The 56,705-nt window shown below is 72.8% G+C and carries 47 protein-coding genes and 1 pseudogene (2 of these 48 running past the window's edge); 20 read left to right on the top strand and 28 right to left on the bottom strand.

Annotated elements, in window-relative coordinates; translation table 11 throughout:
* The 4 genes from ACZ7OU_RS28305 to ACZ7OU_RS28290 form a co-directional block, all read right to left on the bottom strand.
* Nucleotides 1-4,933 carry the 5' portion of a beta-ketoacyl synthase N-terminal-like domain-containing protein gene (locus ACZ7OU_RS28305; RefSeq protein WP_470257447.1) on the bottom strand. Its footprint begins 1,436 nt before the window's first position, so the window shows 4,933 of its 6,369 coding nt (coding positions 1-4,933); it begins with the start codon at nt 4,931-4,933; its stop codon lies off the left edge, out of view.
* A complete protein-coding gene (locus tag ACZ7OU_RS28300; RefSeq protein ID WP_470257446.1) occupies nt 4,930-6,654 on the bottom strand; it encodes a fatty acyl-AMP ligase in 1,725 nt (574 codons plus the stop codon). The genes ACZ7OU_RS28305 and ACZ7OU_RS28300 overlap by 4 nt, the downstream gene beginning before the upstream one ends.
* A 92-nt stretch (nt 6,655-6,746) precedes the next feature.
* Nucleotides 6,747-8,144, bottom strand: a complete 1,398-nt coding sequence (locus ACZ7OU_RS28295; RefSeq protein ID WP_470257445.1) for an MFS transporter — start codon at nt 8,142-8,144, stop codon at nt 6,747-6,749.
* On the bottom strand, nt 8,141-10,132 hold the full coding sequence (locus tag ACZ7OU_RS28290) for an MMPL family transporter (protein WP_470257444.1): 1,992 nt from the start codon (nt 10,130-10,132) through the stop codon (nt 8,141-8,143). The genes ACZ7OU_RS28295 and ACZ7OU_RS28290 overlap by 4 nt, the downstream gene beginning before the upstream one ends.
* A 260-nt stretch (nt 10,133-10,392) precedes the next feature.
* Here ACZ7OU_RS28290 and ACZ7OU_RS28285 point away from each other — a divergent pair, with 260 nt between their 5' ends.
* The 6 genes from ACZ7OU_RS28285 to ACZ7OU_RS28260 all read left to right on the top strand — a co-directional run bounded on the left by ACZ7OU_RS28285 (nt 10,393) and on the right by ACZ7OU_RS28260 (nt 17,786).
* Nucleotides 10,393-11,628 carry a PucR-like N-terminal domain-containing protein gene (locus tag ACZ7OU_RS28285; RefSeq protein WP_470257443.1) on the top strand — a complete coding sequence of 412 codons (1,236 nt, stop codon included), beginning with the start codon at nt 10,393-10,395 and terminating at the stop codon, nt 11,626-11,628.
* Nucleotides 11,629-11,696: 68 nt separating this feature from the next.
* Nucleotides 11,697-12,719, top strand: coding sequence for an aldose epimerase family protein (locus ACZ7OU_RS28280; protein ID WP_470257442.1), 1,023 nt, complete (start codon nt 11,697-11,699; stop codon nt 12,717-12,719).
* Nucleotides 12,720-13,061: 342 nt separating this feature from the next.
* Nucleotides 13,062-13,775 (top strand): transporter substrate-binding domain-containing protein, encoded by a 714-nt coding sequence (locus ACZ7OU_RS28275; RefSeq protein WP_470257441.1) that lies wholly within the window; start codon nt 13,062-13,064, stop codon nt 13,773-13,775.
* Between the two features lie 117 nt (nt 13,776-13,892).
* Nucleotides 13,893-15,476: an AMP-binding protein gene (locus ACZ7OU_RS28270; RefSeq protein WP_470257440.1), complete on the top strand. Its 1,584-nt coding sequence runs from the start codon at nt 13,893-13,895 to the stop codon at nt 15,474-15,476.
* A gap of 435 nt (nt 15,477-15,911) precedes the next feature.
* Nucleotides 15,912-17,006, top strand: coding sequence for a J domain-containing protein (locus ACZ7OU_RS28265; protein WP_470257439.1), 1,095 nt, complete (start codon nt 15,912-15,914; stop codon nt 17,004-17,006).
* Between the two features lie 153 nt (nt 17,007-17,159).
* The gene (locus ACZ7OU_RS28260) at nt 17,160-17,786 is read left to right on the top strand and encodes a LysE family transporter (protein WP_470237047.1); all 627 of its coding nucleotides are present in this window, start codon (nt 17,160-17,162) and stop codon (nt 17,784-17,786) included.
* Nucleotides 17,787-17,832: 46 nt separating this feature from the next.
* Here the strand turns inward: ACZ7OU_RS28260 and ACZ7OU_RS28255 are convergent, their stop codons facing one another.
* Nucleotides 17,833-20,292, bottom strand: a complete 2,460-nt coding sequence (locus ACZ7OU_RS28255) for a M14 family zinc carboxypeptidase (RefSeq protein ID WP_470238976.1) — start codon at nt 20,290-20,292, stop codon at nt 17,833-17,835.
* A 209-nt stretch (nt 20,293-20,501) separates the two neighbouring features.
* On the opposite strand from ACZ7OU_RS28255, the gene ACZ7OU_RS28250 reads away from it, so the two are divergent.
* Nucleotides 20,502-21,152, top strand: a complete 651-nt coding sequence (locus ACZ7OU_RS28250) for a DUF998 domain-containing protein (protein ID WP_470257438.1) — start codon at nt 20,502-20,504, stop codon at nt 21,150-21,152.
* Here ACZ7OU_RS28250 and ACZ7OU_RS28245 read toward each other — a convergent pair.
* A complete protein-coding gene (locus ACZ7OU_RS28245; protein WP_470257437.1) occupies nt 21,140-21,997 on the bottom strand; it encodes a LysR family transcriptional regulator in 858 nt (285 codons plus the stop codon). The genes ACZ7OU_RS28250 and ACZ7OU_RS28245 overlap by 13 nt on opposite strands.
* 68 nt (nt 21,998-22,065) lie before the next feature.
* Here ACZ7OU_RS28245 and ACZ7OU_RS28240 point away from each other — a divergent pair, with 68 nt between their 5' ends.
* Complete coding sequence (locus ACZ7OU_RS28240; RefSeq protein WP_470257436.1) at nt 22,066-23,034, top strand: EamA family transporter; 969 nt, start codon at nt 22,066-22,068, stop codon at nt 23,032-23,034.
* Between the two features lie 46 nt (nt 23,035-23,080).
* Here ACZ7OU_RS28240 and ACZ7OU_RS28235 read toward each other — a convergent pair.
* Nucleotides 23,081-23,449 (bottom strand): annotated as a pseudogene (locus tag ACZ7OU_RS28235) (ester cyclase); the annotation flags it as partial.
* Between the two features lie 75 nt (nt 23,450-23,524).
* Between ACZ7OU_RS28235 and ACZ7OU_RS28230 the strand changes: the two are divergent.
* Together ACZ7OU_RS28230 and ACZ7OU_RS28225 are read left to right on the top strand one after the other, a co-directional pair.
* On the top strand, nt 23,525-24,829 hold the full coding sequence (locus ACZ7OU_RS28230) for a cytochrome P450 (protein WP_470257435.1): 1,305 nt from the start codon (nt 23,525-23,527) through the stop codon (nt 24,827-24,829).
* Nucleotides 24,826-25,467 carry a TetR/AcrR family transcriptional regulator C-terminal domain-containing protein gene (locus ACZ7OU_RS28225; protein WP_470257434.1) on the top strand — a complete coding sequence of 214 codons (642 nt, stop codon included), beginning with the start codon at nt 24,826-24,828 and terminating at the stop codon, nt 25,465-25,467. Before ACZ7OU_RS28230 ends, ACZ7OU_RS28225 begins: the two co-directional genes overlap by 4 nt.
* Before the next feature lies 1 nt (nt 25,468).
* Here ACZ7OU_RS28225 and ACZ7OU_RS28220 read toward each other — a convergent pair whose 3' ends face one another.
* The 8 genes from ACZ7OU_RS28220 to ACZ7OU_RS28185 form a co-directional block, all read right to left on the bottom strand.
* Nucleotides 25,469-26,116, bottom strand: coding sequence for a GTP pyrophosphokinase (locus ACZ7OU_RS28220; protein WP_470237054.1), 648 nt, complete (start codon nt 26,114-26,116; stop codon nt 25,469-25,471).
* A gap of 106 nt (nt 26,117-26,222) precedes the next feature.
* Nucleotides 26,223-27,041, bottom strand: a complete 819-nt coding sequence (locus ACZ7OU_RS28215; protein WP_470257433.1) for an amidohydrolase family protein — start codon at nt 27,039-27,041, stop codon at nt 26,223-26,225.
* Between the two features lie 67 nt (nt 27,042-27,108).
* Entirely contained in the window at nt 27,109-28,389 is a 1,281-nt protein-coding gene (locus tag ACZ7OU_RS28210) for a hypothetical protein (RefSeq protein ID WP_470257432.1), read from the bottom strand.
* Nucleotides 28,390-28,532: 143 nt separating this feature from the next.
* Nucleotides 28,533-29,408 carry an LLM class F420-dependent oxidoreductase gene (locus ACZ7OU_RS28205; RefSeq protein WP_470257431.1) on the bottom strand — a complete coding sequence of 292 codons (876 nt, stop codon included), beginning with the start codon at nt 29,406-29,408 and terminating at the stop codon, nt 28,533-28,535.
* A 76-nt stretch (nt 29,409-29,484) separates the two neighbouring features.
* Nucleotides 29,485-30,621 (bottom strand): adenosylhomocysteinase, encoded by a 1,137-nt coding sequence (locus tag ACZ7OU_RS28200; RefSeq protein WP_470257430.1) that lies wholly within the window; start codon nt 30,619-30,621, stop codon nt 29,485-29,487.
* Between the two features lie 162 nt (nt 30,622-30,783).
* Nucleotides 30,784-32,070 carry an alpha/beta hydrolase fold domain-containing protein gene (locus ACZ7OU_RS28195; protein WP_470257429.1) on the bottom strand — a complete coding sequence of 429 codons (1,287 nt, stop codon included), beginning with the start codon at nt 32,068-32,070 and terminating at the stop codon, nt 30,784-30,786.
* 36 nt (nt 32,071-32,106) lie between these two features.
* Nucleotides 32,107-32,883 carry a hypothetical protein gene (locus ACZ7OU_RS28190; protein WP_470237062.1) on the bottom strand — a complete coding sequence of 259 codons (777 nt, stop codon included), beginning with the start codon at nt 32,881-32,883 and terminating at the stop codon, nt 32,107-32,109.
* Between the two features lie 199 nt (nt 32,884-33,082).
* A complete protein-coding gene (locus ACZ7OU_RS28185) occupies nt 33,083-34,078 on the bottom strand; it encodes a hypothetical protein (protein ID WP_470257428.1) in 996 nt (331 codons plus the stop codon).
* A gap of 60 nt (nt 34,079-34,138) precedes the next feature.
* On the opposite strand from ACZ7OU_RS28185, the gene ACZ7OU_RS28180 reads away from it, so the two are divergent.
* Entirely contained in the window at nt 34,139-34,717 is a 579-nt protein-coding gene (locus ACZ7OU_RS28180; RefSeq protein ID WP_470257427.1) for a TetR/AcrR family transcriptional regulator, read from the top strand.
* On the opposite strand, the gene ACZ7OU_RS28175 is transcribed toward ACZ7OU_RS28180, so the two are convergent.
* A complete protein-coding gene (locus tag ACZ7OU_RS28175) occupies nt 34,693-35,484 on the bottom strand; it encodes a helix-turn-helix transcriptional regulator (RefSeq protein ID WP_470257426.1) in 792 nt (263 codons plus the stop codon). The two genes, ACZ7OU_RS28180 and ACZ7OU_RS28175, sit on opposite strands and share 25 nt — an antisense overlap.
* A gap of 67 nt (nt 35,485-35,551) precedes the next feature.
* On the opposite strand from ACZ7OU_RS28175, the gene ACZ7OU_RS28170 reads away from it, so the two are divergent.
* The gene (locus ACZ7OU_RS28170; protein ID WP_470257425.1) at nt 35,552-36,619 is read left to right on the top strand and encodes an alcohol dehydrogenase catalytic domain-containing protein; all 1,068 of its coding nucleotides are present in this window, start codon (nt 35,552-35,554) and stop codon (nt 36,617-36,619) included.
* A 13-nt stretch (nt 36,620-36,632) separates the two neighbouring features.
* On the top strand, nt 36,633-37,565 hold the full coding sequence (locus ACZ7OU_RS28165; protein WP_470257424.1) for a BUD32 family EKC/KEOPS complex subunit: 933 nt from the start codon (nt 36,633-36,635) through the stop codon (nt 37,563-37,565).
* Here ACZ7OU_RS28165 and ACZ7OU_RS28160 read toward each other — a convergent pair.
* The gene (locus ACZ7OU_RS28160) at nt 37,517-38,683 is read right to left on the bottom strand and encodes a lipase family protein (protein ID WP_470257423.1); all 1,167 of its coding nucleotides are present in this window, start codon (nt 38,681-38,683) and stop codon (nt 37,517-37,519) included. The two genes, ACZ7OU_RS28165 and ACZ7OU_RS28160, sit on opposite strands and share 49 nt — an antisense overlap.
* Nucleotides 38,684-38,711: 28 nt before the next feature.
* Complete coding sequence (locus ACZ7OU_RS28155; RefSeq protein WP_470257422.1) at nt 38,712-40,274, bottom strand: GMC oxidoreductase; 1,563 nt, start codon at nt 40,272-40,274, stop codon at nt 38,712-38,714.
* A gap of 106 nt (nt 40,275-40,380) precedes the next feature.
* Between ACZ7OU_RS28155 and ACZ7OU_RS28150 the strand changes: the two genes are divergently transcribed.
* Nucleotides 40,381-40,989: a TetR/AcrR family transcriptional regulator gene (locus ACZ7OU_RS28150; protein ID WP_470257421.1), complete on the top strand. Its 609-nt coding sequence runs from the start codon at nt 40,381-40,383 to the stop codon at nt 40,987-40,989.
* A 315-nt stretch (nt 40,990-41,304) separates the two neighbouring features.
* Here ACZ7OU_RS28150 and ACZ7OU_RS28145 read toward each other — a convergent pair whose 3' ends face one another.
* Complete coding sequence (locus tag ACZ7OU_RS28145) at nt 41,305-42,183, bottom strand: LysR family transcriptional regulator (RefSeq protein WP_470237071.1); 879 nt, start codon at nt 42,181-42,183, stop codon at nt 41,305-41,307.
* 127 nt (nt 42,184-42,310) lie between these two features.
* On the opposite strand from ACZ7OU_RS28145, the gene ACZ7OU_RS28140 reads away from it, so the two are divergent.
* Together ACZ7OU_RS28140 and ACZ7OU_RS28135 are read left to right on the top strand one after the other, a co-directional pair.
* Nucleotides 42,311-43,189, top strand: a complete 879-nt coding sequence (locus ACZ7OU_RS28140) for a TIGR03620 family F420-dependent LLM class oxidoreductase (RefSeq protein ID WP_470257420.1) — start codon at nt 42,311-42,313, stop codon at nt 43,187-43,189.
* A gap of 124 nt (nt 43,190-43,313) precedes the next feature.
* On the top strand, nt 43,314-46,454 hold the full coding sequence (locus ACZ7OU_RS28135) for a family 43 glycosylhydrolase (RefSeq protein WP_470257419.1): 3,141 nt from the start codon (nt 43,314-43,316) through the stop codon (nt 46,452-46,454).
* On the opposite strand, the gene ACZ7OU_RS28130 is transcribed toward ACZ7OU_RS28135, so the two are convergent.
* Nucleotides 46,445-46,924 (bottom strand): pyridoxamine 5'-phosphate oxidase family protein, encoded by a 480-nt coding sequence (locus tag ACZ7OU_RS28130; protein WP_470257418.1) that lies wholly within the window; start codon nt 46,922-46,924, stop codon nt 46,445-46,447. The two genes, ACZ7OU_RS28135 and ACZ7OU_RS28130, sit on opposite strands and share 10 nt — an antisense overlap.
* Before the next feature lie 126 nt (nt 46,925-47,050).
* Between ACZ7OU_RS28130 and ACZ7OU_RS28125 the strand changes: the two genes are divergently transcribed.
* Nucleotides 47,051-47,377, top strand: a complete 327-nt coding sequence (locus ACZ7OU_RS28125) for a hypothetical protein (protein WP_470237075.1) — start codon at nt 47,051-47,053, stop codon at nt 47,375-47,377.
* A gap of 95 nt (nt 47,378-47,472) precedes the next feature.
* Here the strand turns inward: ACZ7OU_RS28125 and ACZ7OU_RS28120 are convergent, their stop codons facing one another.
* The 5 genes from ACZ7OU_RS28120 to ACZ7OU_RS28100 form a co-directional block, all read right to left on the bottom strand.
* Nucleotides 47,473-48,477 (bottom strand): hypothetical protein, encoded by a 1,005-nt coding sequence (locus ACZ7OU_RS28120; RefSeq protein ID WP_470257417.1) that lies wholly within the window; start codon nt 48,475-48,477, stop codon nt 47,473-47,475.
* Entirely contained in the window at nt 48,464-50,635 is a 2,172-nt protein-coding gene (locus tag ACZ7OU_RS28115) for a xanthine dehydrogenase family protein molybdopterin-binding subunit (RefSeq protein ID WP_470257416.1), read from the bottom strand. Before ACZ7OU_RS28115 ends, ACZ7OU_RS28120 begins: the two co-directional genes overlap by 14 nt.
* Nucleotides 50,632-51,630: an FAD binding domain-containing protein gene (locus ACZ7OU_RS28110; RefSeq protein WP_470257415.1), complete on the bottom strand. Its 999-nt coding sequence runs from the start codon at nt 51,628-51,630 to the stop codon at nt 50,632-50,634. The genes ACZ7OU_RS28115 and ACZ7OU_RS28110 overlap by 4 nt, the downstream gene beginning before the upstream one ends.
* A complete protein-coding gene (locus tag ACZ7OU_RS28105) occupies nt 51,630-52,115 on the bottom strand; it encodes a (2Fe-2S)-binding protein (RefSeq protein WP_470257414.1) in 486 nt (161 codons plus the stop codon). The genes ACZ7OU_RS28110 and ACZ7OU_RS28105 overlap by 1 nt, the downstream gene beginning before the upstream one ends.
* A gap of 62 nt (nt 52,116-52,177) precedes the next feature.
* The gene (locus tag ACZ7OU_RS28100) at nt 52,178-53,059 is read right to left on the bottom strand and encodes a helix-turn-helix domain-containing protein (RefSeq protein ID WP_470257413.1); all 882 of its coding nucleotides are present in this window, start codon (nt 53,057-53,059) and stop codon (nt 52,178-52,180) included.
* Nucleotides 53,060-53,152: 93 nt separating this feature from the next.
* On the opposite strand from ACZ7OU_RS28100, the gene ACZ7OU_RS28095 reads away from it, so the two are divergent.
* Genes ACZ7OU_RS28095 through ACZ7OU_RS28085 form a run of 3 tightly spaced genes read left to right on the top strand, consistent with a single transcriptional unit; the run spans nt 53,153 to nt 55,342 of the window.
* Nucleotides 53,153-53,656 carry a MarR family winged helix-turn-helix transcriptional regulator gene (locus tag ACZ7OU_RS28095; protein ID WP_470257412.1) on the top strand — a complete coding sequence of 168 codons (504 nt, stop codon included), beginning with the start codon at nt 53,153-53,155 and terminating at the stop codon, nt 53,654-53,656.
* A gap of 43 nt (nt 53,657-53,699) precedes the next feature.
* Nucleotides 53,700-54,557: a helix-turn-helix domain-containing protein gene (locus ACZ7OU_RS28090; protein WP_470257411.1), complete on the top strand. Its 858-nt coding sequence runs from the start codon at nt 53,700-53,702 to the stop codon at nt 54,555-54,557.
* Nucleotides 54,554-55,342, top strand: coding sequence for an SDR family NAD(P)-dependent oxidoreductase (locus tag ACZ7OU_RS28085; RefSeq protein ID WP_470237083.1), 789 nt, complete (start codon nt 54,554-54,556; stop codon nt 55,340-55,342). Before ACZ7OU_RS28090 ends, ACZ7OU_RS28085 begins: the two co-directional genes overlap by 4 nt.
* On the opposite strand, the gene ACZ7OU_RS28080 is transcribed toward ACZ7OU_RS28085, so the two are convergent.
* The 3 genes in view from ACZ7OU_RS28080 to ACZ7OU_RS28070 are tightly spaced (at most 47 nt apart) and all read right to left on the bottom strand, a layout consistent with a single transcriptional unit that may run on beyond the window.
* On the bottom strand, nt 55,330-55,728 hold the full coding sequence (locus ACZ7OU_RS28080) for a hypothetical protein (protein ID WP_470237084.1): 399 nt from the start codon (nt 55,726-55,728) through the stop codon (nt 55,330-55,332). The two genes, ACZ7OU_RS28085 and ACZ7OU_RS28080, sit on opposite strands and share 13 nt — an antisense overlap.
* Before the next feature lie 47 nt (nt 55,729-55,775).
* A complete protein-coding gene (locus ACZ7OU_RS28075) occupies nt 55,776-56,255 on the bottom strand; it encodes a universal stress protein (protein ID WP_470237085.1) in 480 nt (159 codons plus the stop codon).
* Between the two features lie 11 nt (nt 56,256-56,266).
* Nucleotides 56,267-56,705, bottom strand: partial view of an MDR family MFS transporter gene (locus ACZ7OU_RS28070; RefSeq protein ID WP_470257410.1) — the end only. The gene runs 1,130 nt beyond the window's last position; 439 of the gene's 1,569 nt are visible here — the last part of the coding sequence; the start codon falls outside the window, past its right edge; the stop codon is at nt 56,267-56,269.

Raw genomic sequence — 56,705 nt, 5'->3', positions numbered from 1 at the left:
GGGCGACGCCGGTCGCCGCCCGGTCGCGGGCGAGGAGGACGTCCAGCGCCGACAGCGCTTCCTCGGTGCCGAGCGGCTCGAGCACCGGGTTGCGCGAACCGGCCGCGGCGCCGACCTCGCCCCAGGCGCCCCACCCGATCGTCGCGGCCGGGAGGCCCTGGGCCCGGCGCCACGCGACCAGGGCGTCGGCCCACGCGTTCGCCGTGGCGTACGCGGCCTGCCCGGGCGAGCCGAACAGCGCGGCCGCCGACGAGTACACGAGCCACCAGTCGAGATCGTGGCCGGCGGTCGCCTCGTGCAGCCGCCACGCACCCAGCGCCTTCGGCCGCCAGACGGCGTCGAGCGCGCCCGCGTCCAGGCTGATCGCGGCACCGTCGGCCAGGACGCCGGCGGCGTGCAGCACCCCGCGCAGCGGCACCCCGCCGTCGACAGCCGCCGCGACCAGTGCCTCGGCCGTGCCGGGCGCGGCGATGTCGCCGGCCACGACGCGGACGTCGATCCCCAGGTCCGGCGCGGGAGCGGCGCGGCGGCTGTTCAGCACCACCCGCGTCGCGCCGCGCTCGGCCAGCCACCTCGCCGCGACCAGGCCGAGGCCGCCGAGTCCGCCGGTGATGACGTAGGCGCCGTCGCGGACCGGCTCGCGCACCGCGTCACCGGGCTCCGGACGGCCCAGCCGCCGCACGTGCCGGACGCCTTCGCGCCAGGCGACCTCATCGTCCGGCCCGTCCGCGCGGACCTCCTCGCGCAGCTGGCCGGCCCACAGCCGGGCCGGGTCCGGTCCGGCGTCGAAGTCGAGCACGCTCACCCGGAGTTCGGGGGCTTCGAAGGCGAGCACGCGGACGAGCCCGCGCACCGCGGCCAGGTCGGGGTCGCCGCGTTCGCCGGGCTCGACGCTCTGCGCTCCGGTCGTGACCAGCCACAACCTGGGCGGCGCGGGCAGTTCGGCCAGTTCGGCGACGACCTCGGACAGCGTCGCGACCAGTCGTGCGGCCCGCCCGGGATCCGGGGTGGCCTCGCCGCCGAGCAGGACGACGACCGCGGTCGCGTCGCCGTCGCTCAGCTGTTTCGAGAACGCGGCCCGGTCGCCGCGAGGGGCGGTGACGAGGGCGTCGTCCTCTTCGGACAGCACGATCCAGCGGCCGTCCCGTTCCCCGGCGGGCAGGTCGGCGGGCTGCCAGGCCGCCTCGTACAGCAGGCGGTCCAGGGCCGCGTCGCGGAACCGGCGGCAGTAGACGTCGCGGAACTCCACCAGGACGACGTCGTCGGCGTCGACGAGCTGGACGCTGCCGAGCAGGCCGTCGCCGGACGGGTCCTTCGACGTGAGGACGGCATCCACGCGGACGCCGTCACGGGGTTCGCCGGCGAGCACCACCTCACCGATCGTGAGCGGGAGGTAGAGGGCGTCCGCGTCCCCGACGGCCGCGGCGAGCGCGTGCAGGCAGGCGTCGGCGAGGGCGGGGTGCAGCAGGTAGGCGGGGTGATCGGCGTCGGGCGGCGCGATCGACGCCGACGCCTTTCCAGCGGCGGCGGTGACGCGGCGCAGGCCGCGGAAGGCCGGACCGTAGTCCTGGCCCAGCTCGCTCAGGACGCGGTACAGGTCCAGGGGCTCGCCGCCGACCTCGCCGACCTCGCCGAACGGCGCGGACGGCGTGCCGCCCGTGTCGATCCGGGCCGTGGCGTGCCGGACCCACTCACCTTGCGCGGACTTCGCGTGGACGCTGAACTCGGTGCCGGTGACGCTGGACGTGACCTCGGTGTGCTCGTCGAGCGTCAGGACTTCCCGCAGTTCGAGGTCGCGGATCCGCCCGGTGCGCGCGGCGGCGAGCGCCAGTTCGAGGAAGCCGGTGGCGGGGAACACCGGCGTCCCGCGCACGGTGTGGTCGGCGAGCCACGGGAGCGGCTCGACACCGACGTCGCCACGCCACAGGTGGCCGCCGGGGTGGTCGATGTGGACGCCGAGCAGCGGGTGGCCGCCCGGGGCCTGGGTGCGGCGCTTCGGCCAGAACCGCCGGTGCCGCCAGACCGGGCCCGGCAGGTCGACCGGCGCCGTCCGCGGCCGGGCGGCCAGCGCGCCGGGGCGGCCGCGGACGTGCAGCCGGGCGAGGCTGGTGAGGAACGCGGTCCGTTCGTCGATCCGGCGGCTCGCGGAGGGCAGGCCCGGTTCACCGGTGGTCTGTTCGACGGCGGCGAGGGCGACCGGGTGCGGGGAAACTTCGACGAACACGGTGTGCCCGTCTTCGGCCGCGGCGGCGAGGGCCTGACTGAACCGCACCGGACGGCGCAGGTTCGCCGCCCAGTACTCGACGTCGAAGGCGGGAGTCTCGTTCGGATCGTCGAGAACTGTGGTGTAGCAACGGATTTCCGGGCTCTTCGGCCGAACGTCCAGCTCGGCGCGGAACCGGTCGAGCACGGCGTCGACGGCGGCGGAGTGCCCGGCCCCGCCGACCGGGAGCCGCCGGGCGAGCCTGCCGAGGCTTTCGGCGTGTTCGACGAGGGCGTCGACCTGGCCCGCGGCCCCGCTGACGGTGCACTGGCTGGGCGAGGCGTACACGGCGACAGTGACTTCGGGGAACTTCGCCAGTTCGGCGGGCGTCAGTTCGACGACCGCCATGGCGCCTTCACCACTCTGGTCGAGTTCGGCGAGCAGCCGGGCCCGGGTGTTCATGACACGCAGGCCATCGCGGACGTCCAAGGCCCCGGCGACGACGGCCGCGGCGACCTCGCCCATGGAGTGTCCGAGGACCGCGACGGGCGTGACACCGTGAGCGCGCCAGAGTCCGGCGAGGGCGAGCTGCATGCCGAAGAGGGCGAGCTGGGTGGTGGCGAGGTCGCCGGATTCGCGCTCGAGGAGGTCTCGGAGGGAGGCGCCGGTTTCGGTGCGGAAGGCGGGATCGAGCGCCTCGACCTCGGCGCGGAAGGCGGGTTCGGAGCCCAGGAACCGGCGGCCCATGCCGGGCCATTGGGAGCCGTAGCCGGAGAAGACGAAGACCACTCCCGGGTCCGCCGTCGACGCGACCTGCCCGCCGCCCCCGCTCCCCGCACCGGCGACGCCCCGCCCGGCAGCCGGGCCGCGCGCCACCCCACGACCGGCGGCCGGGCCGCGCGCCACCCCACGATCGCCGGCAAGCGGCTCACCGATCCCGCCGACCGCAGGCCCGCGAGGGTCGCCTGTGATGCCGCGGCCCGCGGCCAGCTCCCGCAACCCCGCCACCACCTCGCCGCGGCTCTCCCCCACCGCCGCGCCGCGGACCGGCAGGTGCTCGCGCCTGTGGGCCAGGGTCGAGGCCACCGCTTCCAGCGGCACCTCCGACGTCTCGACCCAGTCCGCCAGCTCACCCGCCCGCGCCCGCAGCACCTCCGCCGACCGGGCCGACAGCGCGAACACCGACGGCTCCTCGATCCCCGGCGTCTTCACCGGGAACGACGCCGCCGGCCACTCCTCGAGCACCACGTGTGCGTTCGTCCCGCCGAAGCCGAACGCCGACACCCCGGCCCGCGCCGTCCCCGAGTAGCGCGGCCACTCCGTGCCCGACGTCACCACCCGCAGCCCGGTGAAGTCGATGTGCGGGTTCGGCTCCCGGAAGTGCAGGCTCGGCGGCAGCCGCCGGTGCGTCATCGCCAGCACCACTTTCAACAGCCCCGCGATGCCGGCCGCCCCTTCGAGGTGGCCCAGGTTGCTCTTCACCGACCCCAGCAGCAGCGGGCGATCGCCCTCGCGCCCGAGCACCGTCGCCAGTGCGCCGGCCTCCAGCGGATCCCCCAGCGGCGTGCCCGTCCCGTGCGCCTCGACGTAGTCCACACTGGACGGATCGACCCCCGAAGACGCGTATGCCGAGCGCAGCAGGTCGGCCTGCGCCAGCGGATTGGGGGCCGTCATGCCGTTGGACCGGCCGTCGGAGTTGACCGCGCTGCCACGCAGCACCGCCAGCACCCGGTCGCCCGCCCGGCGGGCCGCCCGCAGCGGCTTCAGCACGACCACCCCGCACCCCTCGCCGCGCGCGATGCCGTCGGCGCCCGCGTCGAACGGCTTGCAGTGCCCGTCCGCGGCCAGCACCCCGGCGCGGTGGAAGCCCGCGGTGATGCCGGGCGAGAGCAGGACGTTCACCCCGGCGGCCAGCGCGAGCTCGCTCTCGCCGCGGCGCAGGCTCTGCATCGCCTGGTGCACCGCGACCAGCGACGACGAACACGCCGTGTCGAGCGTCAGGCTCGGCCCGCGCAGGTCGAGCAGGTACGACAGCCGGTTGGCGGCGATGCTCGCCGCCGCGCCCGTGCCCGACCAGACGTCGACCCCGCCGACGTCGGTCATCGTCAGAGAGCCGTATTCGGTCGCCGACAGCCCGACGAACACGCCGGTCCGGCTGCCGCGCAGCCCGGACGGCGGGATCCCGGCGTGCTCCAGCGCCGCCCACGCCACCTCCAGGAGGATCCGCTGCTGCGGGTCCATCGCTTCGGCCTCGCGCGGGGTGATGCCGAAGAACTCCGCGTCGAACCCGGCGACGTCGTCGAGGAACCCGCCCCGCAATGGCAGTCCCGCGAGATCCGCGGCCGGCGCGAACGTCTCCCAGCGCCCTTCGGGGACGTCGCCGATGCCGTCACCGCCAGCGTCGAGGAAGCGCCAGAACGCCTCCGGCGAGTCGATGCCGCCGGGCAGCCGGCAGCCGAGGCCGACGATCGCGATCGGCTCCTCGACAGCGCTCTCGAGCGGCAAGACGACCGAAGTGTCCCCTGTGGACAGATAGCAGGACAGCGCGGCGACTGTCGGGTACTGCCAGACGAGGGTCGCGTCCAGCGGACGGCCCACGAACTGCCCGAGATCGGCCGCCAGCGCCGTCGCGTCCCGAGAGGACAGTCCCGTCTCGTTCAACGGCCGGTCTGGGTCCACCGGGCCGAGCCGGGCGAGGAGCCAGGCGCGCACCGCGTCCGTCGTCGTCATGCGAGCCGCCGCGCGGCCAGCGAACCGTCCAGGTAGGACACCCGGCAGTGCGCCCGGCTGATCTTGCCGCTGGACGTCCGGGGCACCTCCCCGGGTGCCAGTACCACGACGTCCTGCAGGCGCAGGCCGTGCCCGGCCGAAACGGCCGCCCGCAGCGCGGCCGTCACCTCGGTGACGTCGGCCTCGGAGTTCTTGGCCCGTTCCAGCGCGACGACCGCGGCTTCCCCGTCGCCGGTGGCGATCGCGAAGACCGCCGCCGAGTGCGGCCGGACGCCCGGATGGTCCTCCACGGTCTGCTCGATGTCCTGCGGGTAGTGGTTGCGGCCGTCGACGACGACCAGGTCCTTCAGCCGGCCGGTGACGTACAGCTCGCCGTCGAAGACGACGCCGAGGTCCCCGGTCGCCAGCCAGCCGTCGCCGGTGTCCGGGTCGAGCGGCGGCAGGCCGAAGGTGGCGGTCGAGTCGCGGCCCCAGTAGCCGCGGCCGACGTTCGGGCCGCTGACCCGGATCTCGCCGACCTCGCCGGCGTCGAGGGGTTCGCCGGTGCCGGGGTCGGCGATCCGCACCCGCTGCCCCGCCGGGCGGCCGCACGAAACGAGGGTCGACCCGGACGCGGCCGGCTCCGCGAACCCGGCGGCGAGCCGGTCCCGGTCGAACGTGACCTGGCGAGCCGGTTTTCCGGCGTCCGACACGGAAACGAGCACGGTGGCCTCGGCCAGCCCGTAGGACGACCGGTGGACCTCCGGCCGCAGCCCGCACTCGGCGAAGGCGTCCTGGAACTTCGCGATCGTGGCCGGCAGCACCGGCTCGCTGCCGTTGATCAGCGAGACGACCCGGCTCAGTTCCAGGTAGCTCTTCTCGGCTTCGGAAACGCGGGAAGCGCAATAGGCATAAGCGAAGTTGGGCGCCGCACTGATCGCGCCGGGACTGGCCGAGAGCGCACGCAGCCACCGGGACGGCCGCTCGAGGAACGCCAGCGGGTCCATCAGCACCGACGCCATGCCACCGACCATCGGCGCGCCGATCCCGAGGATCAGGCCCATGTCGTGGAAGAGCGGAAGCCAGCTGACCGCCGAGGTGGCGCGGCTCTCGACGCCGTAGGCGGTGCACGCCTGGCGGGCGTTGGCGAGGACGTTCCGGTGGGTCAGCACGACCCCGGCGGGCGAGCGGGTGGAGCCCGACGTGTACTGCAGGTACGCGATGGCCTCGGGATCCGGCGCGGGCCATTCCCGCGGATCGGCCGGGGTCAGCGCGTCGACGGCGATCACGGCGGGCCGGGAGTCCGCGAGGAAATCGCGCACCGCGCCGAGGTCTTCGGTCGTGGTGAGCACGACCCGCGGGGCGCAGTCGGCGAGCGTCGCGGTCAGCCGGCCCGCGTGCCCGGGCAGGCCGGGGGCGAACAGCGGCACGGCGACCAGTCCCGCCCGGATCGCGCCGAGGAACGCGACGACGTACTCGGCGGACTGCCCGGCGAGCACCGCCACCCGGTCTCCCGGGACCGCGAGCCCGCTCAGCCGCGCGGCGACGGCGCTGACCCGGTCGTCGAGCTGGCGCCAGGTGAGCGTGACCGCCCGGCCGTCCGCGCTGCCGCGGTGGTCCAGGTGGGTCAGCGCGACCTCGTCGCCGAGCACCCGCGCCCACCGGCCCAGCAGGGTCGCCAGTGAGGCGCGGTCGGCGGCGGTTTCCCCGGTGACGGGAACCGGCTGGGAAATGGTTTCCATGGCTCCTCGCAGATAGCGTTTGCCGGCGCAGTGAATAGCTGCTCCCGGTCGGTTGTCAATCAAGGGAATTCCGATGCTCACCGGCACACGGATTACGGCACCGCGCGTTTGTCACGCGGCGACGAGGTCACCGCGGACGGACTCCTCAACACGCGCACGGCCAGCAGCGCGCCGGTGAGCGTCAGCCCGGCCGCGGCGAGGAGCCCGGCGGTGTAGCCCGCGGCCAGCGCCGGCCCCGGCGTCGCGCCCGCGTCGAGCCGCACCGCCCGGACCATCGTCAGCACCGCGCCGATCAGCGCGACACCGAGCGCGCTCGACAGCTCGCGCGACGCCGTGAGCAGCCCGGATGCCAAGCCGGATCGCCGTTCGGCCACGACTTCCAGCGCGTGCGAAGTCAACGGCGTCGTGAACGCCGAACCGGCCCCGATCAGCACCAGCCCCGGCACCCGCGGGGCGATCGCCGGGACGTGGTTCACCATGGCGAGGGCGAGCAGTCCGCCGGCGACCACGGCGAGCCCGGCCGCGACCGTCCGGTGTGGACCGACCCGCGCCACCGTCCACGGGACCAGCGGCGTCGCGGCCACCACCGCGACCGCGACCAGCGCCAGCGGCAACCCCGCCGCGACCGGGTCGAGGCCGAGGAACTCCTGGTGCAGCAAGGGGGTGAAGAAGACGATGCCCGAGATCCCGAGGCCCCACAGCACTTGCACGGCGAGCGAGCCCGCGAACACCCGGTTGCCGGTCAGGTCCGCCGGCACCAGCCGATCGCGCGCGCGACGTTCCCGGAGCACGAAGGCCACGCCGAGCGCGGTGCCCGCGACGAGCAGGACGATCCCGGTCCGCGCGTCCTCGCCCAGTTCGACGAGCGCCGCGGTGAGCAGGACCAGGCTCGCCGTCACGACCGCCATCGCCCCGACGGCCGGGCGCGGCCCGGGCGGTTCGCGGCCGGCCGGCACCGTCCCCGGCAGCAGGGCGAGCATCGCTGCCACGAACGGCAGGTTGACGAAGAAGATCCAGGCCCAGCCGAGGTATTCGCTCAGCAGCCCGCCGAGCGCCGGACCCAGCGCGAGCGCGGCGGCCAGGCACGCGGTCCACACGGCGGCGGCGAGCGTCCGGCCCCGCGCGTCGAGGTTCGAGCGCAGCAGGCTCAGCAGGCCGGGCACCAGGAACGCGGCGGCCGCGCCCTGCAGCACGCGGGCGGCGACGAGCAGCCCGACCGAGCCGGCCAGCCCACCGGCGGCCGCGCCGATCCCGAACGCGAGCAGCCCGGCCAGCAGTGCCGGGCGACGGCCCCAGCGGTCGATCAGCGTGCCCGCCACCAGGAGCAGGCCGGCGAACGGGAGCATGTAGCCGAGGGCGACCCATGACAGCGTCCCGAGATCCAGCCCGAGGTCGCGGGCGATCGAGGGCGCGCCGGCCGCGACGATGGTGTTGTCGAGGGTCGTGACGAACGCGCCGAGCGCGATCAGCACCAGGGTCCGCCGGGTCATCGCGCGCTCCCGGCCAGTTCGCGGGCGGCCGGAACGCGCGAGCGCCGCGGGAACCACCAGTTGGCTTCGCCGAGCCACGCCATCACCGCCGGGACCAGCACGCACCGGACGACGACCGCGTCGAGGAGCACCGCGGCGGTCAGCCCCACCCCGGCCTCGCGCACGACGCGGGCGTCCACGAAGGCGAACGCCACGAACACCAGCGCCATGATCAGCGCGGCCGCGGTGATGGTCCGGCCGGTCGCCGCGATGCCGTCGACGACCGCGGCCCGCGTGTCACCGCGGCGGCGCCACGCCTCCTGGATGCGCGCGATGAGGAAGACCTCGTAGTCCATCGACAGGCCGAACAGCCCGGCGAAGAGGAACACCGGCAGGTACGGCTCGATCGGGCCGCCGAAGGCGAACACGACCACGCCCGTCGTCGCGGCCGCGGTCAGCAGGTTCATCACCGCCGCCGTCAGCGGGATCGCCACGCTGCGGAACACCCAGGCGAGCAGCAGCACCGAGATGCCGACGACGCTGAAGAGGAACAGCGGGAGCCGCGCGGTGATGGCCGCGGAGAAGTCGGCCCGGGCCGCGACGAGCCCGCCGACGTGCGTGTCCGGGCCGGCGATCGTCGTGGCCATCGCGCGGGTCCAGGCCAGCAGCTCGCCGGTGGCCGGGTCGCCGGGCGCGGTGCGCGGGGTGACCGTGAGCAGCCAGCCGCCGGGCAGCGTCGCGGGCGGGCCGACGTCGGCGTGGGCGAGCAGTGCCTCGCGCAGCGTGCCCTGTGCCGCGTCGCCCGGGCCCGCCACCAGCAGCGGAGCGTCGGCACCCGGGCCGAAGCCGTCGTGCGAGAGCTCGGCGGCGGTCCGCGTGATGCTGCCGGGCGGGTCGAGGGCGGCGTCCGGGACGCCGAGGCGCAGGCCGGTCATCGGCAGCGCGAGCACGGCCACGACCAGCAGCGCGGCGAGCGTGTACGGGCCCGGCCGGCCGGTCACCGACCGCGCGAGCCGGGCCCAGCGGCGGCCGCTCCCCTCCGCCGGGATCCGCATCCGCGCGGCGACCGGCCGCAGCAACGCGGGCAGCAGGGTGAGCGCCGCCAAGGCGGTGAGCAGCACGGAAACCGCCGCGGCGACGGCGATCCCGTCGAGGAACGCCAAGCCGACGGTCAGCATCCCGGCCAGCGAGACGCAGACGGTGATCCCGGCGAAGACCACGCTGCGGCCCGACGTCGCCGCCGCGACGGCCAGCGCCCGCGCGGGTTCCGCGCCTTCGCGGCGGCCCTGCCGGAAGCGGGTGAGCACGAACAGCGCGTAGTCGACGCCGACCCCGAGGCCCAGCAGTGCGGCGATCTCCGTGCTGATCTTCGGGACGGTCATGACGTGCGACAGCAGCGTGACCACGGCCAATGCGCAGCCGACGGACACCGACGCGGTGAGGACCGGGAGCAGGACGCACGCCGCCGAACGGAACGTCACCAGCAGCACGAGGGCCGCGGCGAGCAGGCCGAACGCGGCGTTGCCCAGGTCCGGCGCGGCCGCCGTCATCGCGGCGAGCTCCCCCGACGCCCCGGCGGTGAGGTCGCCGGCGTCCCGGACGACGTCGGCGAAGGCGTCCGCCGTGCCCTGGCCGAGGTCGGCGGCGGGCGCGTCGAACCGGACGGGCAGGACCGCCGTCCGCCGGTCGTCCGACACCTCGCCCGGCAGCGGGCCGACGGCCACGACGTGCGGTAACGCCGCCAGCCGGGCGGCGAAGGCGTCGAGCCGGGCGCGGCCGGTGCCGGTGTCGACGGGGCCGTCCGGCACGCGGACGACGACGCGTTCCGCGGTGCCGGTGCCGTGCAGCAGCCGGGCGGCGGCGGTGCTGTCCGCGGCCGGCAGGTCGACCGTGTCGCGGAAGTCCGCGCCGATGTGCACGACGGCCGCGACGAGCCCCGCCAGCGCGGCCAGCCACACCGCGACCACCACGCCGGACCAGCGGAAAGACCACGAAACGACGGCCGTCATCCCGCTCTCCTTCCGCAACCGATTGTTGATCACGCTAACAACGGAATGGTCCGCGAAGATACGGGCCGGGAACACAAATCCCATTTCGGAAACCCTTGCGGCCGTGAGTGTTCTCCCCGCTTGTCGACCGTGTGACAAAGACGTGTGCGACCCTTGGTCCCGGCATGACAGAACCGGGTCCGGACGCAGGCCCGGCGGTTGCCAATCTCGTTTTCGTGTGCGTTCATGACCTTCGCGACGATGCGGAAAAAGGGGTGGCCATGACCCGGACGATCACCGTCCCGCACCCCCGCGGCACCGGCCGGGCCCACCAGCTCTGGGGCTCGCTGCCCACCGAGCTCGCGCGGCGGTTCCGGCCGCACGCGGACCCGCTCGCCCGGCGGATCCTCGAAGAGATCCAGCGGGCCGTGCCCGAGTACGCCAAGCCCCTGGAGGGCGAGTTCGGGAAGATGATCGTGCTGGCGATCGAGCAGGCGGTGCTCAGCTGCATCGACAGCATCGACGCGGCACCGTCCACAGAGGACAACTGGCCGAAGTTGTTCCGGGAGGTCGGAAAGCGCGTTCACCACGACGGTGGCAGCCTGAACTCACTCCAGGCCGCCTACCGCGCTGGCGGGCGCGCGGCGTGGCGGTACGTGGCGGAGCTGGGCCAGGCCCACCGCTTCCCGGCGGCCGTGCTGTGCGTCGGCGCGGAGGCGATCTTCGCTTATGTGGAAGAGATTTCGTCCCACTCGGTCGAGGGGTACACGCTGGCGCAGGCGATGGCGACCGGCACGCTCGAACGCCGTCGCCGCCGGCTGCTCGAGCTCCTCCTGGCCAGCCCGCCGTCGTCCCCGGCGACGATCGCGACGATGGCGAAGGCCGCGAAGTGGACCATGCCGGAGTGGGTCACGGTCGTCGCGCTCGACCCGCGCAGCGAGCAGCACCTGACGCCCGCCCCGCAGGTCGCCGACGACGTCCTGCTCGACCTCGAAGGCACCGAGCCCTGCCTGCTGACCCCGAACCCGGACCGCGACCTGCGGGGCCTCGAAGGCCGGCTGCCGGGCTGGCGCGCGGCCGTCGGCCCCCGGGTCCGGCCGGCCGACGCGGCGACGTCGGCACTGTGGGCGCGGCGAACGTTGGATCTCGTCCGCCGCGGCCTGCTCGGGGACCAGGCGGTGACGCACACGGCCGACCACCTGGCGACGCACTGGCTGCTGCTGGACCGGTTCCTGCTCGACCAGCTGTCGGCGAAGACCCTGGCGCCGTTCGCGGGCCTGACGGTGAAGCAGCAGGTCCGTCTCGCGGAGACGTTGCTGAGCTGGCTGGAGCACAACGGGAACACGCCGGACATCGCGCAGGCGCTGGGCGTCCACCCGCAGACGGTCCGCTACCGCGTCAGCCAGCTGAGCGGCCTCTTCGGCGACCGGCTGAGCGATCCGGCGCAGCGGCTGGAGATCCAGATGGCCCTGCGGGCGCACCAACTGCTGGGCACGCCGCCGCCGGGCGAGCACTGACCCTTGACCGTGCGGTGCGTCCTCCCGCATGCTGTTAGCGCTAACAGCGTTGGCGGAGGGGCCTGTCGATGACGCACACCGAACTCACCCGCGAGTTCTTCGGCCGCGTCGGCGACACCGACGTCCACCGCTACACGCTGTCCCGGCCCGGCGGGCTCACGGTCCGCGTGCTCGACTACGGCGGCGTCATCCAGTCGGTCGAGACCCCGGACGGCACCGACGTCGTCCTGGGCTACCCGGACCTCGAGGGGTACGTGGCGAACAACCGGCCGGGCGCGGCCCGGGTGTTCCTGGGCGCGCTGATCGGCCGCTTCGCCAACCGCATCGCGGGCGGCACGTTCGCCCTCGACGGCATCCTGCATCGCGTGCCGGTGAACGACGGGAAGAACAGCCTGCACGGCGGCCCGTCCGGGTTCGACACGAGGGTGTGGTCGGCAACCCCGCTCCCGGACGGAGTCCGGCTGACGCTGGTAAGCCCGAACGGCGACCAGGGCTACCCCGGCCGGCTCACGACGGAGGTGACGTACCGCCTCGACGCGCGGCTGCACCTGACGTACCACGCGACGACGGACGCACCGACGGTGGTCAACCTGACGAACCACACGTACTGGAACCTGGCGGGCGCCGGGCCGGTGTACGACCACACGCTGTCGATCGCGGCGCAGTCGTACTGCCCGACGGACGAGAACCTGATCCCGGCCGGCGGCCCGGTGCCGGTCATCGGGACCCCGTTCGACTTCCGCAGGTCGTCGGCGATCGGCGCCCGGATCGGCGATCCCGACCCGCAGCTGGTGATCGGGGGTGGTTACGACCACAACTGGGTCCTCGACGAGGGGGCGCCGTTCGCCGCGCGGGCTTGGGAGCCGACGTCCGGCCGGTTGCTGACGATGTGGACTACTGAGCCGGGTCTGCAGTTTTATTCGGGTAACTACCTCGGTACTCCCGGCGCGGGGTTCGCGCTGGAGGCTCAGCACTTTCCGGATTCGCCGAACCGGCCGGACTTCCCGAGCACGGTGCTCCGGCCGGGCGAGGTTTATCACCAGGAGACGGTCTTCGAGCTGGGAACGACGGATCGGCCGCCGGTGGGGTGAGCGAGGTTCGCCGCGCCCGGTCGGCCGGTGGTGTGAGCAATGCTCGCCGCACCGGTTGTGTGGGCGACCCCGCGCCCGGCCGGCTGCGCGAGCGACTTTCGCCGCGCCGGGCGACGTGGCGAACGCGACTTTCGCCGCGGCGGCCGGCCGGGTGAGCACTGCTCGCCGCGCCGAGTGCCGCGACGAACCTGCGCCGCCCAACCGGTGGTGTGAGCAACGCCCGCAGCGCCGGGTGGTGTGGCTGACCTGCGGCCGGTCGGCTGCGCGAGCGGCTTTCGCCACGTGGTGGCGTGAGTGACACTCGGGCGCCTGGTGCTGGTTGCGTCGTTACCCTCGCCCCTCATGGGAGATCTTTCCGCTGACCTCGCGCCCACCGGGGTGCTGCGTGCCGCCGTCAATCTTGGGAATCCGGTGCTTGCCCACGGGACTCCGGATGCGCCCGGGGGTGTCACCGTCGACCTTGCGCGTGAGGTTGCCGCGCGGCTGGGTGTGCCCGTCGAGTTTGTCTGCTTTGATGCCGCACGGAAGTCCTTCGAGGCGCTGACCTCGGGTGCCGCCGATCTCTGTTTTCTGGCGATCGAGCCGGCGCGGGCGGCCTCGGTGGCCTTCACCGCTCCCTATGTCGTCATCGAAGGTGTGTACGTCGTTCCGGACGATTCGCGCTTCCGCTCACCTGCGGACGTCGATCGGCCGGGCGTTCGGATCGGGGTGAAGGAAGGGTCGGCCTACGACCTCTTCCTGACGCGGACCCTCGCGCACGCGACGATCGTGCGTGGCTCGGACGGGGTCGTCGCCTTCGAAGAGCAGGGCCTGGACGTCGCTGCCGGGATTCGGCAGCCGATGACCGCCTATGTCTCCGCGCATCCCGGCATGCGGGTCGTTCCGGAACGGTTCATGCAGATCCAGCAGGCCGTCGGGACCACGCCGGCGCGGCAGCCTTCGACCGTCGCCTTCCTGCGTGAGCTGGTCGAAGAGCTCAAGGCGAACGGCTTCGTCGCCGACGCGTTGCGCCGCGCCAACCAGCCGGATGCCACCGTCGCGCCGCCCGCGGGGTGAAGTCACGGCGTGGTATCGCTTCTTCCTCGCCGCCGTCATCGGTGCGGCATAGCGTCTTCTCGACGGTCGCAACGAGTGCTACGTTTCCTAGGGTCGAAGTCGATCCGAGGAGCTGCGATGAGGCTTACTCCCAGCGCTCACACCGACTCGTTCTGCCGTGACCGGTTGCCGCCCGGGGAGCAGTGGCCGCGGCTCGTCTTCGACCTCCCCGAGCTGCACTACCCCGACCGGCTCAACGCCGCCACCGCCCTGCTCGACGGCGCCGTCGAGCGCTTCGGCGCCGAGCGGCCCTGCCTGCACTCGCTCGACGAGACCTGGACCTACGGCGACGTGCTCGCGCGCGCCAACCGGATCGCGCGCGTCCTCACCGACGAACTCGGGGTCGCCCCCGGGAACCGCGTGCTGCTGCGCGGCACCAACACGCCGTGGCTGGCGGCCTGCTGGCTGGGCGTCCTCAAAGCCGGCGCGGTCGCCGTCTCCACGATGCCGATGCTGCGCCGCCACGAGCTCGACAAGATCGTCGAGCGGGCCCGGCCGGCCGTCGCCCTGTGCGACGAGCGCCTGCTCGACGAGCTGCCACCCGGGCTGCCCGCCGTCTCCTACGGCACCGACCTCGCCGGACGCTGCGCGCGGCACCCGGCGACCTTCGACGACGTGCCGACCGCCGCCGACGACGTCGCCCTGCTCGCCTTCACCTCGGGCACCACCGGGACCCCCAAGGCGACGATTCACTTCCATCGCGACCTGCTCGCCATCGCCGACACGTTCTCCCGGCACGTCCTGCGGCCCACCGCGGACGACCTCTTCTGCGGCACCCCTCCCCTCGCGTTCACCTTCGGCCTCGGTGGCCTCCTCGTCTTCCCGCTGCACGCCGGCGCGTCCGTGCTCCTCCTGGAGCGCGCCACACCCCGGGAGCTGGCCTCGATCGTCGCCGAGCGGTCGGTGACCGTGCTGTTCACGGCGCCGACCGCCTACCGCGCGATCCTCGGCTCCGGCGACGGCCCTCTCCTCAAAGGCGTGCGCCGAGCCGTCTCCGCCGGCGAGGCGTTGCCCGCCACCGTCGCCGAGCGGTACCGCGACCTCGTCGGCCGCCCGCTCATCGACGGCATCGGCAGCACGGAGATGCTGCACGTGTTCATCTCCGCGGCCGACGACGCCGCCCGCCCGGGCACGACCGGCACCGTCGTCCCCGGGTTCCGCGCCGCCGTCCTGGACATCGACGGCTCGCCCGTGCCCGACGGCACCCCCGGGCTGCTCGCCGTTCAGGGCCCCACCGGCTGCCGCTACCTCGAGGACCCGCGACAGGCCGACTACGTCCGCGACGGCTGGAACATCACCGGCGACACCTACCTCCGGGAACCCGACGGCTACTTCCGGTTCGTGGCGCGCAGCGACGACATGATCGTCTCCTCCGGTTACAACATCGCCGCTCCCGAGGTCGAAGAGGTGCTGCTGAGCCACCCGGACGTCGACGAGTGCGCGGTCGTCGGCACGCCCGATCCGGACCGGGGCGCCGTCGTGACCGCCTTCGTCGTGCCGCGACAAGGCGTCACCGCGGGTCCGGACCTCGTGCACGCCCTGCAGGAGCACGCCAAAGCCGTTGCGGCGCCGTACAAGTACCCGCGCCGGGTGCGGTTCATCGACGCGCTGCCGCGCAACGCGAGCGGGAAGCTGCAGCGCTTCCTGCTGCGCGAGCGGTGACGGGGGTGACGGGCCCGCTGCCGAGGTGGGGTGGCGGTGGGCCCGTCACGTCTGGGGAGTGCCGTGGACATGCCTCCATCCTAGCCGCGGATTCGAACACCTGTTCCCCTCCCTTTGGGTGAAATCCGGCTACGAAACGTCACCGCGATCCCGATGTTTCGCGCCGCGACAACACTTCCGGGTGATGCAAAGTCCTCAATGGACACTCGCGGACCACGGCAAACGCGCCGGAACCCCCGTCCGGAGCCCCGTCACGCGCCCCCTCGGCGTCGCCGAACCGGGTGTGCGAATCGCCCGCCGTCGGCGATAGAACTCCTGACACCGCACTGACCTGCGCCGGAGGAGGATCACCCCGACGCGCCGCCGAGGCGGTGGCCGGCCCGGAAACCCGGTCCCATAAAGTCTTCGCGCAGCCATCCGGAGGTGAACGCCCGCGTGCCCGAGGTCGACTACTACGAGGTGCTCGGCGTCCGCCGAACCGCCACGGCGGCCGACGTCAAGACGGCCTACCGCCGGCTGGCGAAGACCATGCACCCCGACGGCGGCGGGACCGTCGGCACGTTCCGGCTGCTCCGCGAGGCCTACGACGTCCTGAGCGATCCCGTCGCCCGGGCGCGCTACGACTCCGGCGGCGCGACCGTGGTGGCCGTGCCGGTCCGGCCGCGGGCCCGGCGGCGCTTCGGGGACGAGCCCGGGTTCGTCCCCGACCTGCCCGACCTGGACGCCGAAGACCTGAGCTGGTGGCACTTCGCCGGCGAGGACACGCGGATGCGTCACGGCCGCCGTCGCGGGCCCGGGCACACGCCGGTGGTCGCCGCGGTCGGCGGGATGGTGCTCGTGCTGCTGCCGCTGGTCAGCGGGGTGGGGTTCAGCACGCCGGTGCTCATCGTCTGGCTGCTGCTGACCGCCGGCACCGCGCTGCTGGTCCAGCGCCTGGCCCGCGGGTACCTGCGGGCGAACAAGGCGCGCGACGCGTACGCGGAGGAGTTCGGCGGGCGCACCGTGTTCGGGTCGCCCGGCACCGAGCGCGACGAGCTGGCCGAGCGGCTCACCGCCGACCTGCTCGAGACCTACCTGACGCGGCTGCCCGGCGCGCGGATCTTCCACGGGCTCGCGTGGCCGGGCTCGGTGTTCGCCGACGTCGACCACGCGGTGCTGTGCGGGAAGCGCCTGGTGCTGATCGAGTCGAAGCTGTGGCTGCCCGGCCACTACGAGACGGCCGACGACGGCAGGCTGCTGCGCAACGGCCGCCCGTTCCGCGGCGGCGGCAGCCGGCTGGCCGAGAGCCTCGCCGCCTACCGCGACCTGCTGCCGGGCGTGGCGCTGCGCGGCGCGATGATCGTGTACCCGAGCCGCAGCGGCGACCTGACCACGGCCGACCCGGGCGACCTGCCCGCGGCGCCGATGACGCCGGAGGAGTTCCTGCACGAGATCGGCGAGTGGCTCGCCGCCGACCCGTCCACAGTGGACCACCAGGCGCTGCGGACGATGCGTGACCAGGTGGTCGGCGGGGGCGGCCGGGCGGCGTGACCTCCGGCGTTCGTCGGAGCTGAGTGGGCCGGGCGGGGTTGTCCGAGGTGACCGGGCCCCGTTCACCGGGCACGGAGCCGGCAGGACCGCAAGGCGCGGTGCCCCTTGCCAGGCCGGGGCGGGCGCTGCCGGCCGCCGTGTCAGGCTGAACCTGTGACCCCCGCTGCCACCCTGGGGACCGTGCTGCTGGCCTACCTTCCCGCGGCCGTCTCCCCCGGGCCCAACTTCGTGCTCATCGCGCACACCGCCGCGGCCGGGAGCCGGCGGGCCGCGGTGGCCGTCGCGGTCGGGGTCGTCGCCGCCGGTGGGGTGCTGGCCGCCGTTGCCGTCTTCGGGCTGGGCAGTCTGCTGGCTCGGGCGCCCTGGCTGGCCGCCGGCCTGCGCGTCGTCTGCGGTGGCTATCTCGCCTGGCTCGGCGTGCGGCTGTGGCTGCGGGCCCGCCGACCGGAAGCCGCGGAGGAGACGGCGAACCACGAACCCGTCACGCAAAATCCGAACCACTTCCGCCGCGGCGTGGTCAGCAACCTGACCAACCCGAAAGCCGCCGCGTTCTTCGGCAGTGTTCTCACGGCCACACTCCCGCCGACCGAACCCACCGCCGTCAAAGCCGCGGCCGTCGCGCTCATCCTCCTCGTCTCGACGGCCTGGCACCTCAGCGTCGCCCTGCTGTTCTCCGCCCCCGCCACCCGGCGCTGGTACGCGTACGCCAAACCCACCCTCGACCGCGTCGTCGGCACCATCCTCGTGGCCCTCGGCGTCACCCTCGCCGCAACGCCGTGAGGGCCTCCCCGCCGAAGCGAGAAGGCCCTCACTAACTAAAACCCAACTACCGGGTCCCGCCCGAAGCGCGCTGCTTCTGCGCGTGCGCGGAACGGGTGCAGACCTCGCCGACGTCGACCGTCTGGCCGCGGTCGGCGTACACGTCCGCCACGCCCACGAGCTGGCCCTTCGGCGACGTGCAGGTCAGCTGGTAGGCCTCCTTCGGCCCGTACGTCGGCGGGATCGGCGACGCGAACGACACGTCTCCCGTCCAGTCGTCGACCGTGGCCGGGTCGGCCTGGTCGTAGTTGACCACCACGGCGCGGTAGTCGCCGGCCGGCGGGTCGAACAGCACGGCGTGCTCGGACGTCGTGCCGCCGTTCGCCGACGAGCTGACCTGGTTGCCCGCCGCGTCGTAGATGAACAGGTCCCAGTCGGTGGCCGTGCTGGCCCAGTTGATGTTCACGCTGAACTTCCCGTTGTCGACCTGGGGCAGGCCGTTGACGTGGAAGGTGAACGAGTCACCCGCCGGGTCGACCGGGTAGTTCTGGTTGATCGGCGGCACGCCGGCCGGGTTGGTCACCGCTTGACCCTGCTGCGCCGGGCCCTGCGGGTCGCGCCCGTAGCGGCCCGCCACGTACGGCCGGGTCGACGGGTTGACCGACCAGGCGAACCGTCCGCCGGTGGTCGTGAACTTCGAGTCGAGGTTGTCGGTGACGTAGATCGGCGGCTTGGTGGAGCCGTCGGGCTGGATCACCGGCGACGTCGGCGTCTGGAACGTCTTGTGCAGCTTGAGCTGGTAGCCCTTCGGCGCCGAACCGATCAGCGTCGAGTGCTGCGCCGGGTCGGCCGCACTGCCCAGCTGGTCGAGCAGCGCCTGCCGGTTGCCGCCCTTGCCCGCCCCGGACGACGGCGCGAGGCCCTCGTACTCGGCGACGACGCTGTCGGCGTACGGGCCGTGGAAGCCGTTGCCGCCGACCTCGATGGTGAAGCCCCAGCCACCGGTGGCCCAGTACGACCAGTCTTCGGTGCTGCCGGTGGTGTCGTACAGCGCCCAGCTCGGCTGGCTGATGTAGCCGTTGCGCGACGCCATCTTGTCGCCGAGGGCCTTGTAGGCCGGCTCCTCCAGCGGCGGCCGGACGTCGGCCACGCCCGGCGGGCGCAGCACCAGCGCGGCGACGGTGTGCATCGTCATCAGGTTGGTCACCTGGCGCGAGGACACGATCGAGCGGACGTTGCGCACCTCGGGCTCGCTGAACGGCGCGGACCCGCGGAACGTGTCGCCGCTCCAGGCGATCTCGGCACCGGCGCCGCCCCAGAAGCCCGCGTAGTTGCGGTTCGGGTCGGTGCCGCGCAGGCGGCCGCCGGGGTTGGCCTTGCAGACGCCGGTGGCGTACTGCGGCGGCGAGTCGTTGACGTTGCAGTTCTTGCGCTTCATCTCGTAGTCGAACCGGGTGAAGTCGCCCTTGGGCTCGGCCTCGCGCGAGATCTCGAAGCCGTCCGGGTTGATGACCGGCACGACGATGTTGCGGGTCTTGCCGACGAGGCTGCGGATCGAGGCGTCGTGCGCGTAGCCGTTGATCAGCTCGTACGCCCACTCCATGACGTGCTCGGCGGCCGGCCACTCCCGGGCGTGGTGCACGCCCATCGTGAAGTTCACCGGCTTGCCGTCGGTGATGTTCTTGACGTCGGTGGCGATCTCGACGCCGACGACGTCGCGGCCTTCCCAGGTCGACTCGGGCATGGTGAACGCCGAGACGAGGCCGGGGTTCTTGCGGGCCAGCTCCTTCAGCTCGTAGTTGTAGTCGTAGAGGTGCCGGTAGCTGGTGCGCCCGGACGGCAGCGCCGAAGCGGCGGTCTTCGCGGCGTACTGGCGGTCGGTCTTCGCGTCCTGGACCGACTTGGCCGAGAGGTCGGCTTCGATCACCTTGGACTTGAAGCCGCTGTTCTTCAGCAGCTGGCGGTCGGCGTCGTCGGCGAGGACGACCTCGATCCCGGTCGCGTCACCCTTCTCGGTGACGTCGAGGCCGAGACCGGTCAGCTTGTTCTTGTCGGCGCGCGTCGGCGTCTCGACCCGGACCAGCTCCGCCTTCTGCGCGGTGGTCGGCGTGCCCTGCGGGGTCAGCGCGAGGAAGTCGACGCCGAGCTGGGCCCGGTCGGCCGAACCGCCGTAGCGGCAGCCCTGGACGACGAGCTCCTGGCCCTTCTTCACGAAGCTTTCGGCGAGCTCGTGGGTGCGCAACGCCGTGGAGGCGGCGACCACCGCACCCGTCGCCTTGTCGAACACGGCGACGTCCCAGTCGCCTTCGGCGCCCGAGGTCGGCTTCAGCCGGGCCTGGACGAGTCCGTCCACAGTGGACGTCAGCTCGCGGCGATCGGTGCCCGAGGTGCCCTTGGGCAGCACTTTCGCGAAGCACGAGCGTGGTACCGACTTGTCGGCACGCAGGATGTTCTGGGCCGCGCCGGCGGTACCGGCCGGTAACGTGACGAACGCCGCCGCCAGCGCCACGACCGAAGCCGCCAGCACCAGTCTTCTTGGTGAATTCCCCACAGGCAAAGACCTCCTTGAGCGAGGCCGGCACAGCACGGACGTACCGGTAGCGAGTGACCGTAATGGACGAAAACCGGCTACGGTAACCGCCGTAAGTCGTACAGCCTTGACCCCGTTTTCACACCAAGGTTCGCCCGAAAGAACCTTCACCGGGAGTTCAACCACCGGTCGGCTACTGTCGGTTCATGGTCACGGTCCCTGCGCGACGGACATCGCTCGCGGTCTCGCTCGGCGGGGTCGCCGCCCTCGTGATCGGTGCCGCGCTGGTCCTGCTGCTCCAGGTCATCCCGCCGACCGACCGGATCAGCGCGACCCGCCGCACGATCAGCGAATACGGCCTCTCGGACCACAAGTGGGTGTTCGACCTCGCGGTGATCCTGGTGGCGCTCGGTTCGGCGGCCGGGCTCGCGGTCCTGCACAGCCAGCGGCGGCTGCCCGTGCCCGCGGCCGTCCTGGGTACATTGTGGACGGTCGGACTGCTGGTCATCGTGGCTTTCCCGAAGCCGGACTGGGCCACGGTCGCGCGCTCGGACTTCGGCGGCACGCTGCACCGGATCGCGAGCGTCGTGGCTTTCGTGGCCCTCCCGCTGGCGGTGCTGGTCGCCGCGCGCACGGCGTTCCCGGGCTCCCCCGGCCGCCGGTGGCTGGCCCGCGTGCTCGCGATCGCGTCGCTGGGCTGGTTCGCGGTGATCCTGTGGGCCGTGGTGGTGGCCGCGGTCGACGGCGGCCGCTGGTGGACCATCATCCCGCTCGGCCTCGTCGAACGCGGGATGGCGCTGACCGAGCTGATCGCGCTGGGCGTCCTGCTCGCTCCGGCGCGTCCTCAGGAGCGGTAGAGCTCGGTCAGCAGGGCGGCGGCCAGGTGCGTCGCCGGGTGCGCGTCGCGGACGCGCCAGATCAGCCGGACCGGGATGCGGCCGGCGTCGCGCAGCGGCCGGTAGCGGATGCCGTCGCGCCGGTACTGCGCCGCGGTCGCTTCGGGCGTGACGCCGACGCAGCGCCCGGTCGCGATCGCCGCCAGCCAGTCGTCGATGTCGTGGGTGTACTCCACCGCCGGCCGGGCGTCCTCGGGCCACAGGTCCGGCGTGGTCGTGCCGGTGCGCCGGTCGACGACGAGCGTGCGGCCGCTCAGCTCGGCGAACGGGATCACGCGGCGCCGGGCCCACGGGTCGTCCGAAGCGAGCGCGACGCACCGGCCTTCGTGGCCGACGACCGTGTGGGCGTAGCGGCGGGTGTCGACGGCGGTGCGGACGACGGCCAGGTCGCAGCGCCCCTCGGCCAGGCCGCCGGTCGCCGTGTTGGTCCGCACCAGCTGCAGCTCGACGTCCGGGTACCGGTCCTGCCAGCGCCGCTGGAACTCCGCGGTGTGCCGGCCCACCGCCGACCACGCGTGCCCCAGCCGCAGCCGGGTGTGGCCGGTCGTGACCTCGTGGACCAGCGTTTCGGCGTCGGCCAGCAGGACCCGCGCCCGGGCGAGGACCGTGACCCCGGCCGTGGTGGGTTCGACGGTCCGGCTCGTGCGGTGCAGCAGCCGCACGCCCAGGACCCGCTCGAGCGCGAGCAGGGTCCGCGACACCGTCGCCTGGGAGACGCCGAGCTCGAGCGCGGCGTCGGTGAAGCTCCCGGCGTCCACCACCGCGACGAAGTGCCGCAGGTGGCGCAGCTCCAGCGAGGCATCCATGCGTTCAGCGTATAGCCGGCGTGTCGGATGCATTTTGCGTATGCCCCGCCGGCCTCGATAGTCGGGGCATGACGAGCGAAGGACGCCTGCGCGGGGCGGTACTGATGACGGGCAGCGGGCTGTCCAACCAGGTCGGGGCGTCGGTCGCGGCACTGGCCTTCCCGCAACTCGGGCCGGTCGGTGTCGTGGCCGTCCGCCAGTGGGTCGCGGCCGTGGTACTGCTGGCGACCGCACGACCGCGGCTGCGCGGGTTCACCGCCGCCCAGTGGCGGCTCGTCCTGGCCCTCGCGCTGGTGTTCGGGACGATGAACCTCTCGCTGTACAGCGCGGTCGACCGCGTCGGCCTCGGCCTGGCCGTCACCCTCGAGTTCCTGGGCCCGCTGGCCGTCGCCCTCGCCGGGTCACGGCGGCGGGGTGACCTGCTGTGCGCGCTGGTCGCGGCAGGGGCCGTCGTGGTCCTGGTTCGGCCGCGGCCCAGCACGGACTACCTCGGCATCGGCCTGGCGCTGCTCGCCGCCGCGTGCTGGGCGGCCTACATCCTGCTCAACCGCGAGGTCGGCGCCCGCATCCCCGGTATCGCGGGCTCGGCGGCGGCCGCGGGCGTGTCCGGGCTGGCCTACGTGCCGGTCGGCGTCTGGGCGATGATCGCGCACCGGCCCGAGCTCGGGGCGATCCTGGCCGCGGTGACCGCCGGCGTCCTGTCGTCGGCCGTCCCGATGCTGGCGGACCTGCTGACGCTGCGCAGCGTCCCGGCGCCGGTGTTCGGCACGGTGATGAGCGTGAACCCGGTCCTGGCGGCACTGGTCGGCTGGGTGGTCCTCGACCAGCGCCTCGACACGCTCGCGTGGGCGGCGATCGGCGTGATCGTCGCGGTCAACGTGTTCGCGGTGGTCAGACCTGCAGCGCCGGTTCCGTCGTCTCCGTCAGCCGAGGGTCCGGCTTCTCCCCCGACATCGCCAGGAAGCCCCGGGCCACCCACAGCAGCAGCGGCCAGTTCTTCGGCTTCTTCTTGTCCACCCCGCCGATCAGCTGCTTGAGCATCGAGAGCGTGTCGAAGTAGATGCGCTCGCACACGAGCTTTTCGTCGGCGTCGAACACGAAGTAGGCGGTCATGCGGACGCGGAAGCGGGACCCGGTCGCCGGGATGGCGCCGAACGGGCCGAGGTGCGTGCCCAGCAGCCAGAACTCGACGACGACCGCGTCGGCGCTGTGCCGCAGCGCGATCAGCTCGTGGTGCTGGTCGGGGAACGCGGTGCGGGTGTCCTGGTAGTAGCCGCGGACGGCGCCGTCGCCGTCGTGCACGGTCATCGTCGCGATGACCTCGTAGTGCGGGTGCGGGAACGTCGAGAGCGTGGCGTCCCAGTCCTGGGCCACCTCGTCGTGGAAGTGATCGAGCACTAGCTTCTGCCGGGCCGCGAGGACGTCGGGTGCGGGGATGTCGAACTCGGTCATCGGCGCTCCTTAAATCTACGACGTAGGTAATTCACGATAACCTACACTGTAGGCACGCCGAAGGAAGGGGACGTCGTGCTCGAAGGAACCCTCGCCCACGCCAAGCCGGTGATCAGGTGGGGGCTCGGCCACGCGCTCCCCCGGACCGTCCTGCGCCGCGAAGCCCGGCGCGGCGACCTCCAGGGACGCATGGTCGTCGCCGCGGCCGACGGGCACGACCTGACCGGGCTGTTCGAGGAGATCCGCGCCGCCGGCCCGCTCGCCCGCACCCGGTTCGGCTGGATGACCACCACGCACGCCGCGGTCCGGGAAGTGCTGTCCAGCGAGGACTTCCGCGTCGGCATCATCGGCTCCGACGGCTCGCCGCTCGGCCGGCTGGTCGAGTGGTCGGCCGCCGGGCACCTGCACCCGGTGCGGCCGCCGTCGCTGCTCGCCGTCAACCCGCCCGAGCACACCCGCTACCGCAAGCTGGTCACCGGCGTGTTCACCGTGCGCGCCGTCGAGCAGCTGCGCGGGCGCGTCCAGGAGATCGCCGACGGCCTGCTCGACGCGCTCGACCCCGGCCACCCGCTCGACCTCGTCGAGGCCTACTGCGGCCTGCTGCCGGTGACGGTCATCAGCGAGATCCTCGGCGTGCCGCCCGCCGACCTGGACAAGGTGCTGTCGCTGGGCGCGGCCGCCGCGCCCAGCCTCGACCTCGGCCTGGGCTGGCGCACGTTCCGCGACGTCGAGACCGCGCTGGGCGAGTTCGACGCCTGGCTCGGCGAGCACCTCGACCACCTGCGCCGGCACCCCGGCAAGGACCTGTTCAGCAAGCTCGTCGCCGCCCGCGACGACGGCGTCGGCCTCACCGAGACGGAGCTGAAATCGACGGCGGGCCTGGTGCTGGCGGCCGGTTTCGAGACGACCGTCAACCTGCTCGGCAGCGGGATCGCCCTGCTCGCGAACGACCCCGGGCAGCTCGCCGTGCTGCGCGAGCGGCCCGAGCTGTGGGGCAACGCCGTCGAGGAGGTCCTGCGGTACGACCCGCCGGTCCTGCTGACCGGCCGACTCGCGACGCGCGCGACCGAGATCGCCGGGGTTCCCCTGCCGCGCGGGGCGCTGGTGACCACCGTGCTGGCCGGCGCGAACCGCGACCCCTCGGTGTTCGCCGAGCCGGGCACGTTCGATGTCACCCGGGACGGCGCGCGCGACCACGTGGCGTTCGGCGCCGGGCGCCACCACTGCCTGGGTGCGTCGCTGGCGCGCATGGAGGGCGAAATCGGGCTGCGCACGATCTTCGACCGGTTCCCCGGCCTGCGCGTGCTGCCCGGCGGCCGTCGCCGGCGGACGCGGATCCTGCGCGGCTACGAAACCCTGCCCGCGGTGCTGGCCCCGTGACGACCCGGCGGGGCCGTCCCCCCAGGGACGCGGACGTCCTGTCGCGCGCGCGGATCCTGAAGGAGGCCCTCGCGCTGGTCGACGAAGAAGGCCTGGACGCGGTGAGCATGCGCAAGCTCGGGCGCCGGCTCGGCGTCGACCCGATGAGCCTGTACAACCACGTCGACGGCAAGGACGCCCTGCTGGACGGGGTCGCCGAGGTGCTGCTGGCCGCGATCCCCGCGCCCGCGGCGGATTTGGGCCAGCGGGAGACGATGTCCGCGCTGGCGCACGGGTTCCGCGCCGCGATGCTCGGCCACCCGCGCGCGGCGCCGCTCGTGCTCACCCGCCGGCTCGCGTCGATGACGGCGCTCGCCCCGGTGGAGGCCGTGCTCGGCCCGCTGCTCGCGGCGGGCTACCCGCCGGAGCGCGCGGTGCACGGGCTGCGGGCGGTACTGGCGTTCCTCATCGGCACGCTGATGCGCGAGGTCGACGCGGCGCCGACGTTCAGCGGTACCGGCGACCCGGAGCGGCTCGCGGACCTGACCGGGTCGGGGCTGCCCGCGGTCGTCGCGGCGGCGCCGTACCTCGCGGTGTGCGACCACGAAGCGGAGTTCGAGTTCGGGCTGGGGATCCTGCTCGACGCGCTGGCACCGTGACTCAGCGGATGCGTTCGTGCAGGGCGGCCATGCGGGCGTCGAGGTCCGCCGCCGTCCGGGCCGCGGCGGCGAGTTCGCCCGCGAAGTCGTCCGGGACGCTGTCGGCGTACTTGTAGGACAGCTTGTGCTCGACCGCGGCCCAGAAGTCCATCGCGATGGTGCGCAGCTGGACCTCGACCTTGACCTTCTCGACGCGGTCGGACAGGAACACCGGGATCCGGACGATCAGGTGCAGGCTGCGGTAGCCGTTGGCCTTCGGCCGGGCGATGTAGTCCTTGGTGCGCAACAGTTCGACGTCGTCCTGCGCGGTGAGCATCCGGGCGACCTGGTGGACGTCGGAGACGAACGGGCACACCACGCGGATGCCGGCGATGTCGTCGAGGACGTGCGCGGCGGCGATCCAGTCGTCACCGAGGCCGCGGCGGTGGACCTTCTCCTTGATGGCCTCCGGCCGCTTCACCCGGCTCGTGATGTGCTCGATCGGGTCGTGGCGGTGGACGAAGTCGAACTCCTCGCTGAGGATCCGCAGTTTCGTCATCAGCTCTTCGATGGCGAACTTGTACATCAGCAGGAATCGCGGGAGCTGCCCGGCGACGGCGAGCTCGTCGGCCGCCTCCCGCAGGTCCTCGGCCGCCGGATCGGTGGTCACTGAAGCCTCGTGCTGTCGTCGGTCGGTTTGCGCGCACCAGGTTACTGCGCTCCACCCGATCAACGAGCACCGGCGGGCCGGAGTTCCCGCCGGTCACCGGATCGGGTCACGGGAAGCCGTAGAGCCGGCGCGCGTTGGCGCCCAGGACGGCCTCGCGCGTCGCGAGGTCGGGGACCCAGTCGGCGAGCAGGTCGACGAGGTCGCCGTCGTTCGGCATCGGGCCGTGGCAGCCGACGTGCGGCCAGTCGGAGCCGTAGACGCACCGGTCGGGCGCCGCGGCGACGAGCTCCCTGGCGAGCGGGACGATCTCGGCGTACGGCGGGTCGGCGAGCCGGTTGGCACCCGACAGCTTGACCCAGGCGCCGTCGGCGACGAGGTCGCGGACCAGCCGGTTGTCGGTATCGGGCATGCCCAGGTGGTCAAGCACGTACGGGACGCGGAGCTTGGCCAGCCTGGCCGGATCCAGGCTCCTGGTGAACAGCTGCAGGTGCCAGCCGTGTTCCGCGCAGATCGCTTCGAGCCGGTCCAGCGCGCCGAAACCGACGCCGCCGCCGGTCAGGGTGTTGATCCGCAGCCCGGTGACGCCGGCGTCGTGGAGTTCGGCCAGTTCGCGGTCTGTGATGTGCGGGTCGACGACCGCGACGCCCTTGAGCCGGCCGGGGTGGGCGCGGAGGGCGTCGAGGAGCAGGGTGTTGTCGGTGCCGTGCACGCTGACCTGCACGAGGACGCCGTAGGTCATGCGCGTGGCGTCGAGCATGGCCGTGTAGGCGGCGGCCGTGGCGGGCGGCGGGGTGAAGCTGCGGTTTTCGACGAAGCCGCGGTCGCCGACGACGTGCGCGTGCGTGTCGACGGACCCGGGCGGCACGTCGACCCGGACGGGGGCGCGGGGCCGCGGGTCCGGGCCGGGGCAGTCGGCGGGTTCCACCGGGTCAGTGTGACACCGCCGGCGGAGGGTGTGCACCGGCCCGCCGCCGGTGCACACCCTCCTGGTCTCACTTGCCTTCGGTGGCGGATTCGGTGGCGGACTCGGTGGCGGTTTCGGTGCTGGTCTCAGCGCCGGTCGCGGTGCCCGCGCTCGCCGCTGCCGCGTCGGCGACGCACTTCTCCGCTACCGCGGCGGCTGCCTGCTCCGCCTCCTTGTCGGCGTTCTTGTTCTTGCCCTTGGCTTTCTGCTGGCCGTTGCCCTTCTGGTCGGCGGCCATGCCCTGCTGGTCCGCGGCCGCGCCGGAGGCGGCGGTCGCCTGGGTGACGCAGTCGAGGATGGCCGCACAGTCCTGTTCGGAGACCGCGTTCTGCGCCGCGGCTTCGTCCTGGGCCGCGGCTTCGTTCTGGGCTGCCATGCCCTGCTGGTCGGCCATGCCGTTCTCGTTGGCCATGCCGTTCTCGTTGGCCATGCCGTTGCCGTTGGCCATGCCGTTCTGGGCGGCCATACCGTTTTCGTTGGCCATACCGTTCTGCTTGGCCGCGCTGTTCTGCTTGGCCGCGCTGTCCTGCTTGGCCATACCGTTGCCGTTGGCCATGCCGTTCTGCTTGGCCATACCGTTCTGGTCGGCCATGCCGTTCTCGGCTGCCATGCCGTTGGCGTCGGCGGCTCCGGCGGCCTGGGCCACGCACTGCTCGACCACGTCGCAGGCCTGAGCGGCCGCGTCGGCCTGCGCGGCCGCGTCTCCGGCCATCGCGTTCTCGTCGGCCGCGCCGTTCTTCGCGGCCTTGCCCTTCTGGTCGGCGCTCTTCTGCTTGGCCTTGCCGTTGCCGGCCGCGCCCTGGTCGGCGGCTTCCTGCTGGGCGGCCATGCCGTTCTCGTCGGCTGCGCCCTGCTGGGCGGCCATGCCGTTCTCGTCGGCCGCGTCCTGCTGGGCGGCCTTGCCGTTCTTGGCCTTGCCCGCTCCCTTGGCCATGCCGTTCTCGTCGGCCTGGGCGCCTTCCTTCTCGGCCGCCCCGGCGATCGCCGCGCACTGGGTCGCGACCGCGTTCGCCGCCACCGCTCCCCCGCAGCCGGCCGCCGCGCGGCGCTGCTGGATCTGGTCGACCACCGCCTGGCGGTTGGCGATCCGGGCCGCCGACTGGGCGTCCGGGGCCGCCTGCTGGCCCGCGATGAACGTGAGGTTGTTCTGCAGTGCGGTGTCCAGTCCGCCGCAGCTCTCGGTCGCCGCGTTGCTGGCCGGGCTGCTGAGGGCGATCGCCGTCGCCGTCGCCCCCGCCACTCCCAGCAGCGCCGCCAGCCCGATCGTGGCCTGCTTGCGGTGTCGTCCGGTACTGCGTCCGTGGGGCATCAGCCCCTCCTCTCGGGTCGCCACCTCACCCAGGCACACGGGGCGCCGTCGTGAATGGTTCACCGATCACCGAAACGGATTTACCGGAACGTCTACTGTGGACACACGATCGGGCGTCGACCAGCTCCTCGAGCCAAAATATCTCAGCCGAGGTCGGCCAGCTGCGGCACGGCCGGCGCCATGCCCTCGATCCACTTGGCGGGCGACCCCGTCGTCGGCGTGATGATCGCCGTGTGCACGCCGAGCTTCGCGTAGTCCGCCATGGACCGGACGAAGTCGTCGCGGTTCGCCGGCGACGGGCGCGGGTTGTTGGCCAGGACCGTCTTGCGGATCTCGTCGTAGTCGCGGCCGACGTCGTCGCAGTGGCCGCGCAGCACGTCCAGCTTGTGGGCGACGTCCTCGGGCGAGGAGGCGAAGAGGTTGCACGCGTCGCCGTACTGCGCGACGAGCCGCAGCGTCTTGCGCTCTCCACCGCCGCCGATGAGCACCCGCGGGCGGTTGATCGGCTGGGGCGAGCAGAGCGTCTCGGCGAGCTGGTAGTGCTTGCCTTCGAACGGGCCGTTGTTCTCCGGGTCCCACATCTGCCCGCAGATGCGCAGCGTCTCCTCCAGCCGTTCGAACCGCTCGGCGATCGGCGGGAACGGCACGCCCATCCCCCGGTGCTCGCGCTCGAACCAGGCGGCACCGGCGCCCAGCACGGCCCGGCCGCCCGAGAGGACGTCGAGGGTGGTGACGATCTTCGCGAGCAGGCCGGGGTGCCGGTAGGTCACGCCGGTGACGAGCAGGCCGAGGTCGATCCGGGAGGTGTGCGCGGCGAGGAAGCCGAGGGTGGTGTAGCCCTCCAGCATGTTCGACTCGGTGGGCAGGCCCGTCGGCTCGATCTGGAAGTAGTGGTCCATGAAGGAGAGCCAGGTCGCCCCGGCCTCCTCCGCCGCGCTGCCCACCCGGGCGAGCTCACCGGCGATGGCGGTGGGCCCGCCGTCGATGTCGAAGATGGGAAGGTGGAAACCGAGCTCCATGAAACGTTCTCCTGACGTGCGGTCGGCGTGGCCCTCACGTTAGGACCTGGAGCGCGCTCCAGGGCAAGCCCCGGCTTCAGCTCGGCCGCGCCACCAGGTCCGTGGCGATGCGGTGCTCCACCGGTGCCGGGACCGGCTGGACCTCGGGCGCGAGCCCGCCCGCGGCCACCGCCGCCAGGCTGCGGACCTGCAGCGTCAGGCCCAGATCCATCGCCTGGATCGAGTTGCCGTTCGCGGCGGTCAGGTTGAGCATCCGACCCTGGTCGAGGACGACGATCTCGCGGCCGTCGGCCAGCACGTGCCCGACCCGGCGGCCCGGCGCGCCGTACTCGGCCGTGCGGACCGTCGCCGCCCGCAGCGCGGCCGCGTCGATCTCCCACGCGAAGTGCCCGACGCCGGCGAGGAGCGCTCCGTCGGGCAGGGCCGCCAGCTCCGCCTCGCCGACGACGCCGGGCGCGCCGGTCGCGGTGAAGACCGCCTGCGCGTCCGACACGACCTCGACCGATGAGCCGACGCGGTGACCGTCCAAAATGGCCTGGAGTGCGCGCATCGGGTCGGTGTCGCACACCGCGACCCGCGCGCCGAGCCGCGCCAGGGTGTCCGCGACGCCCTTGCCGCACGGCCCGTAGCCGAGCACCGCCGCGCGCATTCCCGGCACCATCAGGTTGGTGGCGTTGAGGAATCCCTGCACGACGCTCTGGCCGACGCCGAACTCGTTCTCCACCAGCAGCTTCAGCCGCGAGTCGTTGATCACGACGACCGGGTGGCCGACGCGCGCCTCCCGCAGCCGCAGGCCGCCGGTGGTCGTCTCCTCGGTGCCGCCGAGGTACCCGGCGGGCGCGCCGGATTCCAGCAGTGACAGCGTGAGGTCGGCGCCGTTGTCGAGGGTGAGGTCCGGCTCGCACTCGAGGACCTTCGCGACGTTCCGGGCGTGGTCGGCGTCATCGTCGGCGCGGCGCGTGTGCACCCGCACGCCGAGCGGCCGCAGCGCGTCGGCGACGTCGTCGTGGGTGGTGCCGGGCGAGCCGGTCAGCGTGACTTCGACGCCGGCCCCGGCGAGCAGGGTGACGAGGGCCGCCGTCTTGGGCTCGACGTGCAGGCACATCGCGAGGCGCCGCCCGGCGAGCACCGCGGCGGCCTCCTCGACGGCGGCCGCGGTCAGCGGCATGTGCTTGAGCGCCCAGTTCGTACCGGCGTGCGGGGATGAAGACATGACTGTCCTTGCGGTTGAAGAGAAAGGGACCCGGAGCGGGGCCCGTCAACCGTAGAAGTCGCAGCGGTAGGAGTGGTCGCCGAAGATCGGCGCCACGAGTTCCCGACCGCTCATGCCTCCAAGCTACCGCATGTCAAGCGCGGTAGCTCGGGCCGTTCGTGGTCATGACCCCAGTGTGGCGGCCAGGAAGTCCGCCACGGCGGCCGGCTCGCCCGCGCCGGTCGTCACCGGGACCGCTGACGCGCGCAGGTGGTCCGCGAACTCCGACGACTTGCGGCCGCCCGCGATCAAGAACGGTGGTGCGCCCGCGCCGGCGTATGCCAACGGGCTCGCCTCGCGCAGCGTTGCCGGGTTGCGGCCCAGGGCCAGCAGGATCGAGGCACGGGTGAGCGGGTCCTGTCCCGTGAAGGCGAACTCGGCCGGCGCGTCCAGCGCCGCCACCGCGCGGACCGCGCTGTCCGGATCCCGGGCCACGCCCAGCAGCGACGCCAGCGTGCCGCCCGTTCCCGTGCCCACCGCCGTGATCCGTGCCGGGTCGACGTTCAGGGCCGTCGCGTTGGTCTTGAGGAACCGGACCGCGCACCTCGCGTCCGTCAGCGGTGCCGGCCAGCGCGCCGCGGGTGCCAGGCGGTAGTCGATCGACGCGACCGCGAACCCCCGCGCCGTCAGGGCGTCGCGCAGGGGGACGAGCCGGGACCCGGCGAGCAGCGCGCCCGGGCCGGACGGCTTGCGGTTGCCGAAGACGAGCCCGCCGCCGTGCAGGACCAGCGCCACCGGGGCGGCCCTGGCGTCCGGGCGCGGGCGGGCGATGTCCATGACCAGCGGGATCCCGTCCGGACGGCAGTACTCGACCGTGCTGCCGTCGAGCAGCGTCGACGTCGTCTTGCCGGTGACGTTGTCGCCCGCCGCGACCGTTCCCGCCGCGCCGGTCGCGAGCACCAGCAGCAGCACCGGGAACAGCACGATCCACGCCGACACGCGCCGCGCCGTCGACGGCCGGGGGTGCGCCCGCCGCCGCCTCGCGATCAGGAAGCCGAAGACCGCGACGACCTGCAGTGCGGCGGCGGCGTAGTCGGTGAAGCCGACGACGGTGTCCGCCGGCTGCCAGGGGTCCAACCGCGTCAGCAGCCCGAGCGGCCGGCTCGCCACCCACAACGCGAGACTCGCGGCCGCGACGAGCGCGCCGGCCCGGGTGGTCTTGCGGGTCGGCCACCCGAGGACCGCGACGAAAGCGACGAGCTCGACGGCGGCGAACAGGCCGAACAGCATCGCGTAGAACTGCCAGACCCGCCAGAGCGCGGCGAGCGAGGCAGCCGGGATCAGGGCCCCGCCGAGTGCGGCGAAAGCGGCCGTGACCAGCACCGGACCGCGTCGCAGCGGGGGTGGCGCGGGGTAGCGCGCGGTCGTCGACGGGTGGCGTGTGCCGTAGTACCCGTCGACGACCTCCATGGCGCCAGTGTCACCCTGGTCGCGCGCGAGCGCACCCTACTTGCGCGAGGCCGTGTAGTTCCGGAACAGCAGGTAGGTGTCCAGGATGTCGGACGACGCGCTCTCGACCGAGCGGTAGATCCCCCACTTCGGGCGCACGTAGTCACCCTGGTCGGGGATGTTCACGCTCGACATGCTGCCCTGCGCGGCGACCGGCGCGCCGGTCCCGGTGCCGTTGCGGATGACGCAGGACGCCTTGCCCTTCGAGCCCGGCGTGAACGTCCATTCGATGGTGATCCACTTGTTCCGCAGCGGCGAGAGATCGGTGGCCGCGATGCTGGGCGACCCCGAGTTGGCGTACGCGCGGGCGTTGAGCATCTCCTTGCTGCCGCTGCGAGTCAGGTCGAGCGTCACCCACGGGCCGCCGTTGGTGGACGGGGTCTTGGTCTGGAAGATGTGGGTGAACTTGCTGGTCCCGTGCAGGGTGCCCGGGATGTACATCTCGTAGGAGAGCGTCCAGGTCTCGCCGTCGTGCATCTTCAGCGTGGTGCCGCTCTGGACCATGCCCTTGGACTCGGTGCGCTGGCGGTCGCCGCCGCCGGTGGTGTCGCGGTCGTCCTTCCAGATGTTGAAGCGGTAGTGGTCGCCCTCGACCACGACGTACTTGCGGTCGGGGTGGTGGTTGCCGCGGTCGGCCTCGATGCCCTCGTAGGCCTTGAGGCCGTCGGTGGCGGGGTCGGGGTGCCACAGCGGGGCCGCCTGGGCGGGCAGCGCCGTGCACAGCATGATCGGGACGACCAGGGCGAGGGCCATCCTGCGGGGGAATTCCGGCATCGTCGGTGTGTCCTTCCTGACGAGCGTTCGGCAGGGGTGCACATCGGTCGGCGGACGGACCCGGCAAACCGGGCTGGACATCCGATGTCTAGCACTCCGAAGTTAGCGCTTTCCGGCACCGATTGGCAAGGTGTCTCCACACTTGGTCGACGATTCATCTGATGGCTAAGCCTCCTGGACCGATGGTGGCGTTCCTGGCTCAGGCGTAGCAGGCCGCCAGGGCACCGAACGCCGCCTTCGGCTCCCACGGGACGCCGTCGTACGTCTCCCCCGTCCCGTCCTCCAGCACCTTCACCACGCCCCAGCTCGCCATGTCCAGGTCCGCCCGCGGATCGGCCCGGTGGACCAGCCCGTAACACACGAACGTGCAGGCGAAAGCCGCGTCGACGCCCTCCGTCGTGAAGATCTCCAGCAGCTCGCGGAAGTACCGGGCCTGCTCCTCCTCGTCGCGGACGTACTCCCCCTTCAGCCGGACCGGGACCGTGTCCTCGTACTCCAGGATTTCGCCGCAGCGGGCGCCGAGGTCGGCCGCACCGCGGTACGGGGTCACGCCGAACTCCGTGATCGCCACCGGCTTGCCCGCCGCCACCAGCGTGCGGATGCCCTCCCGGTACACGTGCGCGACCTCCTTCGAGCGGTGCGCGTCCACCGAAACGATGTCGAACGGCGCCCAGTCGACGCCTTCCAGCGGTACCGCCGCGTACGTGACGCGGCCGCCGAAGCGAGCCCGGACGGCCGACACCGCGCGGGCCAGGAAGTCGTTGACGCGCGGCGGAAGCCCGGTGATGAGCTCCCGCGACGCCAGCAGGCCGGCCACGCGTTCTTCGATGCCGCCGCCCGGCAGGAAGCCGTGGTTGAACAGGCTCAGCTCGGCGCCGGTGACGAAGACGATCTCGGCACCCGCCACCCGGAGCCGTTCCGCCCGCGTGGCGCCGTCGGTCAGCAGCGCGAGGATCTCGTCCTGGGTGCGGTCCCAGGGGAACGGCGAGAACCACACCTCCAGCCCCAGCGCGGCCGCTTCGCGAGCGGCGTGCTCGAGCCGGTCCAGGTCGGTGCCGATCAGCCGGACCGCCGTGCAGTGCAGGTCGTCGCGGATGATCGTCAGCTCGCGGCGGACCAGGTCCGGGTCGAACGGGCGGTTGAACCGGCCGTCGCGCTCCAAGCCGGTGTCGTAGCCGATGCCCTTGGCTCGCACTTGTCCTCCAGACTTTAGGGTACGGTCCGTACCGTACCCTAAAGTAGTACACTGCGGTCCATGGCCGAGAAGACCCGCCGTCGCGGTGCCGAGCTGGAAGAGGCGATCCTGCGCGCCGCCGCGGACGAGCTCGCCGAGGCCGGCTACCCCGGCCTGACCATGGAACGGGTCGCGCTGCGGGCCGGCACCAACAAGAACGCGATCTACCGGCGCTGGCCGAACCGCGCCGCGCTCGGCGTCGCCGCCTACCGCCACGTCGCCGAGGACACCCTCAAGCCACCCGACACCGGCGGACTCCGCGAGGACGCGCTGACCCTGCTGCGTGCGATCAACTGCGGCCAGACCTCCCCCGCCGCCCGGATCCTGCGCGGTCTCCTGACCGGCGTCGGCGACGAACCGGAACTCCGGGAACAGCTGTACGAACAGGCCGCCGAGGGCGGCGCGAAGGCGTGGCTCGAGATCGTCGAGAGGGCCGTCGCGCGCGGCGAAGCCCGTCCCGGAGCCCGGCAGCCACGCGTCGCCACCGTGGCACTCGTGCTGCTGCGCAACGAGTTCCTCACCCGCGGACTGGCCACAGTGGACGACGACGTGCTCGTCGAGATCGTCGACGAGGTCTACCTGCCGCTGGTGGGCGCGTAGATCGTCAGACGCAGCTCGGGGTCCTCGACCGCCTGGAAGGTCGCGTAGTCGAACTCCTGCGGCCCCGGTAGGAACACCCGCTTCCGGCCGGGTCCACTGTGGACGACGTCGTGGCGGTTCCACCACGCCGCGAACTCCGGGCAGCCGGCACGCAGCCGCTCCGCCAGCTCGGTGAAGGCGGGATCGCCGGCCCACAGGTCGTGCGCGGCGCGGAACTGCGCCACCACGTGCTCGCCCTGCGCGGCCCAGCCGGCGCCGAACAGGCGCCGCGCCCGCTCGTCGAGCAGCAGGAAGACCAGGATGTTCCGGTCGGCTTCGGGCACCGCGCCGAAATCGGTGACCAGGTCGGCCGCGGCGCGGTTCCACGCGAGCACGTCCCAGCGGCGGCCGGTGACGTACGCCGGCTCGGTCAGGCCCTCGACGAGCCGGCGCGTGGCTTCGGGCACCTTCTCGCGGGTGAACGCGGTCCGGGCCGGGTTCCGGGCCAGCGCCCGCAGGTGGGCGCGTTCGGCGTCGTCGAGCCGCAGGGCGCCCGCGAGCGCCTCGATCGTCGACGAGGACGGGCTGACCGTGCGGCCCTGCTCGAGCCGGACGTACCAGTCGACCCCGATGCCGGCCAGCTCGGCGACCTCTTCGCGGCGCAGCCCGGGTGTCCGGCGGCGGCGCCCGTCGGGCAGCCCGAGCGCCGCCGGGCTCAGCCGCTCCCGCCGGGACCGCAGGAACTCCCCCAGCCCGGCCCGGTTCGCCTCCGGCACGACGACCTCCATGGCATTCAATAGTCCTAGGATGATACCAGGCCTGGATGAACGCTCCAGGTTCTTCGAAGATCGGGACATGAGAGCCGCGATCCTTGAAGAGTTCGGCAAACCCCTGTCGGTGCGCGAGATCCCCGCGCCGGTGCTCGGGACCGGCGAAGTGCTGGTCGACGTCGTCGCGGCCGGAGTGCTGCCCTACGCGGCGGAGGTGTTCCGCGGCGAGCGGAACTACCTGCTGACGCTGCCGGTCGTGCCCGGCGCGGGCGCGGTCGGCCGGGTCCGCGCGACCGGCCCGGACGCGACCCGGCTGGTCCCCGGTGACTGGGTGCTGTGCGACCCGGCGATCCGCTCCCGCGACGACGCACTCACCCCCGACATCACGCTCCAGGGCCTGAGTGCCCGCGGCGACGGCGGCCTGTTCCTGCAGCGCCACTACGGCCACGGCTCGTACGCCGAGCAGGTGCTGGTCCCGACCGAGAACGCGATCCCGCTCGGCCCGATCGACCCCGCCGAAGCCGGCCGCTGGACCGCGCTCAGCCTCTGCCTCGTCCCGTACGGCGGCCTGCTCGCCGCGGACCTGCGCCCGGGTGAGACCGTGCTGGTCAGCGGCGCCACCGGGAACTTCGGGAGCGCGGGAGTGGCGGTCGCGCTCGCCATGGGCGCGGCCCGTGTCGTGGCTCCGGGCCGGAACGAAGCGGCGCTGGCGGATCTTGAACGCCGGTTCGGCGCTCGTGTCCGGACCGTGCGGCTCACCGGCGACGACGACACGGCCCGCCTCCGCCAAACGGGCCCGATCGACGTCGTCCTGGACCTGCTGCCGCCGTCGGCCAGCACCGCGCCCGTGCGAGCCGCGGCGATGGCGGTCCGCGAGCGGGGCCGGGTCGTGCTGATGGGCGGCGTCGGCATGCTCGGCGGCGACGACCTCGCGCTGCCCTACCCGTGGCTGATGCGCAACGGCATCACGCTGCGCGGGCAGTGGCTGGCCCCGCGGACGGCGAACGCGAGCCTGATCGCCCTGGCCCGCGCCGGGTTGCTGGACCTCGGCCAGTTCGCCGTGACGGAGTTCGGTCTCGACGAGATCGGCGCCGCCCTCGACCACGCGGCGAGCGGCCGGACGCGGTTCGCCCTCACGGTGGTCCGTCCTTGAGTAGCTTCGAAGGATGACCCGACTCGCCCGCCACGACAAGATCGCGGCCGCGCTGGCCTCGGCGCCGGACAGCCTCCTCGCCGGCGCGCGCCCGCTCGGCACCGGGATCGGCGGCTCGACGTGGCTGCTGACCGTGGCGGGCGAGCCCGTCTTCGTGAAGCGGGTCGCCCTCACCGACGTGGAGGTGCGGCACGAAGGGTCGACGGCCGACCTCTACGGGCTGCCGCCGTGGTCGCACTACGGGGTCGGGTCCGCGGGCGGCGGGGCCTGGCGTGAGCTGGAAGCGCACCTCGCGACGACCGGCTGGGTGCGCACCGGGCAGTGCGAAAACTTCCCGCTCCTGCACCACTGGCGCGTCCTGCCCGGGGTTGCGCGCCCCGGCACGGACATCGAGCGGGACGTCGCGTTCTGGCACGGCGACGCGGGGGTGCGGCGACGGCTCGAAGCGCTCGCCGGCGCCACCACCGACCTCGTGCTGTTCCTCGAGTACCTGCCCCAGGACCTCGCGCAGTGGCTCGACGGCAACCCGGACGGCCTGGCCCTGGCCCACCGCGACCTGCGCGGCATCACCGAGTTCCTGGCCGGGAAGGGTGTTCAGCACTTCGACGCGCACTTCGCGAACATCCTCACCGACGGGGAACGGCTCTACCTGACGGACTTCGGGCTCACGGTGATGCCGGAGTTCGCGCTTTCCGAGGCCGAAGCGGAGTTCCTCGCCGAGCACTCCGCGCACGATCGGGCCTACGTGCTGACCCGCCTGCTGAACTGGGCCGTCCGGCACCAGCTCGACGACACCGATCTGCGCGGCTATGCCCCGCTGGCCGAGGTCGTCAACGACTTCTACTTCGCGCTCCACACCGCAGACCGGCGGACGCCGTACCCCAAGGACGAAATCGCTCAGCAGTTGGAGCGCGCCGGCTTGCCCGCGAACCGGTCGCGCAGGTAGTTCACGACGTCGCCGGCGGACACCGCCAGCGTCGTCACGTGCTCGCCGAGGTACGTACCCCACGTGACGTCCACCCCGGCCGCGCAGTACTCGCGGCGCAGTGTCCGGGCCTGGGACAGCGGGATGATCTCGTCGAGGCTGCCGTGGAACAGGAAGACCGGCGCCTCCGGCGGGCGGGTGCCCAGCTCGTTCTCGGCCAGCCGGGCCTGCCACTTCGGCGTCGTCAGCGGGTTCGAGGTCGTGTAGTCGGCGATGTGCCCGAAGGCGTAGCCGAACACGGCGTCGACGCACGCGTCCTGCTGCGTCGCGTACAGCGTGCGCCCGCGCTCGTTGAGGTACGCGGGCAGGTCCAGCTCGGGGTACGCCGCGTCCAGGCCCAGCGCCGACAGCAGGAGGAACCCGAAGCCGACGCTGCCCTCGAGGCCCTGGGCCACGACGTTCAGGTCCGCGGGCGTCCCGCCGGCCGTGATGCCGGCGACCTTCAGCTCCGGCGCGTACGACGGCGCCAGCTCGCCCGCCCACGCCGCTCCCCCGCCGCCTTGCGAGTAGCCGGAGAACGCGACCGGTCCCCCGGCGGCCAGGCCCGCGGCCGGGAGCCGGGTCGCCGCGCGGGCCGCGTCGATCACCGTGTGGCCCTCGGACCGGCCGACGATGTAGGTGTGCAGGCCGGGGGTCCCGAGACCTTCGTAGTCGGTGATCGCCACCGCCCAGCCGCGGCTCAGCATCGCGTCGACGAACAGCGGCTTCTCGTAGTCGGGCTGGAACTTCGACGGCGCGCAGCGGTCGCCGATGCCGCGGGTGCCGCTGGCCACCGACACGATCGGGCGCGGACCCGCGCCGGTCCACGGTTTCGACGGCACCAGGACGCGGCCCGACACCGCGATCGGCGTGTCCGTCGCGGACCTCGACCGGTACAGCACCAGATACCCCTGCGTGCCGGCGGAGTCCGGCAGTGGCCGCCACCAGACGACGTCACCGTCGGCGCCCGGCGGCAGCGGGCTCGGCGGCGTGTAGAAGGCGTCGCCGTCCGGGCCGCGGGGTGGTTCCGCGGCGTTCGCCGGGCCGGCCATGGTGGACACCAGGAGAACGGCCAGCAGGACCGTCCACAAGCGACGCATGAGAACTCCTCGTTGAGTCCGGCTTCGGTCAGAAGACGCGGTCGACGTCTTCGGCGATCAGGTGGTCCAGCGCCCGCTCGGCGACGGCGGCGATGGTCATCGACGGGTTGCAGGCGGCGGTCGTCCCGGGCATCAGGGCGCCGTCGAGGACGTAGAGGCCGCGGTGGCCGAGCACGCGGCCCTCGAGGTCGCAGACCGCGCCCATCGCGGCGCCGCCGAGCGGGTGCCAGGTGCTGGGCGCGACGGCGGTCGTGTCGAGCAGCACGCCGAGCGGGCCGGCGATGCGGGAGATGCGTTCGTGGATGCGAGCGCTGAGTTTCGCGTCGGCGTTCGAGGGCCAGTGCAGGACGGCGTCGTCCTTCGCGGCGTCGTAGACGAACCGGCCGCGGCCCGCGCTGATGCCGTACCCGACCAGCATCGTGGTCCGCAGGTCCGGCAGCGGCGGCAGCGACGCCTGGATGACGGTGTTGGCCGTCGCCGGGTCGTCCCACTCCTTGCTGCCGTAGACGACCGGGCCGCCCTGCGGCGCACCGAAGTCGTCGGCGAGGTTCGTCCAGGTGTAGATGCGGTCGCCGTTGCTGCCCCAGCCGGCGCCGAGGGCGTCGGGCAGGTCGGGGATGTCGCCCTTCGCGCCCGCGCGCATCAGCAGCCGCGTCGTGTTCGCCGTGCCGGCGGCCATGACGAGCGCCTTCGCCGTGAGGACCTTCTTCTCCTGCACGGTCCCGGACGTGTCGATGCGGTCGACGCGGATCTCCCAGCGGCCGTCGGGCGCGAGCGCGACGTCGGTGACGTGGTGCAGGGTCGCGACGGCGCAGCGGCCGGTGGCCTCGGCGGCGGCGAGGTAGGTGACGTCGACCGAGTGCTTGCCGCCGTTGTTCACCCCGAGCGCGCAGTCTCCGTTGGTGTAGGACGGTTTCATCTCGCCGGCCAGCTCGCGCCGGGCGAAGTCCCAGTCGATCGGCATCGGGATCTTCTCGACGGCGTAGCCCGCGTTCCGCGCGTTGCGGGCGAAGACCCGGGACGCCTTGTAGGTCTTGCTTTCGACGATGGCGTCCGGCGCGGTGGCGATGCCGAGCATGGCGGCGACGCGCGGGTAGTACTCGGCGTCCAGCCGCGCGTAGTCGAGCTGCTCGGGGAAGCAGGCGTGGAACAGCTCGGCCGTCGGCTGCAGCGTCATGCCCTGGTAGACCAGCGAACCGCCGCCGACGCCCGCCGCGCACATCATGCTCATGCCCTCGCCGGTGACCTGTTCGAGCAGCCCGGTGTAGCGCTCGAACGGCGGCAGCGACGGCAGGCCGGGCAGGGCCGGCGCGGAGCCGAGCCAGAAGATTCGCTTGTCGGGCGCCGACGTCGGGTGCGGGAACGTTTCGGCGTCGGGCCCGGTCGGCCAGCGGCGGCCGCGTTCGAGCACCAGCACCGGGACGCCGGCCTGGGCGAGCCGCAGCGCCGTGACCCCGCCGCCGAACCCGGAGCCGATGATCACGACCCGGTGCTCCTCCCGCGTGCTCGGGACCCGGCCCGCACCGAGCGCGGCGGCACCGGCGACGGCGGCCGCGCCCCGCAGGACGGTTCGGCGGTTCAGGGAGGGCATGGAGAGCTCCTTCGACGGCGTTGGTGACTTTCGGTGACAGTACGAACCCGAACCGAGAGATGGAACGGATTGCCGGTCTCACTACTCGCGAGTAATGTCCTCGGCCATGCGCGCTGTGCGACCGTCCGCGGCCGGGCCCCGGCGCGTCGACGCCCGCCGCAACCGCGAGGCGATCCTGCGCGCGGCCGACGAAGCCTTCAGCGAAGACGCCGACGTGGCGCTGGACGAGGTGGCCCGCCGCGCCGGCCTCGGCCGGGCGACGGTCTACCGGCACTTCCCCGACCGCACCGCGCTGGCGCTCGCCGTCGCGGCCCACCACCTGGCGGCGTTGAAGCTTCAGGTGCGGAGCCGGGAGTCCTTTCGCGAGCTGCTGCGGGCGGTGCTTGCCATGCAGGCCCGGCGGCGCCCGCTCGTCCGGCTGTTCCGCGAGCTGCCGGAGCGCAGCCAGCGCCAGTACGCCCACGCCCTGGTTTCGCTGCTGCGCCCGGCTTTCGAGCGGGCACAACGGGAAGGCAGCGTGCGCGCGGACCTGGAGCCGGCGGATCTGGCGCTGCTGTTCGAAATGCACGAGGCGGCGCTGCGGTCGGGACTGGCACCACGGGAACCGGCGGAGCGCATGGTGCGGGTGTTCCTCGACGGCCTCGCTTGCTCCGAACGTGTGAATACGCTTCCCCGGCGCGAAGATCCGCAGGTCGGACGACAGAAGTCCGATTGACCGCCGGAAAGCCTGGGTACTTCTGCGACACGGTACCGGCACCCCGGATCCCAGGTCCTCCCGCGCCGCACCGCACCCTCCGCCCGTGCCCGCTCGCGGCCACGGCACCGTCCGCACCTCGCCCGTTCACCGGAGAACGCCATGACCAACGACTCAGGAGCTTGGCACGCCAAACTGCAGCGCGAACAGGAAGCCATCGAGCGGAAGCGGGCGCGGCAGGCCTCGCGAACGCCGGCCGGGACGTCCGCCGCGCCCCGCTGACCCGACCGTCCACAAAGGATGCCGCGGGGCCACCTCATGGCTCCGCGGCATTCGTCATTCCGGCCGCACGAGCAACGCCTCCGCGCCCTTGCGGAACGCCGCCACGAGCCGGTTGCGCTCGCCCGCGCGCGTCGCCACCGCCACCTGGCTCGGCTCGACGCCGGTCAGCGGCACGATCGTCAGGTCCGGGCGGAAGCCGGTGGTGTTCCCCGGCGCCGCCGGGATGATCGCCACCGCCTGCCCGCTCGCCACGAGCTCGATCTTGTCCTCGATCGCGTCGATGAGCGGGCCACCGGGGGCCGGGCGGCCGTCCGGACGCGGGTCAACGCGCCAGAACGCGTCCCACTCCGGGTCGAGGGCACGCGGCAACGGCTCGTCGGCGATGTCGTCGAGCGTGACGGACTCCTTGCCCGCCAGGCGATGGTCGCTCGGCAGCAGGAGCACGCGGGGCTCGTCGTAGAGGACCGTCACGTGCAGCCCCGCCGCGCGCAACGGCAGCCGGACGACCGCCACGTCGACGCGGTGCTCCAGCAGCGCCGCGCGGGCGTCGTCCCAGGCGAGGTGCTGGGTGCGCACCTCGGCGTCGGGGTGGCGCCGGCGCAGGTCGCGCACGGCCGGCGTGACGATCAGGTTCCCGGTGTAGCCGACGGTGATCCGGCTGGGCCGGGCGACCGCCCGCGCGTGGGCCACCGCGTGCGCCGCGGCCCGCAGCAGGTCCGCGGCGAGCGGGAGGAACGCCTCGCCGGCTTCGGTGAGCCGCGTGCCCTGCGGGGTGCGATCGAGCAGGCGCGCGCCGACCTGCTGTTCCAGCCGCACGATCTGGCGGCTCAGCGACGACTGCGTGAGGTGCAGCTCGGCGGCGGCGCGGCCGAAGTGGCGGTGCTCCGCGACGACGACGAAGCCGCGCACCAGGTGCAGATCGAGGTCGGACACGCCGTCAGTCTAACGCTCTGAACTGCTGTGATGCACAAACCGCGTCACGCTGCGCGAAACAGTCATTGGACCCCGCGCCCCCGGCGGCGCCACGGTGGAAGGACCACACCGTCTGAGAAGGAGTTCCATGACGACCTTGGGGCCCGTCGGCGTCTACCTGCCGATTTCGTTCACCCGCACGCCGCCCGCCGAGAGCCAGCGCGAGGCCGTGCGACGGCTGGAGCACGCCGGGTACCGGACCGCCTGGACCAACGAGGTCGTCGGCGGCAAGGACGCCCTCGTCCAGTTGGCCGTGCTGCTGGCCGCGACGGAACACCTGACGTTCGGCACCGGCATCGCGAACATCTGGGCCCGCGAACCGCAGACCCTGCACGCCGGCGCGGCGTTCCTGGCCGACGCGTACCCCGACCGGCTGGTGCTCGGCGTGGGCGTCGGCTACCCGCAGCAGGCCGAGGCCACCGGCCGGGACTTCGGCAGTCCGCTGGCCACGATGCGCGACTACGTCGGGCGGATGGACGCGGAGACCTGGCCGCCGGCGCTCGGGGCGAAGTACCCGCGGCTCCTCGGCGCGAACGGCCCGAAGATGCTCGCCCTCGCGGGGGAGATCGCGGACGGCGCGCTGCCGGCCAACCTTCCCCCGGCGTTCACCGCCGAGGCCCGCTCGGTGCTCGGCCCGGACAAGCTGCTCGTCGTCGGCCTGGCGGTGGTCCCCGACGCCGACGCCGATCGCGCGAAGGCGGCGGCGATCGAGAAGATCTCGGGTACGCTGAACCTCCCGCCGTTCTCGAAAGCCTTACGCCGCTTGGGTTTCGCGCTGGACGACGTGGCCGGGATCGCCGACGCCGTCGTGGCCCACGGCGGGCACGACGCCATCGCGGCCAAGGTGCGCGAACACCTCGCCGCGGGCGCGGACCACGTCCTGCTCATGCCCCCGACGACGGACGACTTCACCGCCGACGTCGCCGTACTGGAACGGCTCGCACCGGCGTTCGACGGCCTCGGCTGACCGGCGCCGGCCGCCGGCCGGAGTCTTGACCGGCGGGCACGCGGACTTTACAGTCAGCGTGCCCCGCTTGATGTTAACGCTAACATCACCTTGGTCCCCGACGCGCCCCGAAGGATCGACAACGATGAAGTTGTTCTCCCCGCGCCGTTTCGGCGTCGTGCTGGCCGTCGTGGCCGCACTCGTCCCCCTCGGCACCGCCGGTGCCGGTGCCGCTCCCCCGGCCAGTACCCCGTCGTCCGTACGAGATGCCGCGAGCACGCTGTCGGTGCCCGGCATCGACGACGTCCGCGGCAACCTGACCCTGCCGACGAGCGGCGCGGGCGGCACGAGCGTCGCCTGGACGTCGTCCGCGCCCGCCGTCATCACTCCGACCGGCGAGGTAACCCGGCCGCCGACCGGCGCCCAGCCCGCGAAAGTCGTCCTGACCGCGAAGGTCAGCCTCGGCCGCGAGAGCACCACGCGACGGTTCACCGCCACCGTCGTCCCGAAGCCGGCCCAGGAACCCTTGGCGGGCTACAGCTTCTTCTACTTCACCGGCGAAGGCACCTCCGACGGCGAGCAGATCTACTCGGCGCTGAGCAAGGGCAACGACCCGCTGAACTGGACCGAGCTGAACAACGGGCGGCCGGTGCTCAAGTCGAGCCTCGGCGAACTGGGCGTGCGCGACCCGTTCATCCTGCGCTCGCCCGACGGCGACAAGTTCTACCTGCTCGCCACCGACCTGCGGATCTACGCCGGCCGCGGCTGGGACGCCGCCCAGCGCTCCGGCAGCCGGTCGATCATGGTCTGGGAGTCGACCGACCTGGCGCACTGGTCGCGCCAGCGCAGCGTCGAGGTGTCGCCGCCGACCGCGGGCAACACGTGGGCGCCGGAAGCCTCCTGGGACGCCCGGCGCGGGACCTACGTCGTGTACTGGGCCTCGAAGCTGTACGCGGAGAACGATCCGAACCACACCGGTGACAGCTACAACCGGATGATGTACGCGACCACGCGCGACTTCGTCACCTTCAGCGCGCCGCAGGTGTGGAACGACCCGGGCTACTCGGTGATCGACTCGACGGTCATCAAGGACCAGGACACCTACTACCGCTTCACCAAGGACGAACGCAACAACACGTCGTCGACGCCGTGCAGCAAGTTCATCACCGAGGAGAAGTCCACCGACCTGCTCGCCCCGCACTACGGCTTCGTCGCCGACTGCATCGGCAAGGCGACGGCCACCAGCCCCGGGCTCTCCGCCGGCGAAGGACCGACCGGGTTCAAGTCCAACACCGAGAACAAGTGGTACGTGTTCATCGACGAGTTCGGCGGCCGGGGCTACGTCCCGTTCGAGTCCACCGACCTGAACTCCGGCAAGTGGACGATGTCGGCGGGCGCGCACCTGCCCGCGTCCCCGCGGCACGGCACCGTCCTGCCGGTCACGCAGGCGGAGATGAGCCGGCTGAGCGCTCCCCCGGCGCCGGTGCGGGCCGACGCGAACGGCCTCGTCGCGCACTGGCCGCTCGACGCGAAGTCGGGACAGGTCGCGGCCGACACCACCGGCCACGGTTACGACGGCGCCCTCGCCGGGGACGTTTCCTGGGCCGACGGCTCGCTGGCCTTCGGCGGCACGAACGGGCACGTCCAGCTGCCGAACAACCTGCTGACCGGCGCCGCCGCGGCCACCGTGTCCGCCGACGTCCTGGTCGACCCGGCGCAGCAGACGCCGTACTTCCTGTGGGGCTTCGGCAACACGGCGAAGGACGGGGCCGGCGACGGCTACCTGTTCACCACCGGCGGCACCGCGAGCGGCGGCCTGCGCGGCGCGATCGCGACCGGCAACTGGACGACCGAACAGCAGGTGGCTTCGAGCGGCGGGCTGCCGCGCGGGGTCTGGAAGAACCTGACGCTGACCGTCGGCGACGGCGTGGCGGTGCTGTACCTCGACGGCGTCGAGGTGGGCCGCAACGCGAACGCGACGATCAAGCCGTCGGACCTCGGCGGCGGCGTCACGGCGGCGAACTACCTCGGCCGCTCGATGTACGCGGGCGACAAGTACTTCCGCGGCAAGATGAAGGACGTGCGGCTCTACGACCGGGCCCTCACCGGGCTCCAGGTCGCGACCCTGCCGTCGAACAGCACGACGATCCGGTCGGTGGAGCTGGCCTCGCTCAGGACACCGGCCGTCATCGACTCCGGCGCGTCGACCGTCGTGCTGCCGGTGCAGCCGGGGACCGATCTGCGCCGGCTGGCACCGAAGTTCGGGCTGGCGCCGGGAGCCACGATCAAGCCCGACGCCCGGACGGTGGACCTGAGCCGGCCGCGGCAGTTCACGGTGACCGGTGCCGGCGGTGACCGTCGCGTGTGGACGGTCGAGGCGCACGAAACGCGCAGTCCGGTGCTGCCGGGCTACAACGCCGACCCGAACATCGTCGCGTTCGGGGACACGTACTACCTGTACCCGACGACGGACGGCTTCGACGGCTGGAGCGGCACGAAGTTCTCGGCATGGTCGTCGAAGGACCTGGTGAACTGGACGGACGACGGCGTCATCCTCGACCTCGGCCCGGACGTCAGCTGGGCGGACAAGAACGCCTGGGCGCCGACGATCGCGCAGCGGAACGGCAAATATTACTTCTACTTCTGCGCCGAGGCCAAGATCGGGGTCGCGGTGAGCGACTCGCCGACCGGCCCGTTCGTCGACTCGGGCAAGCCGCTGATCGCGGCGAACCCCGACGGCGGGCAGGCGATCGACCCGGCGGTGTTCGTCGACTCCTCCGGGCAGCCGTACCTGTACTGGGGCAACGGCAACGCGTACGTGGTGCCGCTGAACGAGGACATGGTGTCGTTCGACCCGGCGAAGATCACCCGCCTGACCGGGCTGGACGGCTTCCGGGAAGGCCTGTTCATGGCGGAGCGGAAAGGCACGTACTACCTGAGCTGGTCGATCGACGACACCCGCAGCGAGGACTACCGCGTCGGCTACGCGACGGCGCCGTCGCCGACCGGGCCGTTCACCAACCGCGGCCTGATCCTCGGCAAGGACACCCACCTGGGCATCCTCGGCACCGGCCACAGCTCGATGCTGCAGGTCCCGGGCACGGACGACTGGTACCTGGCCTACCACCGCTTCGGCATCCCGGGCGGCGACGGCACCCACCGCGAGACGACGATCGACAAGCTGACCTTCCGCCGCGACGGCACGATCGTCCCGGTCACGCCGACGCTGGAGAGCGTGCGGCCGGAGCGGGTCCCGCAATGCCGGGGGAAGGTCCGCTACAGCTGAACCCGGTGGTCCCGGGCTTCGCCGTGGAGGTCGCACGGCTGCCCGGGATCCCGCGGGCACAGGACCCACCTCTCCGTCGCGACCACCGAGTACATCCGATACGGCGACGCCCCGGTCACGTCTTCGAGCGTCAGTCCGGAAGCACCGTCGCCGCGGGGATAGCTCACCAAGGCGCGGTCGAGCGCCTCCCCCGACAGCTCCCGCGCCGCGCCCACCGCGTAGACGGCTCGCCCGTGGTACGGCGCGACCGTGGAGTCGAAGACGACCAGGCTGACCCGCGGGCGCTCGGCGAGGTTGCGCGAGTGCCGGGCCTCGGTCTCCGAGACCCACACGAACGTGTGATCATCGGCCGGGGCGAAGTACACCGGGGACGTCCAGGGAGCGCCGTCCTCGTCGGTCGTGCCGAGGGTGAGGTAGGCGTTCGCCGAGATCAGGGCGGCGGCGTGGGCCGCGAGGGCGTCGTCTGTCATCAGGCTCACAATCCTGCCACCCGATCGGCGAGATGGAGATCACGAGCGCGCGCGTTTACCAAGGGTGAGGCGGGGTAACCGACCGCCGTCCAGGATCTTCAGCTTCTTCGATGCAGGAGTCGTTTGATGACCAGCGTTCTCGAGAACGCCCACCCCGTCCCCGTTCCGCGCCGCCGACCGGTCGTGCCGGACGCGCTCGCCGAGCTGACCCGGCTCGCCGCGCTGGCGGAGCTCGCCCGGACCTCGTCGCCGTCCCTTATGCACCACGCGATCCTCGCCGGCACCGGCGCCGCGACGGTGGCCGCCGCCGCCGACATCGACATCGCCGAGGCGCACGTCCGGTGGCACGCGTGGGCGGAGACCGCGGTGGGCCTCGACGAGTACCTCCGCGTCCACACCGCCTTCGCCGAAGCCCTCATCGCCCGGCACGAAGCCTTCGAGGACCGACCGTGAAGACCGAAGAGACGACCCTGGCCGACCTGGAGGCGCTCGGCGACGCGGCTTCCCAGCTGCTCGCGGAGATCACCGAGCAGCTGGCCACCGTGGGGTCACGACGCTGAAGCGGGCCACCGCCGCCAGACCGCCACGTGCAGGATCACCGCGAGGCTGAGCGCGTTCAACGTCGTGTGGGTGGTCCACCCCGCGACCATCGGTTCCGGTACCCCGGCCCGGCGCGCGACCAGCGGTAGTCCGGCCGCCAGCGCCGCGGTCAGCAGCACCACCAGCACCAACACCAGACTGCGGCCTGGCAGCGGGGTCAGCCGGATCGCGGGCCACGCCTCGAACAGCATCGCGACCACGAGCACCGACGCGATGGCCGCACCCGAGACCGGCGCGAGCCGATCCGGCGGCGCCACCGCGTACGTGATCCCGGCGCAGGCGACGACCACCGCGTGTGCCGTCGCCAGGCGGACCGCGCGCCGCCTGATGCGGGCGAACGGCCAGCCGCGCAGCGCCACGTACCAGACCATCTGCCAGGCGCCGAGCACGGCGAAGAAGGCACCGTAGTCCTCGCCCGGCACCAGGCCGGTGCGGACGAGACCCAGGTACGCGGCCAGTCCCGCGACCCAGCACACCGCCAGGGCCGCGACACCCGGCCAGCGTGAGCCGCGCCCGCGCAGCGGCCACCCTTCCCCGACCAGGGTCAGCTGCAGCATCAGCGTGAAGATGCCGGCGGCCAGCGGCACCGCCGCCGTCCTGGTGACGGCCAGCCCGAGCAGCGTCAGCGCCGCTCCCCCGGCCACGACGAGCGCCGTGTCGGACAGGCCGGACCAGCCGCCGCTCAGCAGGCTGCCCGGCCAGTCCTCCCACCAGAACGCGATCATCGCGACGATCGGCAGCGCGAACGTCACCGGTGGCCCGAGCACCTCCAGCGAGCGAGCCGGGCCGCCCGCGCCGACCGCGAGCAGCGCGGCCACCGGCAGGACGAACGCCAGCCCGATGAGCGCCCGGCGCGGCTGGTTCCGCCGGGCATCGGCCAAGGCCTCGGGCGTGAGCGCGTCCGGCTTGCAGACCGCCGGGCGATCGTCCACCAGCTGGCTAGAGGACGTCATCGAGGCGGATCGGCAGCCGGTGGTGGCGCTTCCCGGTCGCGTGGTGGACGGCGTTCGCCACGGCCGCCGCGACCCCGACCATCGCGACCTCGCCGAGCCCCTTCACCCCGACCGGGTTGAACAGCAGGTCCGGCTCGTCCACGAACGCGACGTCGATGCGGTGGACGTCGGCGTTGACCATGATCGGGTACTCCTCGAGCGTCGAGTTGAGGAAGCCGCCGAACCGGTCGTCGGCCAGGCTCTCCTCGCGCAGCGCCCCGCCGATGCCCCACACCACGGCGCCGCGCACCTGGCTCGCCGCGGTCACCGGGCTGGCCACCCGGCCGCAGTCGACCACGCTGACCACGCGCGGCACGCGGATCCGGCACGTCGTCGGCTCGACGCGGACCTCGACGAAGTGGGCGACCCAGCTGAACGTGCTGAACTCGGGGAACACCGGTCCGGAGATGGCCAGGTGCCCGGCCTTCGCCTGGTCGAGCGCTTCGGGCGGCTGGCCGGGGCCGAGCGCGCTCGCCTCGACCTCGACCGGGTGTCCGGCGCGCTCGACCGCAGCCGCGACGTCGACCTCGCCCGTGTCGGCGGCGTTCAGGTGCTTGCGCAGCTCCCGCAGTCCGGAGTGGACAGCCGGCAACGCGCTCGCCGTCCCCCACGAACCCGCGGTGAGGTGCTGCGCCGCGAACCGGGTGTCGCCGACCCGCACTTCGACGTCGTGCGGCGGGATGCCGAGATCGCGGGCCACGAGCAGCGCGATCGCCGACCGGATGCCCTGGCCCATTTCGTGGCCGTCGACGCCGACCGTGACGCGGCCGTCGGCCCCGGCGGTCAGGTGCGCGACCGCGGGCACGATGCTGCCCGGGTAGGTGCCCGCGGCGACGCCCCAGCCGACCAGCGAACCGTCGTCGGCCCGCATCGAGCCGGGCTCCGGGTTCCGGTCCGCCCAGCCGAACTCTTCGGCGCCGCGGCGGAGGCACTCCGCGAGGAACCGGGTGGAAAACGGCCGTCCGGTCACCGGGTCGGTCATCGTGTCGTTGGCCAGCCGCAGCGCGACCGGGTCCTGCCCGGTGGCGTACGCCAGCTCGTCGACGGCCGACTCGAAGGCGAACATCGCGGAGCTCTCGAACGGCGCCCGCATGTACCCCGGCGTCTGCACGTCGGTCTGGACCAGGCGGTGCCGGCCGCGGAACGCCGGGAAGCCGTAGAGCCGCGACGTCACCTCGGTGTGCATCGCCGGGAACAGGTCGTGCCGGGACGTCTGCTGGTCGACCTCGTGGACGGCGGCGAGGATCTTGCCGGACGCGTCCGCGCCGAGGCGGACGCGGTGGCGGGTGGCCGGGCGGAAGCTCCCGTTGTGGAACGTCTGGGTGCGCGCCAGCACGAGCTTGACCGGCCGCCCGAGGCGTCGCGCCACCAGGGCCAGCGGGCCGAGGTGCGGCTGCAGCGAGTTCTTCTGGCCGAAGCCGCCGCCGACGTACGGCGAGCGCACCTCGATGTCCGCGGGGTCGATGCCGAGCTGCTGGGCGAGCCCGTGCCGGAGGGCGGCCGCGTTCTGGGTGCCCTCGTGCACGACGAGCGTGCCGCCCCGCCACTCGACGACGGCGCCGTTCAGCTCCATCGGCACGGCGTGCTGCGCCGCGTACTCGTAGGTGCTGTCGATCCGGACCGGGCTCGCGTCGACGGCCGCGTCGGCGTCGCCGACCTTGATGTCGGCCAGGAACGGCAGCGGGATCGCTTCTTCCTGGACGAGGGTGGTCGCGCCCTCGGCGCCGAGGTGGACGGCGAACGGCTCGGTGTCGTACTCGGCGGTGACGAGCTCGGCCGCCTCGGTCACGGCGACCAGGGTCTCCGCGACGACCAGGGCGATCGGCTGGCCGCGGTAGGCGATGTGGTCGTCCAGCAGCGGCTGCAGGCTCTGGAAGGAGAACCCGCCGCCCATGATGAACCCGGCGCCGCGCAGCTCGTCGGCGTCGAAGCGGGTGACGGTGAGCAGGACGCCCGGCACGGCTTCCGCCGCGGCGGTGTCCACACGGGACACCCGGCCGCGGCCGATCCGGGCCACCGCGAGCGTCGCGTAGACGACGCCGTCGGGAACGCGGTCGGTCCCGTAGGCGGCCTGGCCGGTGACCTTTTCGTGGGCGTCCACCCGGCGTGTGTCGGTCATCGGGAGGCCCTTTCCGCGGCGATGCGCACCGCGTCGGCGACGGTGCGGATGCCCAGCTCGACCCGGAATCCGTTGGAGGTGCCGGGCCGCGCGCCGGCGAACGCGACCTCCCCGGCGTGGCGGGCGGCCTCGGGCGTCAGCGGCGCTCCCCGCAGGGTCCGTTCGGCGTCTCCGGCGCGCCACGGGCGGGTGGCGACGCCGCCGAGCGCGATCCGGCAGTCCCCGATCACGCCGTCTTCGACGGTCAGCGCGACCGCGGCCGAGGCGAGCGCGAAGGCGTAGGACTCGCGGTCGCGGATCTTCAGGTAGGTGGAGCCGCGCCCGGCGGGCGTCGCCGGGACGCGGATCCGCAGGATCAGCTCGTCGGGGTCGAGGGTGTGCTCGCACGTCGGGTCGTCGCCCGGCTCGACGTGTAGTTCCGCCAGGGGAACCGTGCGCTCGCCGCGGGGGCCGACGACGTCGACGACCGCGTCGAAGGCGAGCAGCGCGATGGCCCAGTCACCGGGGTAGGTCGCGATGCACGCGTCGCTCGCGCCGAGCAGCGCGTGGGTGCGGTCGTGGCCCTCGAGCGCGGCGCAGCCGGAGCCGGGCTCGCGCTTGTTGCACGGGAACTCCGGGCCGCCGCGGAAGTAGCCGCACCGGGTGCGCTGCAACAGGTTCCCGCCGACGCTGGCCATGTTCCGCAGCTGCTGGGACGCGGCCCGCCAGAGCGATTCGGACAGGGCCGGGTACTCGTCGCGGACTACCGGGTGGTCGGCGACGTCGGCCATCCGGGCCCCGGCACCGAAGACCAGCTCGTCCGCGCGGGTCTCGATGGTGGTCAGCTCGGGCAGCCGATGCACGTCGACGACGACGGGCGGGGTCTCGATGCCGAGCTTCATGAGGTCGTAGAGCGTCGTGCCGCCGGCGAGCACCTTGGTGCCGGGCGCGGCGTCGCGGAGGGCGTCGACGGCGTCGGCGACGCTGCCGGGCGCGACGTAGGCGAAGGGACGCATCAGCCCTCCTTGGTTGCTTCGGCGGCTTGCCGGACCGCGGCGACGATGCCGACGTAGGCCCCGCAGCGGCAGAGGTTGCCGCTCAGGTACTCGCGGATCTGGTCGTCGTCGGCCGTGTGGCCTTCGGCGATGCAGGCGAGGCCGGACATGATCTGGCCGGGCGTGCAGTAGCCGCACTGCAGCGCGTCGTGGTCGACGAAGGCCTGCTGGAGGGGGTGCAGCGCGCCGCCGGGGCCGGCGACGCCTTCGATCGTGGTGACGTTCTGCCCGGCGGCCTGCACGGCGGGGGTCAGGCAGGAGACCACGCGCCGCCCGTCGAGGTGCACGGTGCAGGCGCCGCAGTGGCCCTGGTCGCAGCCCTTCTTGGTGCCGGTCAGGCCGAGCCGTTCCCGCAGCACGTCGAGCAGCGACTCCCGCGGGTCGAGCTCGAGCCGGACGGCCTCGCCGTTCACGGTCGCTTCGACGGTGGTTTCTGGAGTGGACACCCGGCGACGCTAGCCCCGCGCGGGGCGGGAGCGCTTTCCCGTGGTTGCTGCCGGGCGGTCGTTTATTGCTGGTGCCGCACGGTGGCCCGGTATCCGGAAGGCGAGAGTCCGATTTGGGCCCGGAACGCCGAAGCGAACCGCGACGGCGTCGCGAATCCGCACGTCTGCGCGATTTCCGTGACGGAGAGCTCGCCGCGTTCCAGGTGCCGGCAGGCCCGTTCGACCCGCACGCGGGTCAGGAACCGGTACGGCGTCTGGCCGGTCGCCGTCTTGAAGACGCGCAGGAAGTGAAACGGGCTCAGCTCCGCCGCGGCGGCCATGTCCCCCAGGCTCAGCGGAAGGTGGTGGTTCTCCCGGATGAACTGCACCGCCCGCCGCGTCCGCAGCTCGTCGCGTCCGAGTTCACGCGGTGTGGGCGCTTCGCCGTGGCGGGTCAGCAGGTGGACGGCGAGGAAGGTGGCGGCCGACTCGGCGTAGAGCTCGTCGGCCCCGGCGAGGGCGGCGGCTTTGAGCCCTTCCATGACGGAGGCGAGAACGGGGTCCTCGACGGCGAGCGTGTCCGGCCGCCCGAGCCGGGTGGCGTCCCGACCCCAGAGCTCGAGGGCGGTGCGGTCGATCAGCGCCCCGGGAAGGTGCACATGCGTCGTTTGCAGCCGATCCGTTCCGCACCAGCGGATCCGCGTCGCATGCCCGGGCGCGGTCATCCCGATCGAGCCGGGCCGGTAGTCCGCCCGCCGCCAGCGCGAGCCGTGCAACGACTCGATCGTGGTGGTCCCCTGAGTGACCAGCACGATCGTCTGGTCACCGACGGGCGGCAGGTCGAGCTCGGCTTCCTCGGCGTTGTCCAGCAGCCGCACGAGCACACCGGACCAGCCGTTGTCCCGGCGGCTGCACAGCCGCACCCGGGCAGCGGCCCCGGGATCGAAGGTCAACGCCTCGGACACACGACTCCACGGTGGGGCTCCGGCCGAATACCGACGTGTCGACACTAACAGCCCGGGTCCATGGAGGTTCGAATTTGAACTATGGTGGGAAACATGGGCGGGTTGAGTGCGGAGCAGCAGCGAGCATGGACCGCGTTGCGCACGACGTACGCCCTGCTGCACCAGCGCATGGACCACCACCTCAAGCGCGAGTCGGGGTTGTCGCACCTGCAGTACGAGATCCTGACCCGGTTGGCGTCGGCCCCGGAGCGGGAGCTGCGGATGGCTTCGCTGGCGTGCGCGGTCGGTGGGTCCAAGAGCGGGTTGACCTATCAGGTCGGGCAGCTGGAGCGGGCCGGGTTGGTTCAGCGGCGGACCTGCCCTGGTGATGTGCGGGCGGTTTACGCGGTGCTGACGGAGGAGGGCGTCTCCCGGGTCACGTCGGCAGGGCCGGGGTATGTCGGGTTGGTTCGTGAGCTGCTGGTGGATGTCTTGACTCCGGAGCAGTTGCGGGTGCTGGCCGACGGGCTGGGTGAAGCGAACCGCCGGATGCGGGATTCCGGGGTATCCGAACAACTCGCATCTCCGGAAACAGAGCCCCCGCACTCCTGGGAGTGACAGGACCAGGCACAACCCCCCGACCCGACCTACAGTCGAAAGCATGACCACCGAGCCGAACCTCCTGGGCGACCACCTCCGCGCCCGCCGGGAGCTGCTCACCCCCGCGCAGGCCGGCCTCACCGTCGCCGGCGTGCGGCGGGTTCCCGGGCTGCGGCGGGAAGAAGTCGCCATGCTGGCCGGCATCAGTGCCGACTACTACCTCCGTCTCGAACAAGGCCGCGACCGCAACCCGTCCAGGTCGGTCCTCGAATCCCTGGCCCGCGTACTGCAGCTCGACGACGACACCACGGCCTACCTCATCAGCCTCGCCGAGGCGAAACCCCGGCGCCCGCGGCGGCGGAAGGAGACCGTCCCGCCGAGCATCGTCAAGTTCCTCGCGGCGCTCTCACTTCCCGCGTTCGTCGAAGGCCGGTACCTCGACGTGCTGGCCGCCAACCCGCTCGCCGCGGCGGTCTCGCCTCGACTTGTCGTGGGCGCCAACCGGCTGCGGGATGTCTTCCTCGATCCCGCCGAACAGGCGCTCTTCCCCGACTGGGAGCTCGCCACACGAGGACTCGTCGCCGGTTTCCGGCAGTCCGTCGGCACCGAAACCCATGACCCGCGGTTCATCGAGCTCGTCGGCGAGCTTTCCCTGGCCAGTCCCCGGTTTCGCGAACTGTGGGCACGCCACGACGTCGCGAACCGGCGGGGTGCGACCGTGCGGTTCGACCACCCCGTCGTCGGCGAACTGGTGCTGAACCGGGAAAAGCTGCTCGTCAGCGAGGCCCCGGGACTCGTGCTCGCCGTCTACCACCCCGATCCCGGCACCGACGCCGCCGACAAGCTGGCCCTCCTCGGCTCCGCGAGCCTGCCCGCCGCCACCACCCGTACGACCACCGAACAGGACCACCACGCATGAGCAAGCTCGCACTCGTCACCGGCGCCACCTCCGGGATCGGCCGGGCGTTCGCCGACCGTCTGGCCGCCGATGGTCACGACCTCGTGCTCGTCGGACGGCGGCAGGAACGCCTCGACGAGTTCGCCGCCGCCCACCCCGAGGTCAAGGTCCGTGCCGTCGCCGCCGATCTCTCCACTGACGACGGCATCGACGCCGTCGCGGAGATCGCCGCCACCGAGCCGCTCGACCTGCTCGTCAACAATGCCGGTGTCGCGCACTACATGCCGCTGGCCGACCTGCCCGCCGACAAGGCCCGCGAACTGGTCAAGGTCAAGGTGCTCGCCCCCACGATGCTCGCGCGCGCCGCCGTCGCGGGCATGCAGGAACGCGGCCGGGGCGCCATCGTCAACGTCGCGGGCATGATCGCCTTCAGCGGCCCGGCGCCCCACTCGCAGATGCCGCGGCGCGCCGTCTACGCCGGCTCCCTGGCCCACCTGGTCACGCTGTCGCAGACGCTGAGCGCCGAGCTCGAAGGCACCGGTGTCCAGGTCCAGGTGGTGTGCCCCGGCGTCGTCGCGACGGAGTTCCACGAGCGCCAAGGCCTGGACCTGAGCGCGATCCCGCGGATGAGTGCGGCCGACGTCGTGTCCGCCTCGCTGCGCGGCCTGGAGCTCGGCGAGGTCGTCTGCGCCCCCGGTGTCGAGGACACGGGCCTCCTCGACGCCGTGTTCCGGGCCGACCTCGCCGCTTTCGCGGGCCAGCGCACGGAACTCGCCGGCCGCTACCGGGACGCTCAGATCTCGTAGGTGACCATCGCGAGCCCGACGTTGACGCTCTTGACCCGGATCTCCAGCAGCGACAACGTGTTCGCGGGCCAGCTCACCCGTCCCGTGGCTCCCTTGCCGCAGCCGAGGGACTCCCACGGGCGGGGCTGGCGGACGCTGCCCATCCGGCCGTCCACGCAGCCGCGCTGCTGCGTGCCCGCCTCCACGAACCACGTGACCTCGATGTACCCGCGCCACTGCGGCGGGCTGGTGAAGCTGCACGGTTTGGACACCGCGCCCCACTTCCCGGGGAAGCCCACCGCGTTGCCGCGGCAGAAGACGTCCGAACGGGTCGACGCGGCGGCCGGGACCGACAGCGACACCAGGGTGAGCAGGGCGACGACCAGAACTCCCCAAGATCGTTTCATCGTTCGAGGCTAGCGCCGCCGCGCGCTTTTCCCTGTCACTCGAACGGTTAGGGAACCACCAGCACCGGCCAGTGACCCGCCCGGATGAGTTTCGTCGCGACCGAACCCGCGAAGCGGTGGCCCGCCTTCTGGGACGCGCCGACCACGACGGTGTCGGCCTGGCAGCGGTCGGCCGTGTCGCGCAAGGCCGTGTACGGGTCGCCGAACGTCTTGACCAGCGTCACCGCCACGCGGAGTTCCTCGGCCGCGTCACGCATCTGGTCACGCAGTTCGGCGTAGAGATGCGTCGCCGTGTCGTGTTCCAGCACCGTGGCCACCGCCGGGCGGAGCGGGGCCAGCGGTGCCGGGCAGGCCACGAAGACGACGATGAGCCGGCTGCCCTGGCGGCGTGCCATGCCGAACGCGAACGCCGCCGCCCGCATGGCCGTGTCCGTGCCGTCGATGCCGGCCAGGATGGCGCGCGCCGGGACTTCGCGGCGCGGGCCGAACCGCTCCACAGTGGACTCGAAGGCTCCGGGCCCGCCCATCGTCGTCTCCCCTAGCGCGCTACTGCGCCGGAAACCGGCTCATCGGTCTTCTCCGCCACGTCGATGGTGGTGCGCAACGTGATCGGCTTCAGGAACAGGGCCGCGATCACCCCGACGACGGCCACCGCCGCGGAGATCAGGAAGATGTGCGCGGTCGCGTCGCCGTAGACGGTGTGCACCACCGCCTGCACCTGCGGCGGCAGCGCCTTGAGGTTCAGCGCGCTGACCCCGCCGGTCGACGCCTGCCCCGCCGGCACGTGCAGCGCCGCGGCGAGGTCGGCGGAGACGCGGTTCGCCAGCACCGCCCCGAGTACCGAGACGCCGATCGTGCCGCCGAGCGACCGGAAGAACGTCACCGACGCGCTCGCCGCGCCGAGGTCGCGCAGCGGGACGTCGTTCTGCACGGCCAGCACGAGGTTCTGCATCGTCATGCCAACGCCGATGCCGACG

It is taken from the genome of Amycolatopsis sp. NPDC114505 (genome assembly GCF_055633615.1).
Note: the sequence above shows the minus strand (reverse complement) of the source record. Positions and strands in the feature narration are given on the sequence as shown.

Bases quoted from the DNA above. Each gene is read 5' to 3' on its own strand.
- ACZ7OU_RS28135 (WP_470257419.1), top strand. From the start codon at position 43,314: ATGAAGTTGTTCTCCCCGCGCCGTTTCGGCGTCGTGCTGGCCGTCGTG.
- ACZ7OU_RS28095 (WP_470257412.1), top strand. From the start codon at position 53,153: ATGGGCGGGTTGAGTGCGGAGCAGCAGCGAGCATGGACCGCGTTGCGC.
- ACZ7OU_RS28200 (WP_470257430.1), bottom strand. From the start codon at position 30,621: ATGTCTTCATCCCCGCACGCCGGTACGAACTGGGCGCTCAAGCACATG.
- ACZ7OU_RS28275 (WP_470257441.1), top strand. From the start codon at position 13,062: ATGGGAGATCTTTCCGCTGACCTCGCGCCCACCGGGGTGCTGCGTGCC.
- ACZ7OU_RS28270 (WP_470257440.1), top strand. From the start codon at position 13,893: ATGAGGCTTACTCCCAGCGCTCACACCGACTCGTTCTGCCGTGACCGG.
- ACZ7OU_RS28120 (WP_470257417.1), bottom strand. From the start codon at position 48,477: ATGACGTCCTCTAGCCAGCTGGTGGACGATCGCCCGGCGGTCTGCAAG.
- ACZ7OU_RS28165 (WP_470257424.1), top strand. From the start codon at position 36,633: ATGACCCGACTCGCCCGCCACGACAAGATCGCGGCCGCGCTGGCCTCG.
- ACZ7OU_RS28160 (WP_470257423.1), bottom strand. From the start codon at position 38,683: ATGCGTCGCTTGTGGACGGTCCTGCTGGCCGTTCTCCTGGTGTCCACC.
- ACZ7OU_RS28115 (WP_470257416.1), bottom strand. From the start codon at position 50,635: ATGACCGACACACGCCGGGTGGACGCCCACGAAAAGGTCACCGGCCAG.
- ACZ7OU_RS28085 (WP_470237083.1), top strand. From the start codon at position 54,554: ATGAGCAAGCTCGCACTCGTCACCGGCGCCACCTCCGGGATCGGCCGG.
- ACZ7OU_RS28075 (WP_470237085.1), bottom strand. From the start codon at position 56,255: ATGGGCGGGCCCGGAGCCTTCGAGTCCACTGTGGAGCGGTTCGGCCCG.
- ACZ7OU_RS28285 (WP_470257443.1), top strand. From the start codon at position 10,393: ATGACCCGGACGATCACCGTCCCGCACCCCCGCGGCACCGGCCGGGCC.
- ACZ7OU_RS28195 (WP_470257429.1), bottom strand. From the start codon at position 32,070: ATGGAGGTCGTCGACGGGTACTACGGCACACGCCACCCGTCGACGACC.
- ACZ7OU_RS28205 (WP_470257431.1), bottom strand. From the start codon at position 29,408: ATGGAGCTCGGTTTCCACCTTCCCATCTTCGACATCGACGGCGGGCCC.
- ACZ7OU_RS28300 (WP_470257446.1), bottom strand. From the start codon at position 6,654: ATGGAAACCATTTCCCAGCCGGTTCCCGTCACCGGGGAAACCGCCGCC.
- ACZ7OU_RS28080 (WP_470237084.1), bottom strand. From the start codon at position 55,728: ATGAAACGATCTTGGGGAGTTCTGGTCGTCGCCCTGCTCACCCTGGTG.
- ACZ7OU_RS28125 (WP_470237075.1), top strand. From the start codon at position 47,051: ATGACCAGCGTTCTCGAGAACGCCCACCCCGTCCCCGTTCCGCGCCGC.
- ACZ7OU_RS28245 (WP_470257437.1), bottom strand. From the start codon at position 21,997: ATGGATGCCTCGCTGGAGCTGCGCCACCTGCGGCACTTCGTCGCGGTG.
- ACZ7OU_RS28175 (WP_470257426.1), bottom strand. From the start codon at position 35,484: ATGGAGGTCGTCGTGCCGGAGGCGAACCGGGCCGGGCTGGGGGAGTTC.
- ACZ7OU_RS28250 (WP_470257438.1), top strand. From the start codon at position 20,502: ATGGTCACGGTCCCTGCGCGACGGACATCGCTCGCGGTCTCGCTCGGC.
- ACZ7OU_RS28190 (WP_470237062.1), bottom strand. From the start codon at position 32,883: ATGCCGGAATTCCCCCGCAGGATGGCCCTCGCCCTGGTCGTCCCGATC.
- ACZ7OU_RS28140 (WP_470257420.1), top strand. From the start codon at position 42,311: ATGACGACCTTGGGGCCCGTCGGCGTCTACCTGCCGATTTCGTTCACC.
- ACZ7OU_RS28130 (WP_470257418.1), bottom strand. From the start codon at position 46,924: ATGACAGACGACGCCCTCGCGGCCCACGCCGCCGCCCTGATCTCGGCG.
- ACZ7OU_RS28180 (WP_470257427.1), top strand. From the start codon at position 34,139: ATGGCCGAGAAGACCCGCCGTCGCGGTGCCGAGCTGGAAGAGGCGATC.
- ACZ7OU_RS28210 (WP_470257432.1), bottom strand. From the start codon at position 28,389: ATGCCCCACGGACGCAGTACCGGACGACACCGCAAGCAGGCCACGATC.
- ACZ7OU_RS28170 (WP_470257425.1), top strand. From the start codon at position 35,552: ATGAGAGCCGCGATCCTTGAAGAGTTCGGCAAACCCCTGTCGGTGCGC.
- ACZ7OU_RS28090 (WP_470257411.1), top strand. From the start codon at position 53,700: ATGACCACCGAGCCGAACCTCCTGGGCGACCACCTCCGCGCCCGCCGG.
- ACZ7OU_RS28155 (WP_470257422.1), bottom strand. From the start codon at position 40,274: ATGCCCTCCCTGAACCGCCGAACCGTCCTGCGGGGCGCGGCCGCCGTC.
- ACZ7OU_RS28290 (WP_470257444.1), bottom strand. From the start codon at position 10,132: ATGACGGCCGTCGTTTCGTGGTCTTTCCGCTGGTCCGGCGTGGTGGTC.
- ACZ7OU_RS28240 (WP_470257436.1), top strand. From the start codon at position 22,066: ATGACGAGCGAAGGACGCCTGCGCGGGGCGGTACTGATGACGGGCAGC.
- ACZ7OU_RS28295 (WP_470257445.1), bottom strand. From the start codon at position 8,144: ATGACCCGGCGGACCCTGGTGCTGATCGCGCTCGGCGCGTTCGTCACG.
- ACZ7OU_RS28150 (WP_470257421.1), top strand. From the start codon at position 40,381: ATGCGCGCTGTGCGACCGTCCGCGGCCGGGCCCCGGCGCGTCGACGCC.
- ACZ7OU_RS28280 (WP_470257442.1), top strand. From the start codon at position 11,697: ATGACGCACACCGAACTCACCCGCGAGTTCTTCGGCCGCGTCGGCGAC.
- ACZ7OU_RS28110 (WP_470257415.1), bottom strand. From the start codon at position 51,630: ATGCGTCCCTTCGCCTACGTCGCGCCCGGCAGCGTCGCCGACGCCGTC.